The sequence below is a fragment of the Pseudoalteromonas sp. SG43-3 genome (genome assembly GCF_014164385.1).
In the GTDB taxonomy this organism is placed as follows: domain Bacteria; phylum Pseudomonadota; class Gammaproteobacteria; order Enterobacterales; family Alteromonadaceae; genus Pseudoalteromonas; species Pseudoalteromonas distincta.
On the sequence record NZ_JACJFC010000024.1, the window covers coordinates 1 to 56,460 of the forward strand.

The 56,460-nt window shown below is 39.7% G+C and carries 53 protein-coding genes; 24 read left to right on the forward strand and 29 right to left on the reverse strand.

Going from position 1 to position 56,460, the window contains the following annotated elements; all coding sequences use genetic code 11:
- Positions 1-388: 388 nt before the first annotated feature.
- Positions 389-2,182 carry a choice-of-anchor I family protein gene (locus tag H5157_RS17745; RefSeq protein WP_182725186.1) on the reverse strand — a complete coding sequence of 598 codons (1,794 nt, stop codon included), beginning with the start codon at positions 2,180-2,182 and terminating at the stop codon, positions 389-391.
- Between the two features lie 83 nt (positions 2,183-2,265).
- The gene (locus H5157_RS17750) at positions 2,266-3,495 is read right to left on the reverse strand and encodes an acyltransferase family protein (RefSeq protein ID WP_182725187.1); all 1,230 of its coding nucleotides are present in this window, start codon (positions 3,493-3,495) and stop codon (positions 2,266-2,268) included.
- A 144-nt stretch (positions 3,496-3,639) separates the two neighbouring features.
- On the opposite strand from H5157_RS17750, the gene H5157_RS17755 reads away from it, so the two are divergent.
- Positions 3,640-4,482, forward strand: a complete 843-nt coding sequence (locus H5157_RS17755; RefSeq protein ID WP_002962911.1) for a LytTR family DNA-binding domain-containing protein — start codon at positions 3,640-3,642, stop codon at positions 4,480-4,482.
- Between the two features lie 28 nt (positions 4,483-4,510).
- Here the strand turns inward: H5157_RS17755 and glmU are convergent, their stop codons facing one another.
- The 20 genes from glmU to rpmH form a co-directional block, all read right to left on the reverse strand.
- Positions 4,511-5,869: a bifunctional UDP-N-acetylglucosamine diphosphorylase/glucosamine-1-phosphate N-acetyltransferase GlmU gene (gene glmU / locus H5157_RS17760; protein ID WP_182725188.1), complete on the reverse strand. Its 1,359-nt coding sequence runs from the start codon at positions 5,867-5,869 to the stop codon at positions 4,511-4,513.
- Positions 5,870-6,173: 304 nt separating this feature from the next.
- On the reverse strand, positions 6,174-6,596 hold the full coding sequence (locus H5157_RS17765; RefSeq protein ID WP_004335277.1) for a F0F1 ATP synthase subunit epsilon: 423 nt from the start codon (positions 6,594-6,596) through the stop codon (positions 6,174-6,176).
- Positions 6,597-6,609: 13 nt separating this feature from the next.
- Positions 6,610-7,995 carry a F0F1 ATP synthase subunit beta gene (atpD, locus tag H5157_RS17770; RefSeq protein ID WP_004335274.1) on the reverse strand — a complete coding sequence of 462 codons (1,386 nt, stop codon included), beginning with the start codon at positions 7,993-7,995 and terminating at the stop codon, positions 6,610-6,612.
- Positions 7,996-8,028: 33 nt separating this feature from the next.
- Positions 8,029-8,889 (reverse strand): F0F1 ATP synthase subunit gamma, encoded by an 861-nt coding sequence (gene atpG, locus H5157_RS17775; RefSeq protein ID WP_024597176.1) that lies wholly within the window; start codon positions 8,887-8,889, stop codon positions 8,029-8,031.
- Positions 8,890-8,949: 60 nt separating this feature from the next.
- Positions 8,950-10,491 carry a F0F1 ATP synthase subunit alpha gene (gene atpA / locus H5157_RS17780; protein ID WP_004335270.1) on the reverse strand — a complete coding sequence of 514 codons (1,542 nt, stop codon included), beginning with the start codon at positions 10,489-10,491 and terminating at the stop codon, positions 8,950-8,952.
- 14 nt (positions 10,492-10,505) lie between these two features.
- Positions 10,506-11,039, reverse strand: coding sequence for a F0F1 ATP synthase subunit delta (atpH, locus tag H5157_RS17785; RefSeq protein WP_004335267.1), 534 nt, complete (start codon positions 11,037-11,039; stop codon positions 10,506-10,508).
- A 16-nt stretch (positions 11,040-11,055) separates the two neighbouring features.
- Positions 11,056-11,526, reverse strand: coding sequence for a F0F1 ATP synthase subunit B (atpF, locus tag H5157_RS17790; protein WP_004335264.1), 471 nt, complete (start codon positions 11,524-11,526; stop codon positions 11,056-11,058).
- A gap of 41 nt (positions 11,527-11,567) precedes the next feature.
- Positions 11,568-11,810 (reverse strand): F0F1 ATP synthase subunit C, encoded by a 243-nt coding sequence (gene atpE, locus H5157_RS17795; RefSeq protein ID WP_008112128.1) that lies wholly within the window; start codon positions 11,808-11,810, stop codon positions 11,568-11,570.
- A gap of 60 nt (positions 11,811-11,870) precedes the next feature.
- Positions 11,871-12,728, reverse strand: coding sequence for a F0F1 ATP synthase subunit A (gene atpB, locus H5157_RS17800; RefSeq protein WP_024597178.1), 858 nt, complete (start codon positions 12,726-12,728; stop codon positions 11,871-11,873).
- 14 nt (positions 12,729-12,742) lie between these two features.
- A complete protein-coding gene (locus H5157_RS17805; RefSeq protein WP_004335240.1) occupies positions 12,743-13,123 on the reverse strand; it encodes an ATP synthase subunit I in 381 nt (126 codons plus the stop codon).
- 142 nt (positions 13,124-13,265) lie between these two features.
- Positions 13,266-14,192, reverse strand: coding sequence for a ParB/RepB/Spo0J family partition protein (locus H5157_RS17810; protein ID WP_154904168.1), 927 nt, complete (start codon positions 14,190-14,192; stop codon positions 13,266-13,268).
- Between the two features lie 20 nt (positions 14,193-14,212).
- A complete protein-coding gene (locus H5157_RS17815) occupies positions 14,213-14,998 on the reverse strand; it encodes a ParA family protein (protein WP_004335235.1) in 786 nt (261 codons plus the stop codon).
- A 14-nt stretch (positions 14,999-15,012) separates the two neighbouring features.
- Positions 15,013-15,633, reverse strand: a complete 621-nt coding sequence (rsmG, locus tag H5157_RS17820; protein WP_004335232.1) for a 16S rRNA (guanine(527)-N(7))-methyltransferase RsmG — start codon at positions 15,631-15,633, stop codon at positions 15,013-15,015.
- Positions 15,634-15,648: 15 nt separating this feature from the next.
- Complete coding sequence (gene mnmG / locus H5157_RS17825; protein WP_182725189.1) at positions 15,649-17,538, reverse strand: tRNA uridine-5-carboxymethylaminomethyl(34) synthesis enzyme MnmG; 1,890 nt, start codon at positions 17,536-17,538, stop codon at positions 15,649-15,651.
- A 428-nt stretch (positions 17,539-17,966) separates the two neighbouring features.
- Positions 17,967-18,416: an FMN-binding protein MioC gene (gene mioC, locus H5157_RS17830; RefSeq protein WP_024604761.1), complete on the reverse strand. Its 450-nt coding sequence runs from the start codon at positions 18,414-18,416 to the stop codon at positions 17,967-17,969.
- Positions 18,417-19,477: 1,061 nt separating this feature from the next.
- A complete protein-coding gene (gene mnmE / locus H5157_RS17835; protein WP_007584209.1) occupies positions 19,478-20,842 on the reverse strand; it encodes a tRNA uridine-5-carboxymethylaminomethyl(34) synthesis GTPase MnmE in 1,365 nt (454 codons plus the stop codon).
- A 134-nt stretch (positions 20,843-20,976) separates the two neighbouring features.
- Positions 20,977-22,614, reverse strand: coding sequence for a membrane protein insertase YidC (yidC, locus tag H5157_RS17840; protein WP_024597181.1), 1,638 nt, complete (start codon positions 22,612-22,614; stop codon positions 20,977-20,979).
- 8 nt (positions 22,615-22,622) lie between these two features.
- On the reverse strand, positions 22,623-22,898 hold the full coding sequence (gene yidD / locus H5157_RS17845) for a membrane protein insertion efficiency factor YidD (RefSeq protein ID WP_004335219.1): 276 nt from the start codon (positions 22,896-22,898) through the stop codon (positions 22,623-22,625).
- A 129-nt stretch (positions 22,899-23,027) separates the two neighbouring features.
- On the reverse strand, positions 23,028-23,450 hold the full coding sequence (gene rnpA / locus H5157_RS17850) for a ribonuclease P protein component (protein ID WP_004335217.1): 423 nt from the start codon (positions 23,448-23,450) through the stop codon (positions 23,028-23,030).
- 7 nt (positions 23,451-23,457) lie between these two features.
- Complete coding sequence (gene rpmH, locus H5157_RS17855; protein ID WP_004335215.1) at positions 23,458-23,592, reverse strand: 50S ribosomal protein L34; 135 nt, start codon at positions 23,590-23,592, stop codon at positions 23,458-23,460.
- 518 nt (positions 23,593-24,110) lie between these two features.
- Between rpmH and dnaA the strand changes: the two genes are divergently transcribed.
- The 9 genes from dnaA to H5157_RS17900 all read left to right on the forward strand — a co-directional run bounded on the left by dnaA (position 24,111) and on the right by H5157_RS17900 (position 35,087).
- Positions 24,111-25,493, forward strand: coding sequence for a chromosomal replication initiator protein DnaA (gene dnaA / locus H5157_RS17860; RefSeq protein ID WP_004335207.1), 1,383 nt, complete (start codon positions 24,111-24,113; stop codon positions 25,491-25,493).
- Positions 25,494-25,506: 13 nt separating this feature from the next.
- Positions 25,507-26,610 carry a DNA polymerase III subunit beta gene (dnaN, locus tag H5157_RS17865; RefSeq protein ID WP_004335206.1) on the forward strand — a complete coding sequence of 368 codons (1,104 nt, stop codon included), beginning with the start codon at positions 25,507-25,509 and terminating at the stop codon, positions 26,608-26,610.
- A gap of 15 nt (positions 26,611-26,625) precedes the next feature.
- A complete protein-coding gene (gene recF, locus H5157_RS17870; protein WP_182725190.1) occupies positions 26,626-27,720 on the forward strand; it encodes a DNA replication/repair protein RecF in 1,095 nt (364 codons plus the stop codon).
- A gap of 12 nt (positions 27,721-27,732) precedes the next feature.
- Entirely contained in the window at positions 27,733-30,159 is a 2,427-nt protein-coding gene (gene gyrB / locus H5157_RS17875) for a DNA topoisomerase (ATP-hydrolyzing) subunit B (protein ID WP_024597183.1), read from the forward strand.
- Between the two features lie 140 nt (positions 30,160-30,299).
- A complete protein-coding gene (gene glyQ, locus H5157_RS17880; RefSeq protein WP_004335201.1) occupies positions 30,300-31,202 on the forward strand; it encodes a glycine--tRNA ligase subunit alpha in 903 nt (300 codons plus the stop codon).
- A 1-nt stretch (position 31,203) separates the two neighbouring features.
- Positions 31,204-33,273, forward strand: coding sequence for a glycine--tRNA ligase subunit beta (gene glyS, locus H5157_RS17885; protein ID WP_024597184.1), 2,070 nt, complete (start codon positions 31,204-31,206; stop codon positions 33,271-33,273).
- A 74-nt stretch (positions 33,274-33,347) separates the two neighbouring features.
- A complete protein-coding gene (locus H5157_RS17890; RefSeq protein ID WP_182725191.1) occupies positions 33,348-33,797 on the forward strand; it encodes a hypothetical protein in 450 nt (149 codons plus the stop codon).
- An 83-nt stretch (positions 33,798-33,880) separates the two neighbouring features.
- The gene (locus H5157_RS17895) at positions 33,881-34,246 is read left to right on the forward strand and encodes a hypothetical protein (RefSeq protein ID WP_182725192.1); all 366 of its coding nucleotides are present in this window, start codon (positions 33,881-33,883) and stop codon (positions 34,244-34,246) included.
- Positions 34,247-34,406: 160 nt separating this feature from the next.
- Complete coding sequence (locus H5157_RS17900; RefSeq protein ID WP_182725193.1) at positions 34,407-35,087, forward strand: hypothetical protein; 681 nt, start codon at positions 34,407-34,409, stop codon at positions 35,085-35,087.
- On the opposite strand, the gene tusA is transcribed toward H5157_RS17900, so the two are convergent.
- From tusA to fadB, 3 genes are all read right to left on the reverse strand, one after another.
- Positions 35,088-35,327 (reverse strand): sulfurtransferase TusA, encoded by a 240-nt coding sequence (gene tusA / locus H5157_RS17905; protein ID WP_004335190.1) that lies wholly within the window; start codon positions 35,325-35,327, stop codon positions 35,088-35,090.
- Positions 35,328-35,619: 292 nt separating this feature from the next.
- A complete protein-coding gene (fadA, locus tag H5157_RS17910) occupies positions 35,620-36,789 on the reverse strand; it encodes an acetyl-CoA C-acyltransferase FadA (protein ID WP_024597185.1) in 1,170 nt (389 codons plus the stop codon).
- Positions 36,790-36,793: 4 nt separating this feature from the next.
- Complete coding sequence (fadB, locus tag H5157_RS17915) at positions 36,794-38,953, reverse strand: fatty acid oxidation complex subunit alpha FadB (RefSeq protein ID WP_138489862.1); 2,160 nt, start codon at positions 38,951-38,953, stop codon at positions 36,794-36,796.
- A 192-nt stretch (positions 38,954-39,145) separates the two neighbouring features.
- Between fadB and H5157_RS17920 the strand changes: the two genes are divergently transcribed.
- From H5157_RS17920 to H5157_RS17955, 8 genes are all read left to right on the forward strand, one after another.
- Entirely contained in the window at positions 39,146-41,032 is a 1,887-nt protein-coding gene (locus tag H5157_RS17920; protein WP_182725194.1) for a transglycosylase SLT domain-containing protein, read from the forward strand.
- 277 nt (positions 41,033-41,309) lie between these two features.
- The gene (gene pepQ, locus H5157_RS17925) at positions 41,310-42,632 is read left to right on the forward strand and encodes a Xaa-Pro dipeptidase (RefSeq protein WP_024597188.1); all 1,323 of its coding nucleotides are present in this window, start codon (positions 41,310-41,312) and stop codon (positions 42,630-42,632) included.
- A gap of 86 nt (positions 42,633-42,718) precedes the next feature.
- Positions 42,719-43,333: a YigZ family protein gene (locus H5157_RS17930; RefSeq protein WP_004335181.1), complete on the forward strand. Its 615-nt coding sequence runs from the start codon at positions 42,719-42,721 to the stop codon at positions 43,331-43,333.
- A 96-nt stretch (positions 43,334-43,429) separates the two neighbouring features.
- Positions 43,430-44,881 (forward strand): TrkH family potassium uptake protein, encoded by a 1,452-nt coding sequence (locus tag H5157_RS17935; RefSeq protein WP_004335179.1) that lies wholly within the window; start codon positions 43,430-43,432, stop codon positions 44,879-44,881.
- 45 nt (positions 44,882-44,926) lie between these two features.
- The gene (locus H5157_RS17940) at positions 44,927-45,586 is read left to right on the forward strand and encodes a flagellar brake protein (protein WP_024597190.1); all 660 of its coding nucleotides are present in this window, start codon (positions 44,927-44,929) and stop codon (positions 45,584-45,586) included.
- A 465-nt stretch (positions 45,587-46,051) separates the two neighbouring features.
- Positions 46,052-46,264, forward strand: a complete 213-nt coding sequence (locus H5157_RS17945; RefSeq protein WP_004335175.1) for an EF-hand domain-containing protein — start codon at positions 46,052-46,054, stop codon at positions 46,262-46,264.
- Between the two features lie 140 nt (positions 46,265-46,404).
- Positions 46,405-46,617, forward strand: coding sequence for a calmodulin (locus H5157_RS17950; protein WP_004335174.1), 213 nt, complete (start codon positions 46,405-46,407; stop codon positions 46,615-46,617).
- A gap of 63 nt (positions 46,618-46,680) precedes the next feature.
- Positions 46,681-46,896: an EF-hand domain-containing protein gene (locus tag H5157_RS17955; RefSeq protein ID WP_182694279.1), complete on the forward strand. Its 216-nt coding sequence runs from the start codon at positions 46,681-46,683 to the stop codon at positions 46,894-46,896.
- Positions 46,897-46,977: 81 nt separating this feature from the next.
- Here H5157_RS17955 and trkA read toward each other — a convergent pair whose 3' ends face one another.
- The 4 genes from trkA to def form a co-directional block, all read right to left on the reverse strand.
- Positions 46,978-48,354 (reverse strand): Trk system potassium transporter TrkA, encoded by a 1,377-nt coding sequence (gene trkA, locus H5157_RS17960; protein WP_154904167.1) that lies wholly within the window; start codon positions 48,352-48,354, stop codon positions 46,978-46,980.
- An 86-nt stretch (positions 48,355-48,440) separates the two neighbouring features.
- Positions 48,441-49,736 (reverse strand): 16S rRNA (cytosine(967)-C(5))-methyltransferase RsmB, encoded by a 1,296-nt coding sequence (rsmB, locus tag H5157_RS17965; RefSeq protein ID WP_004335167.1) that lies wholly within the window; start codon positions 49,734-49,736, stop codon positions 48,441-48,443.
- Positions 49,729-50,682: a methionyl-tRNA formyltransferase gene (gene fmt, locus H5157_RS17970; RefSeq protein ID WP_182696206.1), complete on the reverse strand. Its 954-nt coding sequence runs from the start codon at positions 50,680-50,682 to the stop codon at positions 49,729-49,731. The genes rsmB and fmt overlap by 8 nt, the downstream gene beginning before the upstream one ends.
- Before the next feature lie 21 nt (positions 50,683-50,703).
- Positions 50,704-51,210, reverse strand: coding sequence for a peptide deformylase (def, locus tag H5157_RS17975; RefSeq protein WP_004335162.1), 507 nt, complete (start codon positions 51,208-51,210; stop codon positions 50,704-50,706).
- 118 nt (positions 51,211-51,328) lie between these two features.
- On the opposite strand from def, the gene H5157_RS17980 reads away from it, so the two are divergent.
- From H5157_RS17980 to hemF, 6 genes are all read left to right on the forward strand, one after another.
- On the forward strand, positions 51,329-52,447 hold the full coding sequence (locus H5157_RS17980) for a LysM peptidoglycan-binding domain-containing protein (protein WP_138489867.1): 1,119 nt from the start codon (positions 51,329-51,331) through the stop codon (positions 52,445-52,447).
- 31 nt (positions 52,448-52,478) lie between these two features.
- On the forward strand, positions 52,479-53,570 hold the full coding sequence (gene dprA / locus H5157_RS17985) for a DNA-processing protein DprA (RefSeq protein ID WP_024594983.1): 1,092 nt from the start codon (positions 52,479-52,481) through the stop codon (positions 53,568-53,570).
- A gap of 1 nt (position 53,571) precedes the next feature.
- Positions 53,572-54,045, forward strand: coding sequence for a DUF494 family protein (locus H5157_RS17990; protein ID WP_004335158.1), 474 nt, complete (start codon positions 53,572-53,574; stop codon positions 54,043-54,045).
- A 114-nt stretch (positions 54,046-54,159) separates the two neighbouring features.
- Positions 54,160-54,735, forward strand: a complete 576-nt coding sequence (locus H5157_RS17995) for a type I DNA topoisomerase (RefSeq protein WP_182725195.1) — start codon at positions 54,160-54,162, stop codon at positions 54,733-54,735.
- A 25-nt stretch (positions 54,736-54,760) separates the two neighbouring features.
- On the forward strand, positions 54,761-55,324 hold the full coding sequence (locus H5157_RS18000) for an L-threonylcarbamoyladenylate synthase (RefSeq protein WP_182725196.1): 564 nt from the start codon (positions 54,761-54,763) through the stop codon (positions 55,322-55,324).
- A 1-nt stretch (position 55,325) separates the two neighbouring features.
- A complete protein-coding gene (hemF, locus tag H5157_RS18005) occupies positions 55,326-56,276 on the forward strand; it encodes an oxygen-dependent coproporphyrinogen oxidase (protein WP_024594982.1) in 951 nt (316 codons plus the stop codon).
- The last annotated feature ends 184 nt before the right edge of the window (positions 56,277-56,460 follow it).

Consider the following 56,460-nt stretch of genomic DNA (forward strand, 5'->3'; position numbering starts at 1 on the left):
CGTTTTGAGTCGCTTTAGCGTCTCAAGGGATGCGAATAATACACCCTTTATTTTTCGAGTCAACACTTTGTTTTAAACTTTCTTTTTAGAAGATTTAAAACCGAAGTTTTATTTAACTCTCTGAGTAGTTCGTGCCTCGCTATGCGTTGGCGTTTCCCGTCTCAGTGGGGTCGCATTATAGGGAGATTCGAGCGGGGGTCAATGTTTTATTTCAGCTTTTTGACAATTAAATGAATATAGTATGAAAGCTATACAAATAAAGGGCTACAGGATACTTTTAGTTTAAAAAACACGCACAATATAAGTATCTATTGATGAGGTATTAGTAAGGTTTAAACTAAGCTGTATGTTAAACAAACAACACACAGCTTTATTTTAAATTAAAGGTTTATTTAGATGCTATTTCCCATACGGCAATAGAGCCTGATATTTCATTTCCAACGATTAAGAGTGGGTTTCCTGTAGCACTTTGCTCAGCTGGAACGAATACCATTCCTTCAGGCGCTAAATCGCCTGTAATATTAGCGTCTTTAATTAAGCCTCTATTATAGAAGTAGTCTTCAAACTGCACATTATATGGATTGGTAATATCATAAACCATAATCCCACCCATACGCTCAAGCCCTATAAAAGCAAATGTACGATCGTCAATTTTACCAATAGTCAGCGCTTCTGGCTCTGCGCCTTTATCATCTGAGCGTGAGTCACCTTTGTTTTCATCTTCATTGTTGTTAAATGCTTCACCATGAACCGATGCAGTAATTCGACCTATATCATCGCCTGAATCAAACACCACCAGCCCATTGCTGTCCCAAATGGTAAACGAACGTGCACCATAAGCATAAAGCGATTCGTATTGACCATCATTATTAGTATCGCCTTTTATTGTTGTTACTTTTAAGCGACCAATATCGTTATCGTCATTATTTAAGTAATCAAAATTAGCTGCAAGCGTTAAGTCTTCAACGCGGCTTTCATCTATATAAGCTAAGCAGCCGTCGTCTTTATCGTAATCAAGTCCCCCCTTTGCTATACAGTCTGCTTCATCCATTGTATTAAAAAAGTATTCTCTTGCGTCACCTTCGTTGGCAGTGACTATAAAGTTAGCGCCTTTCCAACTAAAGCTTGAGATAGTATCGGGCTGGTACATACCATAGAGCCCTGGGTATGATTTAAAATTAACGCCGCCATCTTTATCTGAGGCATCAAGTTGTAAGCTTGACCAATCTTTAAAGCCTAAGCCCTTTAGCTCAAGACTGTTGTCTTGTAGGTTAACTATTGCAAGTGCATTGTTTTCTTGAATAGATACATAAGCATATTTGTTATCTTTAGAAATGCTAACGTACTCGGGCTCTAAATCCATAGCTACTGTGGTATTTATCAGATTACCGTTAATAGTACGACCATTTGGGTTTGCAAAAACTACCCCTTGCGCTTCTAGTTCGGTTTGTTTGTTGTTATAGGCTTTAAAATCAATATTTATTGCTGTATCGGCTATTACATTATTTGTTATATCGATAATACTAATAGAACCTTCAGGATCTACGCTGTAGTCGCCACTTGGTTCACCTTCGTTAGCAACCACTGCCTTTGCGCCATCATGGGTGAACGTCACCATGTCTGGTAAAAATCCGACTGTAACATTTTTAATAAATACAGGTGAGTCGCCGCTTATATCGTAAAAAGCAATTTGACCTGCATCACCCGTGCTTTTAGCAGCCATTGCGACCGCTAGTAAATTATTATTTTCATCAATAGCAATGCTGTTTGCATCGCCTTGGGTATGCTCGTTTAAAGACAACGTAATAACGGACGTTAAATTTGTGGCGCTGATAACCCCTTCGTTATCTTTAACGAGTGCGGCAGTATCAAAGGTGTCGACGGGTAAAATATTAATAACAGCGTCATCGCCTGAACTGTTAATAGCGTAAATCCATTTTTTAGATGCTTGGTAAGCAACTATTTCAGCGGCACCTTCTGGGCTTTGTGCATTTAATACTCCTCTTCCTACGAGGCTAATATTTAATACTGAATTAGCGTTTACACCATTTATCCCATTAATGCCATTTGCGCCTTGTTCTCCCTGTAATCCTTGAGAGCCGTTTTGGCCATCGTCACCATCAAGTGAGCAACCAGTAAGAACAGATATAAGTGACAGCGTAATAATTGATTTTTTAAACATGTGATTTTCCTTAGTATTGTATTTGCTAAATATCAACACACAGGCATGACAAGATTATGGCAATTTTAATACAGCCCCTTAGCCTAAGTAATTAGCTTATACGCTAGCGGAGTTATTAAAATTAAAGCAGCCGTATAGCCAAGTATTTTTACAGTCGGGGAATAATCTCGTTTAATTGCAACCCCTAGCAAAGGTCTAAGTACATCAATACGTGTAATACCCCATGTAATAACACCGCAAAAAGACCAAGTCCCTGTAATAATGATGAATGGTTCAGCACCAGGCCCTAAACTTAAAGGCTGTAGTAAAAAACACAAAATAATCAAAATGCTTTGATGCAATAAATAAAAGGGAAACACCCATACATTGAGCTGTTTTAAATAGTAAGTATTAAAATTTAAGAATCGGTGAGCGAGCGCAAGTACAAAAAATACACCTACAACACGTTGAATATTGTAGCTAGCGCTTAAAATAAAATGAGGAAGAGTAAACACCTTCTGATAACTTAATATTATAAGTACAAACAAAACCGCAAAACTCAAAGCTAGTAATACTAATTTTTTATTTAAGCAGTTCCAAAAGTAAGTGTTTTTGGCAAGTATGTATCCTGTGAGTAGCAGTATTAAGCCGTTAGTCTCTCTAATTGAATCGCCAGTTAAGTAATGGCTTGTAAATAGTACGGCAATAGTGAGCAAGGTAATTAAAAGCCCAAATGACATATCCCCTTTAACAAAGGTTTTTAAAGGCGTAATAAAAGGCAAGCGTGCAAAAAGAGTTAAAACAATAATGATCAGCATAAATTGCCACAACGAGCGCAAATACCATAAGTGATTTACATCCACATTCGGCCACACTCCAGACTGATAATTAATAAAAAGCGTATTGTTAGTCTCTATAAAAGCTAAATAAAATTGCCAATAGCTAATATCAATAACACCTTGCTGTGACATTTCTGCAAACAGCTGTAAAGGCACTATTAACCATAACCCCACCAGCAAGGGTAACAGTAAAAAAATAGAGCGGTATAAGGTGAAATGTAACCAAGACTTAAAGCTGCGTACTTTATCAATCATAAAACGCAGTGCTACGCCCGATATAAACCAAATGAGCAACATGCGCCAAGGTGAAAACACCAACATTAAATATTCAACATACTGTGATGTATAATTACTTTTAAAATGAAATCCCCAGTTTTCACTATACAACATGCCAATGTGATAAAAAATTAGCGACGCAAATGCGATTATCCTAAGCCAATCAAGATAATATTTACGCGAATTAACTAATGAAGGTTGTTGTACTTGAGTGCTCATGCTTTTACTACTTTATGTATGTTATGCGTTATTCATACCTAAAGCTCTCGCTAAAACTATCTATAAGTGCTTATATTACAAGCAATAGTGATAAAAGGTGGTATACAGGGATAAGCGTGCCACGTCAGCAATAAGCATATATTTATGAACCTACAGCACTTTCAACGTTTTCAAAGCATTTACGCATCAGTATTACTGTGTGCTTACGTATTAATTAATAATACAGTAAACGCTACAACCCAAATAATGGAAGCCCAAAGAGAAGGAGCTTTAACTTTTTTAATGTGGGAGCCATTTGTTTGGGAGTATTCAAGTGCCTTGAGTACTTTGCTTATATTCCCTATTTTAATTTGGTTTTTAAGACACTTATCTTTTAATTGGCAAAATATTACGGCCTCATTAGGTATGTACTTTGCTGCCTCTATTATATTTAGTGTGTTACACGTTGGTATTATGGTAGGGGTTCGTAAATTCATATATTTGTTGAATGATGGGTCTTACAACTTTGGACTTAGCTGGTTTGAGCTTATTTATGAATACCAGAAAGACGCTATAAGCTTTGTGTTTTTCATCGTACTTATCAAAGTATATCAATATGTGGTGCAGCAGTTACTAGGTGAAGCCTCTTCAATTGAAGAAAGTGAGCAGCAAACAACATCGACCATAAACCGCCTATTAGTTAAAAAGCTCGGAAAAGAATTCATTATAAAAATAGAGGATGTTGATTGGCTTGAATCGTCGGGTAATTATGTAAACCTACATATAGGCTCACGTATATATCCGTTAAGGGCAACGCTTACAGCATTAAGTAAACAACTTGAAGTGCAGGGGTTTTGTAGAATTCACCGCAGCCATGGCGTAAAACTCGATAAAGTGGAGTCTATTACACCACTATCCAGTGGCGACAGTGAAATAAAATTAACTACAGGTAAAGTACTAAACCTATCTAGACGCTATAAAGAGCAATTTAAACTTCAACTAAAATAAAAAAGGCTACCTAAGTAGCCTCTAATTGTTATTTTTTAACTGGGCGTTTCCAACCCGTTAAATTACGCTGTTTAGAGCGTGCTATTGCTAATTGGTCATCTTCAACGGTACTGGTGATCACAGAGCCTGCACCAATTGTTGCAGTTGCGCCTATATTTACTGGGGCAACGAGTGATGAATTAGAGCCAATAAAAGCATTATCGCCAATAATAGTTTTTGATTTATTAACACCATCGTAGTTGCAGGTAATAGTACCAGCGCCAATATTCACTTTTTCGCCAATTTCAGCATCACCTAAATAACTTAAGTGGTTGGCTTTTGAGCCTTTGCCTAAACGGGTTTTTTTCATCTCAACAAAGTTACCAATGTGTGAGTCTTCTTCCATAACAGCGCCAGGGCGAAGGCGAGCATAAGGGCCCAGCGTACATTTAGCAGCTACGCTTGCATCTTCAATTAAGGTATTCGCCTTTATTACCACGTTATCGCCTATGGTACAGTTTTTAAGTACACAGTTAGGGCCAATTTGTACATTGTTACCAAGGGTCACACTACCTTCAAAGATAACGTTTATATCAACTAATACGTCTTCGCCTGTTTTAACATTGCCGCGAACATCAATACGAGCAGGGTCGGCCAGGGTAGCGCCATTTAACATTAACTCTTCTGCTTGCCATGCTTGGTAAGCGCGCTCTAAGCCTGCAAGTTGTACGCGGTTATTTGCGCCTTCAACTTCCATTGCATGATCTGGTTGCGCTGAAGTGATCTCTACGCCTTCACTGTGAGCCATTGCAACGATATCTGTTAAGTAGTACTCGCCTTGTGCATTATTGTTAGATAAGTTACCTAACCATGTTTTTAATAGCTTACCGTTAACAGCCATAATGCCTGTATTTACTTCGTTAATAAGTAACTGCTCTGAGCTTGCATCTTTTTGCTCAACAATACCGACTAACTTACCACCAACACGAAGCATGCGACCATAGCCATTTGGGTTTACCAAATTTACCGTTAATACCGCTAAACCATTTTTAGGTGTTGCAGCTAATAAACGCTCTAGAGTTGATTGTTTTGTTAGCGGTACATCGCCGTATAAAATCAATACTGTGTCTTCATCGTTAATATGAGAGTTGGCTTGCGCTACTGCGTGGCCAGTACCGAGTTGTTCTGCTTGAAGTACCCAATTTACATCGTTATCGGCAAGTTGTTGTTGTAATAGATCGCCGCCGTGTCCGTAAACTAAGTTTGTAGTCGTTGCACCTAATGCCATCGCATTATCAATAACGTGCTGTACCATTGGTTTACCTGCAACATTGTGCAAAACTTTAGGTAGAGCAGAGCGCATACGAGTACCTTTACCCGCAGCAAGAATAACAGTTGTTAGAGCCATTAAAACAATTTCCTTTTTCCGTTGTTTTAGCTAAATAAGTATTATGTTTGTGCAGAAGATTACGTAAATCACTTCTTGTGCAGATACTCAGTAGGTTAGTTTATTCGTACTGAATCTTGACTGAAAAACACACTTAATTGGATGACGTTATTGTAGCGAGGATTGGTGAAGGATATAAGTGATAAAGCACAGATAATAGTCTGATAGACCTGTTATTTAACAATTATAAATAAGCGATACACCATGTTTAAATTACAGACACAAAAAAGCCCACATAAAGTGGGCTTTTCAAAACCGGATAGGCTTACTTGTGACGTAATTGCTGAATTACGCGTAACTGAGCAACTGCTTCTGCCAGTCGCGTAGCCGCTTGTTGATAATCAAACTCAACAGCTGACGAATTCGCCATATGTTCTTCAGCTTCACGTTTAGCTTTTTGTACAGAATCTTCATCTAAATCTTCACCACGAACCGCAGTATCTGCAAGAATCGTGATGTGATTTGGTTGAACTTCTAATGTACCGCCAGCAACATATAACACATCTTCGTGACCATATTGCTTAACTAAACGTACCATACCAGGTTTAAGGGCAGTTAGTAGTGGAGCATGACCTAGGTTTACACCCAGCTCGCCTTCACTACCAGATACTTGAATCGATTCAACAAGACCAGAGAACAAGCTCTGCTCTGCGCTTACTACGTCAAGATGTACAGTCATAGCTGTCATACTACCCTCCTAGTTACATGCCTTTGGCTTTTTCTTGAGCTTCTTCGATAGAGCCAACCATGTAAAACGCTTGCTCTGGAAGCTCATCAAACTCGCCGTTTAAAATGCCTTTGAAGCCAGCAATTGTATCTTTCAGTGATACGTATTTACCTGACGCGCCTGTAAACACCTCTGCCACGAAGAATGGCTGAGATAGGAAACGTTGGATTTTACGTGCACGAGATACAAGTTGCTTATCTTCGTCAGAAAGCTCGTCCATACCTAGGATTGCAATGATGTCTTTAAGTTCTTTGTAACGCTGAAGAACTGTTTGAACGCCACGTGCTGTATCGTAGTGCTCTTGACCAATTACTTGTGGGTCAAGTTGACGCGAAGATGAATCAAGTGGATCTACCGCTGGGTAGATACCAAGTGATGCGATATCACGTGAAAGTACTACTGTTGCGTCTAAGTGAGCAAAGGTAGTTGCTGGAGATGGATCCGTTAAATCATCCGCAGGTACGTATACCGCTTGGATTGATGTAATTGAACCAGTCTTAGTTGAAGCGATACGCTCTTGAAGCACACCCATTTCTTCAGCAAGTGTAGGCTGGTAACCTACCGCTGACGGCATACGACCAAGAAGTGCAGATACTTCAGTACCAGCAAGTGTATAACGGTAGATATTATCTACGAAGAAAAGTACATCGCGACCTTCATCACGGAACTTTTCAGCCATAGTAAGGCCTGTTAACGCTACGCGTAAACGGTTACCTGGAGGCTCGTTCATCTGACCGTATACAAGCGATACTTTATCAAGTACGTTTGAATCGTTCATCTCATGGTAGAAATCGTTACCCTCACGTGTACGCTCACCAACACCTGCGAATACTGAGTAGCCGCTGTGCTCGATTGCGATGTTACGGATAAGTTCCATCATGTTTACAGTTTTACCAACACCGGCACCACCGAATAAACCAACTTTACCACCTTTAGCAAACGGACATACAAGGTCGATAACCTTGATACCAGTTTCTAAAAGCTCAACTGAACTTGATTGCTCTTCGTATGAAGGCGCTGCACGGTGAATAGACATACGGTCTTCTTCGCCGATTGGACCCGCTTCATCGATTGGCTCACCAAGTACGTTCATGATACGACCAAGTGTTGCTTTACCAACTGGAACTTGAATCGATTCACCTGTATTCATAACTAAAGCACTACGACGTAAACCATCAGTAGTACCCATAGCGATAGTACGCACTACACCGCCACCTAGCTGTTGTTGAACTTCTAAAGTCAAACCAGCTAAATCGCCATCTGTTACTCTTAGTGCGTGGTATACCGCTGGCACGCTATCTTGTGGAAATTCAATATCCACAACGGCGCCGATAATTTGGACGACCTTACCTAAACTCATGTCTATTCCTCTCGTTAATCTTTACCCGAAGCATTAAACTGCTGCTGAGCCAGAACAAATCTCACTAATTTCTTGTGTGATTGCTGCTTGGCGAGCCTTGTTATAAACAAGCTGTAGCTCATCCATAAGGTCACCTGCGTTATCAGTTGCAGCTTTCATTGCAACCATACGAGCAGCCTGTTCTGAGGCAGCATTTTCTACCACACCTTGGTATGCTTGAGACTCAATAAAGCGTACTAACAAAGACTCTAAAATAGCCTCTGGGTTTGGCTCGTATAAGTAATCCCATGTGTGAGCAGATACTTCTTCTTCAGCTTTTGGCAAAGGGAGTAACTGATCTATAATTGGCTCTTGCTTCATGGTATTAACGAATTTGTTATATACCAAGAATAAACGGTCTATTTTGCCTTCAGAAAATGCATCAAGCATAATTTTTACAGGACCAATAACGTCTTGTACTGAAGGTTTATCTCCTAGGCCCGCTTTTTTAGCGAGTAGTTGACCACCAAAACGTTGAAAGAAGCCTGCTGCCTTACTACCTAAAGTAGCAAATTCAGCATCAACACCTTTCTCTTTCCACGCTTTAACATCAAGTGCAACTTTCTTAAACTCGTTTGAGTTTAGACCGCCACACAGACCACGGTCTGTAGAGATAACAATATAACCAACTCGTTTCACTTCACGTTCTTTTAAGAACGGGTGAGTAAAATCAAGATTTGCTTGAGCAACACGACCAATTACTTCACGTAATTTATTAGCGTATGGACGGCTTGAAGCAACGCGTTCTTGCGCCCTTTTCATTTTAGACGCAGCAACCATTTCCATTGCGCTAGTGATCTTTTGAGTATTTTTAATACTCCCGATCTTGCTTTTAATCTCTTTTCCGCTGGCCATGACTCTCTCTCCGAATCAAGGTGTGCTTTAGTTTCCTAAAGCGCACCATTAATAACTAAATTACCAAGTTTGCGTAGACTTGAACTTCGTAAGAAGTTCTTTAAGCTGCGCTTCGATCTCGGCATTCAAGTTACCAGTTTCATTGATTTGAGCCACAAGCTCTGCGTATGTGCTAGTTGCATAAGAAAGTAAAGCTGCTTCAAAGTCACCGATTTTCGCGATTTCGATGTCTTGAAGGAAGCCTTTTTCAGCAGCAAATAACGACAAAGACATTTCAGCAACAGACATTGGCGCGTACTGTTTCTGCTTCATTAGCTCTGTTACACGCTCACCATGCTCAAGTTGAGCACGAGTTGCATCATCAAGGTCAGACGCGAACTGCGAGAACGCAGCTAATTCACGGTACTGAGCTAGGGCTAGACGAATACCGCCACCTAGTTTCTTAACGATTTTAGTTTGTGCAGCACCACCAACACGCGATACCGAGATACCAGCATTTACTGCCGGACGGATACCTGAGTTGAATAAGTCAGTTTCTAAGAAGATCTGACCATCGGTGATAGAGATAACGTTAGTCGGTACGAACGCAGAAACGTCGCCGCCTTGAGTTTCAATGATTGGCAATGCCGTCAATGAACCAGTTTTACCTTTCACTTCACCATTAGTGAACTTTTCAACGTAATCTGCGTTTACACGCGATGCACGCTCTAAAAGACGAGAGTGAAGGTAGAATACGTCACCTGGGTATGCTTCACGGCCTGGTGGACGCTTAAGTAGTAATGAAATTTGACGGTAAGCAACTGCTTGCTTAGACAAATCATCATATACGATTAATGCGTTTTCACCACGGTCACGGAAGTATTCACCCATAGTACAGCCCGCGAACGGTGCTAAGTACTGAAGTGCCGCAGATTCAGAAGCAGATGCAACAACTACGATAGTATTTGCTAGTGCACCATGCTCTTCTAATTTACGAACTACGTTTGCAATAGTAGATGCTTTTTGACCAATCGCAACGTACACACACTTAACGCCTGTGTCTTTTTGATTGATGATTGCATCGATTGCTAGTGCAGTTTTACCTGTTTGACGGTCACCGATGATAAGTTCACGTTGACCACGACCAACTGGAATCATCGCATCGATAGATTTATAACCAGTTTGAACTGGCTCATCTACTGATTTACGCTCGATTACACCAGGTGCAATTTTTTCTACAGGTTCAAACCCGTCGTTATCTAAAGCGCCTTTACCATCGATTGGAGCACCTAGTGTGTTTACAACACGACCAAGTAGACCAGGACCAACAGGAACTTCTAAAATACGACCAGTTGTATATACTTTTACGCCTTCAGTAAGGTCAGCGTACGGACCCATTACTACTGCACCAATTGAGTCGCGCTCAAGGTTTAGTGCGATAGCATAACGGCTGCCAGGAAGCTCAATCATTTCACCTTGCATACAGTCAGCAAGACCGTGGATGCGGATGATACCGTCAGTAACAGATACAATAGTACCTTCGTTACGAGCTTCACTTACAACTTCGAACTTCTCAATACGTTGTTTGATCAGATCTGAAATTTCAGTGGAATTAAGTTGCATGCTCTTTTTCCCAATTACGATTGTAGTGTTGTAGCTAAGCGGCTTAATTTACCGCGAATAGTACCGTCGATTACAGTGTCGCCAGACCTAATAATAAGTCCACCAACCACTGACGCGTCTTCACTACAATTCAGCTTAACTTTGCGTGCGAAACGTTTTTCAAGTGCCGCTACCAATGACTCTTGTTGCGCAGCAACAAGAGGAGTTGCAGAAATCACATCTACTTCGATTTCTTTATCGTATTCTGCTTTAAATTCAGCAAATAACTCAGCAACGTCAGGTAGAGCTGTCAAACGTCCATTTTCAGCCATCACCTTAACTAGGTTCTGACCTTGTTCGTTGAGCTGCTCAGCACAAAGTTGAATAAATAATTCAGCTTGTGCAGTAGCTGTAGGCATACCTGCTAAAGCAGATGATGCTTGTTCATTGCTGGCTACGTGGCCTGCAAAGAACAACATATCATTCCAGCTTTCTAGAGTGCCTTTCTCAACGGCAAGTTCAAAAGCCGCTTTAGCGTATGGGCGAGCGATAGTAGTCAAATTAGACATGCTCATACCCTCCTAATTACAGCTCAGCGACAAGTTTTTCAACGATGTCACTATGTGCGGCTTGATTAATTTCACGCTCTAAAATACGTTCTGCACCAATCACTGCCAGAGTTGCTACTTGCTTACGTAGCTCTTCTGTTATGCGATTACGTTCAGACTCAACTTCAGAGTGCCCTTGAGCAATGATACTTTCACGCTCTTGCTGACCACGAAGTGTTTCTTCGTCAACAATTAGCACTGCACGCTTTTTAGCTTGATCAATGATATCAGCCGCTTGAGCTTTTGCATCTTTAAGCTGTTCAGCAGCTTTCTTTTGCGCAAGTTCTAAGTCTTTTTCGGCTCTATCAGAGGCAGCTAAACCATCTTCGATTTTTTTCTGGCGAGCTTCAATTGCACCGTTTAGTGGTGGCCATACGTATTTCATACAAAATAATACGAACACCGTAAACGCAATCAATTCACCGATAAGAGTGGCGTTTAAATTCACAACCGCTCCTCCTTAAATAGTAAGCTGTTCAAAAAATAAAATTAAAGTACGAACAACAATACCATAGCGATACCAACACCAATCATTGCTACAGCATCGATTAGACCAGCAAGAATAAACATCTTAACTTGTAGCGAAGGTGCAAGCTCAGGTTGACGCGCACATGCTTCAAGGAATTTACCGCCCATGTTACCAAAACCGATTGCAGTGCCGATTGCACCAAAACCGATTAGTAAAGCTACTGCGATGTATTTTAAGCCGTTTAATAATTCTAAAGCTTCCATTTATTTCTCCAAAGTTTCAATTGTAAAGTTAAAAGTAAAAGTAAAATTGTAAATATAAAATTAGTGATTATCTGAGCTAGCCATGCTTAGGTATACGATTGTTAGCATCATAAATACGAATGCTTGCAATACAATTACTAAGATGTGGAATACAGCCCAAACAAAATGCAATGGTAATTGCATAAATCCGATAGCGCCGATCAAGATGAAAATCAATTCACCTGCATATAAGTTACCAAACAGACGTAGCGCTAATGAAAACGGTTTAGAAACCAGCGCAATCAGTTCAAGTAATAAGTTAAACGGGATTAAAAGGATTTGTAGTGCAGTATTATTTGAACTAAACGGGTGAAGTGTTAGTTCTTTAATAAAACCACCGATTCCTTTTATTTTAATTGAGTAGCCTATCATTAAAATAAATACACCCAGCGCTAGCGCTGCAGTCATATTAATGTCAGTCGTTGGTACAATTTTCATGTACACATCGTGTGAATCCATACCAAACGCAGTTTCACCAACAAAACCAGCTAATGCAGGTAAAAAGTCAACCGGTATTAAATCCATTAAGTTCATTAAAAATATCCAAACGAATATTGTTAATGCTAATGGTGCAATAAGCTTGCTTTTACCATGGAAAGTATCACGTACGTTGTCACCAACAAACTCTACTACCATTTCAATGAAACATTGAAATTTTCCAGGTACACCTAGTGTTGATTTTTTAGCGGCACTACGAAAGATCCATAAAAATATAAGACCTAAACCGATAGACCATGCGAGGGTATCTATATGCCATGTCCAGAAACCACTATCCGTACATGCTTTATTGAAGGCGAGACCTGTATCGGTCGAACACATCTTAGCATTGGTCAAATGGTGCTGGATATGGCCAGATAGAGTAACTTCTTCTGCTGCCATGTTATATCCCAAAGTTAATGTTTAAAAAAAACGGGTGCGAACAATCCAGTAAAGAGCGCCAGTATATAAGTACTAAAAAAGGGTAATAAAATTACCGGAAAATGCTTCAGTACTAGCGCAAACAATACAATTGTTAGCATAAATTTTAATCCGTTGCCGCGTTTCAACGAGGCATACGCTTGATTTGCTCGACTTGCACCCATATGTCTGAATGCATAAAGACCAAATACAAAGTGCGGAAGTACTGCGACAACTCCACCAGCGAGTGATGAAAGCGCGGCATTGACTCCCGAACTAAAACAAATAATTACAGCAGCAACTAATGCTACAACACCCTGAAGGCAAATTAACTTTAATACGGCAAGTCGATATGGACTCGCTAACTTATCAGTCACGTTTAGTTAACCTTTATTGCGTTCTAATTGTTAGGGTGTGAAAACTGGCGAAATTATACTTAATCCTGCCAGTTTTGCAACTTGAGTAGACGCTTTGTAACACGAAATAGCTACAAATGTCCCTTTTTAGACATGTAGAAAACTAATGGTGGGTATTGTCTTGATTAATGCGATTTAAAATGCCGTCAAGTTCGTCCAAATTAGTATAAGAAATAACAAGCTTACCTTTGCCTTTTTTGTTGTAATTTATTTCTACTTTGGCACCTAGGTTTTCAGCGAGTTGTTGCTCTAACTGTTTAACATCTGGATCTTTTTCAGCTATTTCTTTAGCTGGCACGGGTTCTAAAATTGAACGAACTAACTTCTCGGTTTCACGAACGGTTAGTGCTTTAGCAACAGCTAAACGAGCAGCATCTGATTGTGCTTCTCCCTCAAGGGCTAATAAACAACGAGCGTGCCCCATTTCAATGTCGCCATGTTCTAACAGAATTTTTACATCACTGTTTAAATTATTTAAACGAAGTAAGTTAGTCACTGTAGTGCGTGATTTGCCAACCGCATCTGCTACTTGTTGATGTGTTAGTTCAAACTCATTGAGTAAGCGATTTAACGCAACCGCTTCTTCCATGGCATTTAAGTCTTCACGTTGAATATTTTCTATTAGCGCAATAGCTACAGCAGCTTCATCTGGTACGTCTTTAATAATACAAGGTACTGTTTCAAGCTTAGCTATTTGCGCTGCACGCCAACGACGCTCACCGGCGATAATTTCAAAACTATTATGTGCAATAGGGCGCACGACTATAGGTTGAATAATACCTTGTGAGCGAATAGAACTAGCAAGCTCTTCTAGTGCCTCTTCGGACATGTCTTTACGAGGTTGATATTTACCAGAGTGTAAAAACTCGATTGGGAGTTTTTGTAATTCACTGTTATTTGGCCCAGCCGCATTTTTTACAGCTTCAGTCACGTTTGATGTGTCTTGTTCCTTGCTTGCGCTCGGTGTAGGCTTTGACGAACTTAAAAGTGCATCGAGTCCTCGGCCTAAACCTCGTTTTTTAGCAGACATGTTATTTTTTTACCTCAAAGTTAGGCGACAACGGACGCTGTTTTTTCTTTTCTACGTAACATTTCACCAGCGAGTGCTAAATATGCTTTAGCGCCACTTGATGCCCGGTCATAATACATAGCAGGTGTACCAAAACTAGGTGCCTCTGCTAAACGAACATTACGCGGGATCACCGTACGGTATACTTTGTCGCCAAAATGTTGTTTTAATTGTTCTGATACGTCATTCGCTAAACGGTTACGCGGATCGTACATAGTACGAAGTATGCCTTCAATTTGTAAGCTAGGGTTTACTAACTTAGCAAGCTGAGTAATCGTATCCATTAATGCGGTTAACCCTTCAAGTGCATAATACTCACACTGCATTGGCACTAAAATAGAATCAGCTGCGGCCATTGCGTTAACAGTTAACATATTTAAAGAGGGTGGACAGTCGATAAAAATAAATTCGTACTGATCCTGAATTTTTTCAAGTGCGTTACGTAAACGCACTTCACGGGCAAATAATTCCATAAGTTTAACTTCTGCAGCGGTTACATCACCGTTTGCAGCAATCATATGGTATTCGCCAGACGTTTCTTTGATAATAACGTCTTCTATAGGTTTATCTTCAATGAGTAAGTCGTAAATAGTTGGTACGTCGCCGTACTTATCTACGCCACTTCCCATAGTCGCATTGCCTTGCGGATCGAGATCAATTAACAGCACTTTACGTTTCGTTGCAGCCATAGACGCAGCGAGGTTAACAGCGGTTGTAGTTTTACCCACTCCACCTTTTTGATTTGCTAATGCGATGACTTTTGCCACAGTGTCTCTGATCCCTAGTCTTTAGAAAGAATAATTAAATGTCGTTGTGCATCTAACTTAGGTACTTCTAATGCAATTTTTTGCTCAAACTTAACGCCAGTAGGTAATGACTCTAGCTCTTCACTAGGGAACACACCTTTAAGCGCTATAAATTTACCCGAATGATCAATTAAGTGCGAACACCAGTCAACCATATCTTGTAATGAAGCAAATGCACGACTGAGTACGCCATCTAATTTAACACTTGGCTGATATTCTTCAACTCTTGACTGAACAGGTGTTACGTTATCAAGGCCAAGCTCATGTTTAACATGCATTAAAAAGCGAACGCGTTTACCTAGACTATCTAGTAACACAAATTGTGTGTTAGGTAATGCAATCGCTAATACAATGCCCGGAAGGCCAGGCCCTGTGCCAACATCAATATAATGATGACCGGGTAAGTGAGGTGCAACAACTAAACTATCCATAATATGCTTAATCATCATTTCTTCAGGTAAGCGTACCGAAGTTAAATTATAAGCTTTATTCCACTTATCTAATAACTCGACGTAACGAACTAGCTGTTGCTGTTGTTTTTCCGTTAGCGCAATATCAGTTTGCGCTAACAATGTAGTTAATTGTTGCTGTAACACTATGTACCCTTATCGTTACGCAGATTTGCGTAATAAGCCTTGCTTCTTCAGATACACTAATAATAGCGAAATCGCCGCTGGGGTGATACCAGAAATACGCGATGCTTGGCCAATAGTGTCTGGACGTGACTCAATAAGCTTAGCAACAACCTCATTTGATAAACCTGATACAGTTTTGTAATCAAACTCTTTTGGTAAAATTGTTTGCTCATGACGAAGCTGCTTATTGATCTCATCTTGTTGACGCGCAATATAGCCTGCGTACTTAGTATGGATCTCAACTTGTTCAAGTGCTGCTACGTTTGTAAATTCAGATCCTAAACCGTCAATAGCCATAAGATCGTTATAACGAATCTCTGGACGACGAAGTAATTCTTCTAAACTTGCTTCACGAGTTAATGGTGTTTTTAGTAATGCATTTACTTGATCAACAACGACGTGATCTTTATGAATCCACGTATCTTTAATGCGTTGTTTTTCTTTCTCAATTACTTCCATTTTTTCGTTAAATGCCTGCCAACGTTCGTCATTAACTAAACCCAGCTCACGGCCTTTTTCAGTTAAGCGAATATCTGCATTATCTTCACGAAGAAGTAAACGGTATTCGGCACGGCTAGTAAACATGCGGTACGGTTCTTTCGTACCTAGTGTTGCTAAGTCGTCAATTAATACACCCACGTAAGCTTCATCGCGACGTGGCGTCCAAGAATCTTTACCTTGTACTTTTAACGCAGCATTCATACCTGCAATTAAGCCTTGTGCACCCGCTTCTTCATAACCGGTAGTGCCGTTAATTTGACCCGCGAAAAATAAGCCTTCGATAAATTTTGTTTCTAAAGACTGTTTTAAGTCGCGTGGATCAAAGTAGTCATATTCTATTGCATAGCCTGGTCGACAAATATGTGCATTTTCAAAACCAGAAATAGATTGCACAATCTCAAGTTGTACATCAAACGGTAAACTAGTAGAAATACCATTTGGATATAATTCGTATGATGTTAAGCCTTCAGGTTCAACAAATATTTGGTGCTTATCTTTATCCGCAAAACGTACAATTTTATCTTCAATTGATGGGCAGTAGCGTGGACCAATACCTTCAATAACACCTGAGTACATAGGTGAGCGATGTAGGTTTTTACGAATAACATCATGTGTTTTTTCGTTGGTGTAAGTGATGTAACACGGTATTTGTTGTGGGTGATCTGATTGTTTACCCATAAATGAAAATACAGGTGTTGGCATATCACCAGGCTGTGCTTCCATTTTTGTAAAATCAACAGTACGTGCATCAATACGTGGCGGAGTACCTGTTTTTAAGCGATCCACTCTAAAAGGGTGTTCGCGTAAACGTTCAGCCAATGCAATTGATGGTGGATCACCAGCACGACCGCCTTTGTAATTTTCTAAACCAATGTGTATTTGGCCACCTAAAAAAGTACCCACGGTTAAAACAACACTTGGAGCACTAAAACGTAAACCCATTTGAGTTACTACGCCAGTAACACGATCGTTTTCAACAATAAGATCATCACATGATTGTTGAAAAATCTTAAGGTTATCTTGATTTTGTAATGTTGCTTGAATAGCTGCTTTGTACAAAGCGCGATCTGCTTGTGCTCGAGTTGCACGAACAGCAGGTCCTTTTGAAGAGTTTAGTGTGCGAAATTGGATCCCGCCTTTGTCAATGGCCTGTGCCATTGCACCGCCAAGCGCATCAATTTCTTTTACCAAATGACCTTTGCCAATCCCACCAATCGCTGGGTTACAAGACATTTGACCAAGGGTATCCATATTGTGAGTCAGTAGCAGGGTATTCATCCCCATACGGGCAGCTGCTAATGCGGCTTCAGTGCCAGCATGTCCACCACCTACTACGATAACGTCAAAATTTTCGTGAAAAATCATTAATGGGATCCTACTTAAATCAAACCGGTAAACTTCAAAAGGGAGCGTATTCTACCTAGAAATTGGCAGAAGATAAATGATTAAACAAAGAGCAAGATCTAAGTATGTGATCTCTAATAATATAAAGGATCTTTTAAAGAGATCTTTTATTACTATTACTACTACTGATCAGCTTTTCTGTTGATAAGGTTTAGATCTTCATTTAAAACATGAAATTAGATCAGATCTAAAGGTGTTAATATGATCGGATCATCCAGCAGATAAGCTCTGATCAAAAAGGCACCTTATGCACAGGGCTGAATCAGTTGGATCTTATCCCATGGATAAGCATGCTTTAAAAAGCAGTTTATTCAATCTTTATCCACAAAATCTATTAAATTATTAGTAAATTGTGGGTAACTTTTTATATAACTTTTTACTTGATCTATCTATTTTAAGCCTGTTTTGGTTATCCAAGAGTCTAACCATGCTAATGCTGTGTCTTCTGGTAGTGCTTCATCGAGAATATTAAGCTCTAAGCGTTCTGCTACTTTTATAGCGCCTTTTTGAGATAATAAGGCATCTATATTACGTCCAGCTTGGTTGTAAGTGTCATAACTGGTATCACCTAAAGCGATTACTGAGTATTTTAATTCTGATAAATCATTAGCTTGAGTCACATCTTCAACAAAGCTAATAAAGTTTTCAGGATAATCACCTGCACCATAAGTAGATGTGCAAATTAACCAAATGGTATTTTGCTGATCAATATCGCTAAATTCAGGTTGATCATGTAGTTGTGTAGTAATACCAAGGTTATTAAGCGCGTCGCTTAGTTGCTCTGCAACATACTCGGCTGATCCCATTTGGCTGCCAACAATAAGATTTACTGAACTCATGAATATTAGTGATCACATTGGTTTTAATTGCTGCCTATGATAACTGAGTGTGAGTAACAGTAAAGTTAAGAGTGCTTTTTTGTATAACTATTTTTGTGCTAATTTTACTCTTATTTGAAAGTGCCTTCTTAAGTTGTTGATATTATAGGAATTAACAAAATATCTTTAAATGTAATCTTCTGATCAAGTTGTTGATAACAGTGGGGAAAGCTCTGTTTAAACACACCTTTTAGGTTGTTTAATAATCGCTAAGTTATTGATATTACTATTTAGTGAAAGATTTAATTATAAATCTAGGCATAAAAAGCACAAGGTGATCATAATGTGGATATAAAGGTTGTTGATAACCTTAAATTTAGATCGAAAATAATTTTATTAAATGATCTAATTGAGCTGATCTAACGAAATTAATTAAAAATAAGCTTATAAACAGATAATTTTTAATAGAACATTAGGTTTTTCTCTGCGAGGTGGCTCAATTTACTATTTATTTGAGCTAAAAATTAGGTTTTGTGGATAAGTGATCTCAATATATTTAATTTAATGCGTATTTATAGCTGCTTTTTTTATGTATTTTGCTGGTGGATTAGTAGATCAAAAGTTTGATGCACTCAAATCTCGAGTCATTTTTATTAAAAAGCCGCAGTGATCGTCTGTCCATATGTTGTATAAAGTTGATTATTTAGAGTGTTTATCGTCACGTTTTAGCTCTTAAATTGAGCAAATAACATTAGTTTTTATGAGCTAGGTAATTATAACAAAGCTATTTATAACTAACTTTTGTGTGGAGGATAACGATTTTAAAACGTATTTTTGTTTGAAATATGTATCGGTTTTGACCTTAAAATGGGTGTTACTTGCGCTATTAATACCTTACTTAAAGGCTCTTTTCACTGTCTAATCTACATGATCTGGCTGGTAATAATTATCGCTTTGGGTATGATTTTATTGGCAGAACTGGCTGGGATTGACGGTATAAATACATATTTTATAGTTAATATTTTACATAAAAAAGAGCACCTAAGTGCTCTTATAATAAACATATATCTGTAATGAGGTGCTTATTTACCGATACAAAATGAGCTAAATATCTTGCCAAGTAAGTCGTCTGAGGTAAATTCACCGGTTATTTCGTTTAAATACTGCTGTGTTAAACGTAGTTCTTCAGCCAATATTTCACCAGCAATGTGCATTTCTAATTGTGTTTTACCTGTTTCTAAATGATACGCAGCACTCTCTAGTGCATCCAAATGACGACGGCGCGCCATAAAGCCACCCTCTGTTGCGCCTTGAAAGCCTATACAGGCTTTTAAATGCTCGCGAACAAGTTCAATACCGTCAGCATTTTTAGCACTTAAGCTGATGACCGGGTATTGTTGCTCTTGCTCCATTCCGACTATATCACCCGATAAATCAGCTTTATTTCTGATGACCGTAACCCCCATACCTTCTGGTAATTTGGCCATAAATTCAGGCCAAATTTTATGCGGGTCAGTATCTATAGTGTCAGTGCCATCAAGCATAAATAAAACGCGATCGGCTTGGTTTATTTCATCCCACGCCCGTTCAATACCTATTTGTTCTACGCGGTCAGGGCTCTCTCGTAGGCCTGCGGTATCTATAATATGCAGTGGCATACCATCTATATGTATATGCTCTCGTAGTACGTCGCGAGTGGTACCGGCTATTTCTGTTACGATTGCAGCTTCACGACCGGCTAGGGCGTTTAGTAGGCTTGATTTACCGGCATTTGGGCGACCAGCAATAACAACACGCATACCTTCGCGCATGATGCTGCCTTGTTTTGCTTGGTTGGTTACGGTATTAAGCTGGGTAATAATGGCGTCTAAGTCGCCTGATACCTTACCGTCTGATAAAAAATCAATTTCTTCATCAGGAAAATCTATTGCCGCTTCTACATACATACGTAAGTGAATTACTTTTTCTACAAGCGTTTCTATGTGTTTAGAAAATTCACCTTGGAGAGACTGTAGGGCGCTTTTGGCAGCTTGTTCGCTCGTAGCATTAATTAAGTCGGCGATGGCCTCTGCTTGTGTTAAATCAAGCTTGTCATTCATAAATGCGCGCTCAGAAAACTCACCAGGCTTTGCTAAACGAACGCCCTCTATTTTACTAATTTCTTTAAGTAGCATATCAAGTACTACAGGACCGCCGTGGCCTTGTAGTTCAAGTACGTCTTCGCCTGTAAATGAGTTAGGACCTGCAAAGTAAATGGCAATACCTTGATCAAGTTGCTCGCCAGCTAGGCTTTTAAATGGCACGTAATCGGCGTAGCGAACTTTAGGAATTTTACCTACTACTTTTTCGGCGACACTTTTAGCAAGGCTGCCTGAAACGCGAATAATACCAACACCACCACGTCCGGGGGCAGTTGCTTGTGCTGCAATTGTATCTTGATTGATCATGCTATTAATTTGCCAACGATGAGTAACTTTATGGCGGTATTGTAACCTATGAAATAAACACTCGCGAATACTCTGGTGAAAAACAGGCAATAAAAAAGGCGACCGAAGTCGCCTTTATATAAGTAGGAGCTTAGTTAGCCTCTTACTTTAATTCCTTTCTTTTCCATGCCACGGTAGATGATTAACATCTGGACAATAGAAATAAGGTTAGACACTAACCAGTAAAGAACTAAACCCGATGGGAACCATAAGAAGAATACAGAGAAGATAACCGGCATAAAGGTCATCATTTTTTGCTGCATTGGATCAGTTACCGTCATAGGCTGTAGTTTTTGCGTCACAAACATACTCGCACCAAATAAGATTGGTAATACGTAGTACGGGTCTTGTGCAGAAAGGTCTGTTAACCAAAAAATAAATTCAGCATGGCGAAGTTCAGTTGACTCTAAGAATACGTAGAACAAGGCTAAGAAAATTGGCATTTGTAGCAAAATAGGGAAACAGCCACCCATTGGGTTAACTTTTTCTTTTTTGTACATTTCCATAGTTGCTTGGCCGAACTTTTGACGGTCGTCACCAAACTTTTCTTTAAGAGCTGCCATTTTAGGCTGTAGGGCACGCATTTTTGCCATTGAAGTGTATTGCGCTTTAGTAAGTGGGTACATTAACGATTTAACGATAATAGTGATGGCAATAATTGCTACACCCCAGTTACCTAAAATGCTATGTAGCCATTTTAGCAATACAAATAAAGGTTGCGAAATAAACCATAACCAACCGTAATCTACAGTTAAGTCTAAGTCTGGGTGAATTGCTTCAAGAATATCTGACTCTTTCGGACCCATATAATAAGTAGCAGTTAGTGTTTGCTCACTACCAGCTTGAATATTTACAGCGGGATCTTTAGCACCAATAATAGCGGCATTACTTTTTGTAATTAAGCTATAAATTGTATTTGTTTGATCCTGCATTGGAACCCAAGCACTTACAAAGTAATGTTGTATAAATGCAACATAACCACCTTGCGTGTTTTTGTTTAGGTTTTTATCAGCCATATCTGAAAAACTATACTTTTCGTATGGTTCTTCGTCAGTACCGTATGCAGCACCTAAATAGTTTTGATCAACCATGCTACCTTTTTCTTGTACGGTACGCTTAATTTGCGTGTATAGCTGTACTTGAAGAGGTGCGCTGGTAGTGTTGTTAATTTTGTATTCTAAGCCTACGTCATACTGACCTTTTTTGAATACATATGTTTTAGTAAAACTAACACCATTACTATCAGTAAACTGAAGTGGAACGCGAAGCTCATCACCCGTTAAGGTATATGATTTTTGTTCGGTGCTATAAGTAGGGCGACCGTTAGCTGATGCGTCAGGGCCATTTAAGCCAATTAAGCCACTTTGTGAAAAGTATTGTTTGCCACTATCAAGCTGACCAAGAAGCATATAAGGTGTTTCACTTCCTTTAGTTTCTTCGTATTGAAGAAGGTCTGTTTCAACAATGTCACCGCCTTTGGTGTCAATTTTAACTTTAAAAACGTCAGTTGTGATTTCAATAACTGAACGTTTAGCTAAAGTTGCTGAAGCGGGTAAACCTGAATCTGACGATGAAGGAATATAATCATCCGACTCTGGTGAATTTGCTTGTAGTGTTTGTGTTGTGGCACTTGGATCGGCTTTAGGCTTGTTGTAATCATTATCCCATTCTTGGAACAATAAAAACGACACTAGCATTAGGCCAATTAATAAAAACGTGCGTTGCGATTCCATAACAGCTCTTATTTCTCGTGTTGGTGGTTAATATGGGTTAATTTTTCAGGTACGGGGTCGTCTCCACCTGAATGTAAAGGATGGCATTTTAATATGCGTTTTAAAGCTAACCAACTACCTTTTATAAATCCATGCAAATTAATTGCTTGAATTGCATAATGTGAGCAGCTTGGATTAAAACGACAATGCGGACCTAACAGCGGGCTAATCCACTTTTGATAACCGCGGATAAATAACACTAAACAAATCTTAGGAAAAGCAACAAGTGGTTTAATTAACCTCATGATGTTTATGCCCCTACTTAAGTTTAGTGAGATAGATATCATGTATTTAAAGACTCAATTAGAAATTTTAAATGCATGATTAAAAGGTGAGCTAAAGATACATTAATTAACCCTGCAATTCTATTGCAATTAGGTTTGTTTATTAGATTTAGCTGATTTGTTTGGGCGTTTCTTAAAAGGTGGCGGTTTAGGTGCACCTGGTTTACAGCGTTCGTTAATTTTTCGCCATAATTTAGTAAGTTGTTTGGTTAATTCTTCATTAGACTGTTCATCAATACCACTTTTCACCATAAGCACAATATCAATATTATCGATGCTGTGTTGATTTAAACGAAAACTTTCGCGAGCGAGACGTTTAATACGGTTTCGTTGGCATGCCTTTTTTACGCGTTTTTTAGCAACAGTAAGACCTAACCGAGGTTTTTCTTGGTCATTTGGTTTAGCTAATAGAGTAAAGAAAGGAGTTGCAGCCCGAGCGGGTTCATTAAATATGCGAGAGTAATGCGAGGGAGTTAACAGACGTAACTCCCTGCCAAAGCTAAAGTCTTCCACTTATAAATTAAGCAGAAAGAACTTTGCGGCCTTTAGCGCGGCGACGTGCTAATACTTTACGGCCATTTACAGTTGCCATGCGAGCACGGAAGCCGTGTGCACGTTTGCGTTTTAAAACGCTAGGTTGAAAAGTTCTTTTCATAACAATCTCATCCGATCGGTTAAAGTTAAAACATCCTATACAGGTCGCGATCCTGGCATAGGTGCCATTGCGAGCGCGAGATATTATAGAGTAAGTAACGTAAAGTCAATCATAATTACGTTCGCAGTATATAGCCTACTTATGGCCCATAAAGAGATCATGTAGAGCGATCTGATAGGATCATCATAAATAAGAAGTTTTCCACAGCCCCTGTATAAAAAGTGAATAAAAGCGGGGGAAAAGAAAATTGGATCGTAAATTTGGTTCGCGATCTTGGTGTTATTTTGTTATGATCTCCTCTTCGGATCTAAAATAAAAACTGTTTTAAATCAGGTTGTTAATGATTTTATACATCGATATCAACAATTTTATAAAAATCAATCTTTTACTTGTGGATAAAGTGCCTTCATAATACGCGGTCTTGGGTCGCTTATTGGACCATTTGAACGCAATAAATGTATGATTTATAATCATTAATGATGTGCGGGAATAAAAATTATATCTCTGGGAGTTTAACTGTGTATCTGTCGGTTTGGCAAAGTTGTTTATATGTATTGCAAGATGAGCTGCCTTCGCAGCAATTCAGTATGTGGGTAAGACCACTACAAGCAGAAAGTACCGAAGATACCTTGACGATTTATGCACCTAATCGCTTTGTGCTTGATTGGGTAAGAGAAAAGTACCTAAATAGAATTAACGAATTATTAGTAGAAATTTGTGGTGTTGAAGCACCAAAGCTACGTTTTGATGTAGGTAGTAAGCCTTTATTAAATGCACAAGCTGCACCGGTTATAGAAACACAATCAGCACCACAAGCTTCTACAAAACAACAGCCTCGTGAGCAAAAGCCTGTTGTTGAACCTGCACCTAAGTCAGGTTACAAATCTAACATTAAAGAAAACTATACCTTTGACAGCTTTGTTGAGGGTAAGTCAAACCAATTAGCAAAAGCAGCGGCCACTCAAGTTGCCGATAATCCTGGCTCTGCTTTTAACCCTGTATTTATTTACGGTGGTACTGGTTTAGGTAAAACTCACTTATTACATGCAGTAGGTAACGGCATTATGGCAAACAAGCCCGATGCTAAAATTGTTTACATGCATTCAGAACGCTTTGTTCAAGATATGGTAAAGGCACTGCAAAATAATGCGATAGAAGAATTTAAGCGTTATTACCGCAGTGTTGACGCATTAATGATTGATGATATTCAATTTTTTGCTAATAAAGAGCGTTCACAAGAAGAGTTTTTTCATACCTTTAATGCATTGCTTGAAGGCAACCAACAAATTATTTTAACCTCTGACCGTTATCCAAAAGAGATTGAAGGGGTCGAAGACCGTCTTAAATCACGTTTTGGTTGGGGATTAACAATCGCGATTGAGCCACCAGAGCTTGAAACTCGCGTTGCTATTTTGATGAAAAAAGCACAGCAAAGTAAGATTAACTTACCACATGAAGTTGCCTTTTTTATCGCCAAAAAATTACGTTCAAATGTACGTGAACTAGAAGGCGCACTTAACCGTGTAATCGCTAATGCTAATTTTACAGGTCGTCCAATTTCGATTGATTTTGTAAAAGAAGCACTACGCGATTTACTTGCCTTGCAAGATAAGCTAGTTACGATAGATAATATTCAGCGCACCGTTGCTGAGTACTACCGAATTCGAGTATCAGATCTATTGTCTAAGCGCCGCAGCCGCTCTATAGCAAGGCCACGCCAAGTTGCCATGGCATTATCTAAAGAATTAACTAATCACAGCTTACCTGAGATTGGTGACGCATTTGGTGGACGCGATCATACGACCGTATTACACGCATGTCGTAAGATAAAATCACTACGTGACGAAAGCCACGAAATTAAAGAAGATTACCAAAACTTAATAAGAACATTGTCATCTTAGGGCTGACTTTATTATGCAAATAACAATATCAAGACAACAATTTTTAAAGCCATTGGTGCAAGTGTCGGGTGCAATAGAGCGCAAACACACGCTACCAATCTTATCTAACGTTTTGTTAGTGGTAGAAAACGGACAACTTTCAATGACGGGTACTGACCTTGAAATTGAATTAGTTTCTGGCGTATTTGTAGGTGATGATATTGCCGATACAAAACTAACGTTACCCGCTAAAAAGTTACTCGATATTTGTAAAAGTCTACCAGACGGTTCAGACATTACTTTAAGCTTGCAAGAGCACCAATTACTTTTAACCAGTGGTAAAAGCCGTTTTTCATTAACGACTTTATCAGCTGATGATTTTCCTAATTTAGAGCAGTGGGATGGTGAGGTTGAATTTCAACTAACTCGTTTAGAGCTTCGTAAGTTACTTGAAAGCACACATTTTTCGATGGCGAATCAAGACGTACGTTATTACTTAAACGGTATGTCTTTTGAAGTAGATAATACAGACATAAAAACAGTAGCAACAGATGGTCACCGTTTAGCTATTGCACAAAAGCAATTAACGCAATCGCTTAACACTCAACGTCAATTAATTATACCTCGCAAAGGTGTGCAAGAAATTATGCGCCTTATGGTAGCTGACGACGAATTGGTAACAATTCAGTTTGGTGCTAACCATATCCGTATTATTGATATTGAGTTTACATTTACAAGTAAGCTAGTTGATGGACGCTTTCCTGATTACCGTCGTGTATTACCACGTGGTGGCGACAAAGTAATTACAGCTAACCGAGAATGGTTACGAAATGCGTTTCAACGAGTGTCTATTTTATCGAATGAAAAATTTCGTGGTGTACGCTTAAACCTATCAAACGGTTTATTAAAAATTACTGCCAATAACCCAGAGCAAGAACAAGCTGAAGAAGTTGTTGAAGTAAGTTACGAAGGCGCGGACCTAGAAATAGGATTCAACGTGTCTTACGTATTAGATGTACTAAACACATTAAAAACAGAAGACGTACTATTTACATTAGCCGACTCAAACAGCAGTGCATTAATTGAAGGTGCAGGCGATGAAGAAGCAATGTACGTTGTTATGCCTATGCGTTTATAAGACTATAAATACATAATGAGCTTAAGTCATTTGAGCCTCAAATATTTTCGTAATATTGAGGCGCTGACGCTAGAACCAGTCAACGGCGTTAATATAATTTATGGTGAAAATGGCAGCGGAAAAACCAGCCTTTTAGAGGCTATATATTACCTTTCTCATGGCAAATCTTTTCGTACTCCAAAACACAAAAGTATTATTACGCACCAGCAAGAGCAATTTGTAATTCACGGTCGTAAAACAATACACGATTTATCAATTCCAATTGGTATTAGTAAAACGCAAACGGGTGAGACCAATTTAAAAATTCAAGGTAAGGCGAGCCGTAAGATATCAGAACTCGCTCAACTTATGCCTGTACAAGTTATCACACCAGAGAGTTATTCTTTGTTTTTTGGTGGACCTAAAGAGCGCAGAAAGTTTTTAGATTTAGGTTTGTTCCACGTGGAACATGAGTTCTTTTTTTTGTGGCAATCATTTAATAAAGTACTTAAACAACGTAATGCATTATTAAAAACTAAGCCCAAGAATTATTTTGACCAAATTAAGTTTTGGGACAAAGAATTTGTTAGACTGGCTGAAGAAATAAATAAATTAAGATTGGCGTATATAAGTAGGTTTAAGCAGCAATTTTTTGATAAAATGTGTGCAGAATTGACGCTTGTACGTGATTTAGAAATGACCTTTAGCGCAGGCTGGAAAGAGACTGAATCTCTTGCAGATGCGTTAGAGCAAAACTTTGAGCGAGATGCTCGCCAAGGGTTTACAAGTAAAGGCCCTCATAAGGCCGATTTTAGTTTTAGTGTCGCTGGCAACAGTGTGGAGAATACATTCTCACGCGGTCAATTGAAGCTATTATTGTATGCGTTGAAAGTTACGCAAAATAGCTTAATTGAGTCAGAGACAGATAAGCAATCTATATTGCTAATAGATGATCTACCTTCAGAATTAGGCGAAGATACAAAAGAGAAAGTGGGACAATTACTTGCTCACTGTAGTTCTCAAATTTTTATCTCTTCAATTTTATCTGAAAGTATTTCTGCTGTGGTGGAACCCATGCAACGAGAACTACAAATGTTCCACGTGAAACATGGCAACCTAATAACAAGATAAGTGGGATTAACCATGTCTGAGAATTATGACTCGTCGAGTATTAAAGTACTTAAAGGATTAGACGCAGTAAGAAAGCGTCCTGGAATGTATATTGGGGACACCGATGATGGCACAGGCTTACACCACATGGTGTTTGAGGTCGTTGATAACTCGATCGATGAAGCCTTAGCAGGTCATTGTGATGATATTTATGTAACGATTCACTTAGACGGTTCTGTCTCAGTTCGAGATAACGGTCGTGGTATCCCAACTTCTATCCATGAAGAAGAAGGCGTATCTGCAGCCGAAGTTATTATGACGGTACTTCATGCCGGTGGTAAGTTTGATGATAACTCTTATAAAGTATCAGGTGGCTTACACGGTGTTGGTGTTTCTGTTGTAAATGCACTTTCAGAAAAACTAAAACTGACTGTTCGTCGTGAAGGAAAGCTTCATGAGCAGTTTTATACTATGGGTGTTCCAGATGCACCTTTAGCTGTAATTGGTGACTCGGAAACAACTGGTACAGAATTACGTTTTTGGCCAAGCGCTGAAACATTCACAAATTTAGATTTTCATTACGACATTTTAGCTAAGCGTTTACGCGAGCTTTCATTCCTAAACTCAGGTGTGAGCATCATCTTAAATGATGAGCGTGAAGAAAATAAATCTGACCACTTTAAATATGAAGGTGGTATTCAAGCTTTCGTAGAATACTTAAACCGTAATAAAACACCTATACATAAAGGTGTGTTCCATTTTACTCACGAACGTGAAGAAGATGGTATTAGTGTTGAAGTATCAATGCAGTGGAATGATGCATACCAAGAAAACATTTACTGTTTCACAAATAATATTCCACAACGTGATGGTGGTACTCACTTAGCCGGTTTTAGATCAGCGCTAACACGTACACTTAATAACTACATGGAAAAAGAAGGCTTTAACAAAAAAGCTAAAACAACCAGCAATGCTACCGGTGATGATGCCCGTGAAGGCTTAACGGCTGTTGTTAGTGTTAAAGTTCCTGATCCTAAGTTCTCATCACAAACTAAAGACAAGCTAGTATCAAGTGAAGTTAAATCTGCGGTTGAACAAGCAATGGCTGAAAAATTCACTGAGTTTTTACTAGAAAACCCAACTGATGCCAAAATTGTTGTAGGTAAGATTATTGATGCCTCACGTGCACGTGAAGCGGCGCGTAAAGCCCGTGAAATGACACGACGTAAAGGTGCAATGGACTTAGCAGGCTTACCAGGTAAGCTAGCTGATTGCCAAGAAAAAGACCCAGCACAATCTGAACTATATATAGTGGAAGGGGACTCTGCTGGCGGATCAGCCAAGCAGGGACGTAACCGTAAAAACCAAGCTATTCTTCCGCTTAAAGGTAAAATATTAAACGTAGAAAAAGCACGTTTTGATAAAATGCTATCTTCGCAAGAAGTAGCAACACTAATTACTGCATTAGGGTGTGGTATTGGTCGTGACGAATATAACCCTGAGAAATTACGTTATCACCGTATCATCATCATGACCGATGCGGACGTGGATGGTTCTCACATTCGTACGTTACTACTAACATTCTTCTATCGTCAAATGCCTGAAATTGTAGAACGCGGTTATATTTATATTGCTCAACCACCACTTTATAAAGTGAAAAAAGGTAAGCAAGAGCGTTATATTAAAGATGATCCAGCATTAGTAGAGTACTTAACGTCGCTTGCACTTAATAATGCTGCTTTATATCCAAGTGCAGATGCTTCTGCGCTAGAAGGTGAAGCGCTAGAGAAAGTCGTTCACGATTACCAAAATACAGTTAAAGTTATTGAGCGTTTAAAGCGTAAATATCCTAACACGGTAATGGAACGCTTAATCTACCAAACAGAGTTGAAAACTGATGACCTTTCTGACGAAGCTAAAGTAATTGCTTGGACAAAAGAGTTAGTTGATGACTTGATTGCACGTGATGAAGATGCAACTATTTTCCATGCAGGCACAGAGTTTGACGCTGAGCGTAATATGTATTACCCGGTTGTGAATATTCGTCAGCACGGTGTTGATAAAGCACATGTACTTCATTATGACTTTATTGCATCACGTGACTACCAACGCATTGCTGTGACTGGTACTAACATTGCAAACATCCTAAAAGAAGGTGCTTATATTCAACGTGGTGAGAAAACAAAACCTGTTGATAACTTTGTGGATGCTTTGGAATGGTTGATCACAGAATCTAAGCGCGGGATCTACATTCAACGCTATAAAGGACTGGGTGAAATGAACCCAAGCCAGCTTTGGGAAACGACAATGGATCCTAGTGCCCGTCGTATGTTACAAGTAACGATTGAAGATGCTGTTGGCGCGGATCAATTATTTGCCACCTTAATGGGTGATCAAGTAGAGCCTCGTAGAGAGTTTATCGAAACTAACGCTCTACGCGTAGTTAATCTAGACGTGTAAAAATATTACTTACACCGAAAAAGGAGCCTAATGGCTCCTTTTTTATTTTTTCAATTACACAAACTGCTTAAAACCTGAGTGTACACACGGTATACTAAGGGTAATTTTCACGCTACTTCTTAGATAGTAAAAAGCCAAATATGCAAAAATATGACGTAAAAACCTTTCAAGGTTTGATCCTGGCTTTACAGGATTATTGGGCGCAGCAAGGCTGTGTCATTATTCAACCACTTGATATGGAAGTGGGCGCCGGGACATTTCACCCGCAAACATTTTTAAAGTCTATTGGTCCAGAGCCAATGTCGAGCGCGTACGTTCAGCCTTGTCGTCGTCCTACGGATGGCCGCTATGGTGAAAACCCAAATCGCCTACAACATTACTACCAATTCCAAGTAGTTTTAAAGCCATCACCAGATAACATCCAAGAGCTTTACTTAGGCTCATTAGCGGCAATGGGTATCGATACCCTTACTCACGAAGTTCGCTTTGTAGAAGATAACTGGGAATCACCTACGCTAGGCGCATGGGGCTTGGGATGGGAAATTTGGTTAAACGGCATGGAAGTAACGCAGTTTACCTACTTTCAACAAGTGGGCGGCTTAGAGTGCTCACCAGTAACAGGCGAAATTACTTACGGCCTAGAGCGTTTAGCAATGTACATTCAAGGCGTAGATAGCATTTACGACCTAGTATGGGCTGACGGTCCACTAGGGCGCGTAACATACGGCGACGTGTTCCATCAAAATGAAGTAGAGCAATCTACTTATAATTTTGAACATGCAAACGTAGAAGACTTATTTGCACAGTTTGATAAGTGTGAAGCAGAAAGCCAAAAGTTAATTGAAGCTAACTTACCACTACCTGCATACGAGCAAGTAATGAAAGCATCGCACGCATTTAACTTACTAGACGCACGCCACGCAATTTCGGTAACCGAACGTCAGCGTTATATTTTACGCGTTCGTGCGTTATCAAAAGCGTGTGCACAAAGTTACTATGACAAACGTGAAGCGCTTGGTTTCCCGCTGTGTAAGGATAAGTAAAATGTCAGCACAAAATTTATTAGTAGAAATTGGCACTGAAGAGTTACCACCAAAAGCACTGCGTAAATTAGCAGAAGCCTTTGCTGCAAACTTAACTCAAGAGCTAGAAACATTAGAATTAGCACACCAAGGCGTAAGCTGGTATGCATCGCCTCGTCGTTTAGGTTTACAAGTAAAAGCGCTTGAAGCTAAACAACAAGACAAAGAAGTTGAAAAGCGTGGCCCAGCAACAAAGGCAGCGTTTGACAGCGAAGGTAACCCAACAAAAGCAGCAATGGGTTGGGCACGTGGTTGTGGTATTGAAGTAAAAGACGCACAAACACTTGAAACTGATAAAGGCGCTTGGTTATTGCACATTGCTAAAGTAGCAGGGCAAGAAACTAAAACCCTAATGACAGATGCAATCACAAAAGCATTAAGTAAATTACCAATCCCTAAACCAATGCGTTGGGGCGCGAATAAAACACAATTTATTCGCCCTGTGCATACAGTAACTATTTTATTTGGTGATGAGCTACTTGAAGGCGAAATTCTTGGTAAGCAAATAACTAACCAGCTTCAGGGTCATCGTTTTCATCACCCAGAAAAAATTAGCATTAACCATGCAGATGACGTTTTTGACGTACTTAAATCTGCTTACGTTATTGCTGATTACGAGCAACGTAAAGCGCAAATTCGAGCACAAATAGAAGAGGCTGCAAGCGCAGTTAACGCTGTTGTTGCAATGGATGAAGATTTACTAGAAGAAGTAACATCACTTGTAGAGTGGCCAGTTACTTTAACGGCAACATTTGAAGAAGCATTTTTAGATGTACCAGCCGAAGCGTTAATTTACACCATGAAAGACGATCAAAAATATTTCCCGTTATTAGATCAAAACGGCAAACTTTTAAATAAGTTTTTGTTTGTATCTAACATCGAAAGTAAAGATCCAAGTGTGGTTATTTCTGGTAACGAAAAAGTAGTGCGCCCGCGTTTAGCCGATGCACAGTTCTTCTTTGAAACAGATAAAAAGAAAACCCTAGAAAGCCGATTAGAGTCGCTTGATAGCGTATTGTTCCAAAAGCAACTTGGTACGCTTAAAGATAAGTCTGAGCGCATTAGTGAACTTGCAGGTTATATTGCTGAGCAATTAGGTGCTGATAAAGACCTAGCACAGCGTGCAGGCTTATTAAGTAAAACTGACCTAATGACTGAAATGGTTATGGAATTTACCGACGTGCAAGGTGTAATGGGAATGCATTACGCTCGCCACGATGGTGAAGCCGAAGATGTAGCCGTAGCGCAAAACGAGCAGTACATGCCACGCTTTGCAGGAGATAACTTACCAACAAACTTAATTAGCTGCGCAGTAGCGATTGCTGATAAGTTTGACACGCTGGTGGGTATTTTTGGTATAGGCCAAGCACCTAAAGGTGACAAAGACCCATTTGCTCTTCGTCGTGCTGCTATTGGTGCACTGCGCATCATGGTAGAAAAAGAACTACCACTTGATATTTTAGACCTAGTAGCTAAATCGCAAACATTGTTTGGCGATAAGTTAACTAACTTAAATGTATCAACTGACGTATTTGAGTTTATGCTAGGGCGCTTCCGTGCTTGGTATCAAGACGAAGGTATTGAAGTAGACGTAATTCAAGCAGTGCTTGCACGTCGTCCGACTAAACCTGTTGATTTTGACCGCCGTGTTAAAGCCGTAAGCCACTTCCGTACATTAGACGCAGCAGAAGCGCTTGCAGCAGCTAATAAGCGTGTAGGTAACATTCTGGCTAAAAACGATATTACCAGCCAAGGTAGTGTTGATGAGAGCTTATTAAGCGACGACGCCGAAAAAGTATTGGCATCACAAGTAGCAAAATTTGCCACTGACCTTGCACCACTTTACGCAGATGGAAACTACCAAGAAGCATTAAGCCAATTGGCGGGTATTCGTGAAAGTGTTGATAACTTTTTTGACAACGTAATGGTTATGGCCGACGATGAAGCTGTTAAGCAAAATCGTCTTGCGCTATTAAGCCAGTTAAGCGGATTGTTTTTAGGTATTGCAGATATTTCTGTTTTACAAAAATAACACCGATTAGCAATTTTAAAAGCCAGCGTTTTGCTGGCTTTTTAGTTTTCACTGTATGCAAAGGATACCCATTGATGATTTCTATGAAACGAATTTTAACCTTAGCAATTGCTGGTTTACTTACTGCCTGTACAAGCCAAATTTCGATTAACGATGTATTGCCACAGCAAGAGCTTGACCGCACAATTTACTTACGTGGCGACTTTACATTGTGGGATGCAGAACCCCAGTATCAGTTTGCGCCAGTTGGCCCTGCGCTTTATCAAGCACAAGTTAAATTTTCGACCCCAGGTAAAGTGTACGAATTTAAAATAGCCGATGCCGATTTTAGTGAAGGTTATAACTGTGGTTATAGCGACGCACAACCAGAGGGGCAAAGCCTAACACTCGGCCGGCCAGCTATCGCAGACTGTAATACTATTTATAACTACTTTAGTTTCACACCAGCAATAAAAGGCACGTACATAGTAAGTATTGAGTACAGTGACTACGATAAGCCACAAGTGACGATAACGAAGAAGTAAGTTCGCTACCTTTTTTTGTGTTTAAAGCTTTTTCGGAGACTATTATATTTTAGTATCGTAGTCTTATCTAAAAGGAATTTTTAATGATTAAATTGAAAGCGATAGAGCGAGAGAGCAAATCAGATATAGAGGCTTTGGTTTTAGATTGGGCTAAAAAAGCTACACCAATCTATGATGGAAAGTATAGTGGAAAAAATTTAAAAGTAGCTGCTAGTGTAATAGCTGCTTTTTATGACACGGATAAAGAAGTTCCATCGTATTGTTTATCGAATTTAATTGAGGATGTATTAATAGATTACATACATAAAAGGGTTCAATGTAGTTGCTTTGAACAATTAGATCAGGATATTAAAGATAAATTCGAAAATTTAGAAATTGGGATTATTAGTTATTGTTATTTAACAGCTATAAACATTCCGGAGGACTTTCCAATAGAGCGATACTGTTGAAGGGTATAAATTCAGTTTTGTTAATCTATATCCAGAAAAATTTAGAAGAATAGAAGGAGATGGCTATAAAAAAGTACTTATATATTTAGATGCAGGTTCACCTGATATAGCCTTCCATAAAGCACATCAATTCTTATTAACTAAAATAGCTATATGGAGTTTGTTATATACAAAAAATATTTTTAGCTTAGAAGATGAAAAATCTCTCAATCCTTTTGGGCTTGGTAAGTTACATACTTTGCATATTAAAAGTAGTGGTGAAGAAGTAAGAGAGTATATTGAACCAGACTTCGTTTCCAAGCCACCATGGTTAATTTCTTACTCAAATATTTCTAATAAAATTTTATCAGAAAGCATTATTTTAGAACGCAAATTGTATAAACTAAAATATGCGAAAAAAATAATTGACACTACTTGCAACTATCTAACAGCTGCTAATGGTTTTAATAACATGTACTTACTGAATGAACTTTGGACTGTTATTGAATTATTGAATAAAAAAGAGAAACCAAAAGGTGTGCCGAAAGAGGGTGTTGGTAAAAAAGGGGTTAAGGAAAAAAATACGGCAAAAAGTGCAATTTTAAGGTGCTGCAAAAGCATAAATCGAGATGAGGGATTGCTATTACACTCCGCGCGTATTATTAGAAATATTTCTACACACGATACTTATAAAAGCGATTATGCTAAATACATGTGCCAAGAGCTTTGCAAGGTGTTTTTAGATGTATTAATTTATCATAGTGATATAAGTAACGAGACTAGCTTTGATGAAGCGTTGCCGAAAGTAGAACAAGAGTATCGGAGTGACAAAAATAAGCAATTCATTAAAATAAGTCTGTAATTACAGCCCTTTCTTAACCACATATCTATACGGTGCTTCTTCTGCATCTTTAGCCACCAGCGTGTGATCCATAAACGTACAAAAGCTCGGAATATCGCGAGTGGTTGACGGGTCATCAGCAGTTATTAATAACGTTTCACCGTCATTCATTTTACGAATAGCAGCACGTACCATCATTACTGGCTCTGGGCAGCGAAGGCCTATGGCATCTAATTGGTGATCGGGATTATCAAAGCTCATAATAAATTGGCCTGTTTAATTAAAGTGATTGCTGTGTACGCGAGTGCTTAGGTATAGCAATTAATAAGTTTGGCAGTTTAACGCAATTTTATGTGTAATTTAACTATTTTACTTAATGCTTTTAGCAGTTTCAAAATGCTTTATTTAATAATACGCCCGATCACATAATTACGCTGTTACATGCTTGTTTGATAAAGGGACGTTTTATAAATTGAAGCTAATAAAAAAGGCGAACTGAATAAAATCAGTTCGCCTTTTTAATCACCAAGATGGTTTTACATGTTTAAACTAATTAGTCTTGAACACGTTCAAATACAGTTGCAATGCCTTGGCCTAAACCAATACACATAGTTGCTAAACCGTATCGTACATTTTTGTCTTCCATTAAGTGAATAAGCGATGTGCTAATACGCGAACCCGAACAACCCAGTGGGTGACCAAGTGCGATTGCGCCGCCATTTAAATTCACTTTTTCGTCAACAACATCCATTAACCCTAAATCTTTCATTACAGGTAATGATTGTGCTGCAAAGGCTTCATTAAGTTCTACTACGCCTAGGTCATCAATTGTAATACCGGCTTGAGCAAGTGCTTTTTTACTTGCTGGTACTGGGCCGTAACCCATAATTGATGGATCGCAACCAGCGACTGCCATTGCTTTAATGCGCGCACGAATTGGTAAACCAAGTTCTTTTGCTTTTTCTTCGCTCATTACTAACATTGCAGATGCGCCGTCAGAAAGTGCTGAAGAAGTACCGGCTGTTACCGTACCTGATGCAGGATTAAATACTGGGCGAAGCTTTGATAGACCTTCTACTGTTGTTTCTGGGCGAATTACTTCGTCGTCTTCAACTAAGATAAGCGAACCATCTGCATCGTGACCTTCCATTGCTAAAATTTCGCGACGGAAGCGGCCTTCAACAGTTGCAGCTTGTGCACGTTGATGTGAACGGTAAGCAAATTCATCTTGTTGCTCACGGCTAATGCCATGAAGCGTTGCAAGGTATTCTGCTGTTAAGCCCATAGAGCCAGACGCTTGTGCAATTGATGTTGCTAAGCCTGGGTGAAAGTCGTTGCCGTGAGTCATAGGTACGTGACCCATGTGCTCAACACCACCAATTAGGTAAGTGTCGCCAGCGCCTGTCATTATTGCGCGTGCTGCGTCATGCAATGCTTGCATAGAAGAGCCACATAAACGGTTAACCGTAACAGCAGGAACGCTGTGCGGAATACCGGCAAGCAATGATGCGTTACGTGCTACGTTAAAGCCTTGCTCTAATGTTTGCTGTACACAACCCCAATAAATATCGTCAATTGATGCTGGATCAACTGCAGGGTTGCGATCTAGTAAGCCTTTCATTAAATGTGCGCTTAAGTCTTCTGCACGTTTATGTTTGAATACACCACTTTTAGAGCGACCCATTGGTGTGCGGATACAATCTACAATTACTGGATTATTCATGATATTAACCTTCCACCTTATAGAAAACACGACCTTCTTCGGCCCACTTGCGAGTTTGTTCAGATACTTGGTAAATCGCACCTAGGTGAGCGTATTTGTCTGCTGCTGCAACAAAGTTAGCTAAACCAGTTTGATCTAAGTAACGGAACGCGCCGCCTCTAAATGGAGGGAAACCAACACCGTAAACTAATGCCATATCTGCTTCTTGCGGCGAGGCAACAATGCCTTCTTGCAAACACAGTAGCACTTCGTTAATCATTGGAATCATACAACGGTCGATGATTTCTTGTTTATCAAATTCTTTTGGTGCGTCTGTGATTGGGCTTAGTAGCTCAATTGCTGTCTCGTCATGAGACTTTTTAAGACGACCGCGACGATCTGTTTCGTATTTGTAAAAACCGGCTTTGTTCTTTTGTCCAAAACGTTTTTCGTTGGCAAAAATAGTCACAGGGTCTTTATCAGCACGCGCCATACGCTCAGGGAAACCGTCAGCCATTACGCCAGTACAATGGAACGCTGTATCAATACCTACAACATCAAGTAGGTAAGCCGGACCCATAGGCCAGCCAAATACGTTTTCCATTACTTTATCTACTTTTGCAAAGTTAGCGCCTTCAACCACTAATTTGCTAAAACCTGCAAAGTAAGGGAATAAAACACGGTTTACAAAAAAGCCTGGGCAATCGTTAACAACAATTGGCGATTTACCTAATTTAAGCGCGTAATCAACTACTGCATTAATTGTTTTATCTGAGGTTTTTGCACCACGGATAATTTCTACTAATGGCATTTTTGGCACAGGGTTGAAAAAGTGCATACCACAGAAGTTTTCTGGCTTATCTAGCGCTTGTGCTAGTAAATCAATACAAATAGTCGATGTATTTGAAGTAAGTACAGTGCCTTCTGGCATGTTCTTTTCAAGATCAGCGAGTACTGCTTGCTTAACTTTAGGGTTTTCTACAACGGCTTCAACAATGATGTTGGCACTTTGTAGGTCTGACTCGTTAAGTGTTGGTTTAATTTTGCTAAGTGTTGCCAACATTTTTTCCATTGGCATGTGGCCACGCTTAACTTTTGCACCTAACAATTTAGATGCTTCACCCATACCTAAATCAAGCGCATCTTGTTGGATGTCTTTCATTATAATAGGTGTGCCTTTGTAAGCAGACTGGTATGCAATACCGCCACCCATAATACCAGCACCTAATACAGCGGCTTGTTTAATTTCTACATCGCTGTGCTTAGCAAATTTACGTGCTTTACCTTTAATGTATTGATCAGCTAGGAATATACCAGTTTGTGCTGCTGCTTCTGGTGTACGTGCTAATTTAGCAAAGTTAGCGTTTTCGATTGCCATTGCCTCATCGCGAGTACAGTTTGCCGCTGCTTTAATAGTACGTACAGCCATAACCGGTGCAGGATAGTGGCCTTTGGTTTTACCCATTACCATACCTTCTGCCATAGCAAAGCTCATGCCTTGCTCAACACGGTTTAATTTAAGTGGCTGTAGTTTTACGTTGCGTTTTGCTTGCCAATCTAGCTTGCCAGCAATCGCCAGTTCAAGTGTTGATACACTTGACTCTAGAAGTTTGTCAGCACTAACTACCGCGTCAAACGCACCTACTTTAAGGGCATCTGCTGCGCGGTTTTCTGCGCCTGAGGTAATCCACATCATCGCGTTATCGGCGCCAATGATACGTGGTAAGCGCACTGTGCCACCAAACCCTGGCATTATGCCAAGTTTAACTTCTGGTAGGCCCATTTTAGCTGTTTCGCTTGCCACACGATAATCGGTAGCAAGTGCCCACTCACAACCACCGCCAAGTGCCATACCGTTTATAGCGCTTAGAGTTGGGAATGGTAAATCTTCAATTGCATCAAAAACGTCGGTTGCGTTTTTGATCCACACTACTAATTCTTCTTCAGGTTTAGTAAATGTAGGTAAAAATTCGAAGATATCGGCACCAATAATAAAGTGGTCTTTATCACTGGTAAAAATCATGCCTTTGATATCAGTATTGGCGGCTAATTCTTTTAATGCTGCTGCGCAATCTGAAAGAGTTTTTTGAGATAGTGTGTTTACAGAACCTGCAACACAAAACTTAAACTCGGCGATGTTTTCCTTCAGGAAGCTAACTTCAAAGGAATCGCTTTTATATAACATTATTATTCTCCCTAGTTGACGAACTAAGACTGGTACGATGAGTTTGCATTTCAATCAGTGTGCTTGCTTTAAATTAAAAATGCAACGAAAAATTTAACTCGGTTACAATCGACTGGTTAAAATATAGCTGGTTTGGTGCTAAGGTGGTTGAAAAGTTTTTATTCACAACTTTAATTTTTATTAAAGGACATTATGAAAAAATATTTACTAAGTGTTGCGGCAGCTGCATTCATTTTTCCTCTTCATTCTGCCGAGGCAAGTAACGATAACGATGCATTTTTAGATGCCGAAAAAAAAGTAAGGTACGGCAGTTACCAAGACTTTAAACAAGCGGTTAGTAACCTAAATCATCCGTTAAAACCTTATGTTGAAAAAACGTATTGGCAACGCCATCCGAGCATTAAACATCAGGCAGAAATAGAAGAATATTTAAATATATACCAGCATACGCCGCTTGAGTGGCCGGTCCGTAAAGCGTGGTTAGAGTATTTAAAAGATAACAACGAAAAGGCGGCGTATATCCGCAACTATCGTGAAACGTCTAATACGGAGCTTACTTGTACTTATTTAGATTTTCAGCTTGATTTAGGTGCGCCCGAAAAGGCAATTCTAAATCAGGTGACCGACTTATGGGCTGTAGGTAAATCGCAACCTAATGGTTGTGATAGTTTATTTTCTACGTGGCGTAAAAAAGGCTACATGAAAGAAGAAACGGTTTGGAAGCGTGTAACACTTGCTGCACAAGGCGGAACGCAAAGCTTATTACCTTACTTAAAAACTTTATTACCAAGTAAGGAGCGTTACTTAGCTGACTTATATTTAAAAGTGCGAAAAGATCCAAGCGCAGCCGCTGGATTATATAGATATAAAAACAAGTCGGCTAAAGAAGGGCAAATAGCTATTTATGGTGTTAAGCGTTTGGTTTGGCGCGATAAAGAGCTAGCTTTAAAAGCATGGGAAAAGCTAGAAAAAATATTTAAGTACAGCGATGAAGAAAAAGCGGATGTGTATTACACTTTTGCATTGTCACTTGCCTCTAGCGGGCATAAACAAGCGAGCTTTTGGCTAAATAAAGTGCCAAAAGAGCGACTAGACAGCAAGCTTATTCAGTGGCAACTGGGCAATATGCTCAAAACCCAAGATTGGGAAGGGATTGCTGCATTTTTTACAGGTAAAGAAAATTTAAGTCTTGGTCAGCAATATTGGTTAGCTTATAGCTATGCACAACGTGGCGAGCAACAAAAAGCAGACGACATTTGGAAAAAAGTAGCGGCTAATCGTGATTATTACGGCTTTTTAGCCGCAGCACGTTTGGGGTTGCCCGTTGATTTAAATAATCAGCCTTTAGCAGTCGATAAGGTACTTGTAGATAAAGTGAGTAATGCACCAGGCTTTAAGCGTGCAAAAGCACTTTATGATATTGAGCGCTTTACGTCGGCACGCCGTGAATGGAATTACCTAACGGATACCTCCAGCGATGAAGAAAAGCTGGCAGCATCACAGTTATCTACCGATTTAGGTTGGCACGACAGTACTATTTTTACTTTAGCAAAAATTAAAGCATGGGATAACGTAGAGCAACGTTTTCCGTTTGCGTTTCAAGATGTTTTTGAGCGCTACAGTAAACGTAGCAAGATAGATGTTGCTTGGAGTATTGCTATTGCAAGGCGCGAAAGCTCTTTTGCGCTAGATGCACGCTCACATGCTAATGCGCGTGGTTTAATGCAGTTATTACCTAGTACTGCTGAGTATGTAAATAAAGGCAGTGTGACAAGTAGTCGTTTATATCAACCTAAAACAAATATTAGGTTAGGTACGAGTTACTTACAGTACTTAAAAAAGAAAAACCATGGCAATGAAGTACTGGCTACGGCTTCTTATAATGCGGGTTATCACCGTATAAAGCGTTGGTTACCTGATGACGCTATTCCGGCTGAGTTATGGGTAGAGCTTATTCCGTATCGCGAAACCCGCGATTACGTAAAAAATGTATTTGCGTACAGGCAGGTTTACCATACAAGAATGGGCCGAGAAGGTAATGTATTAGCGCCGCTACTCGAAATGAAAATGGGCGGTTAGTAAACATAAGTTTAAAGTAGGGGGGATATCTAATGCGTTTAGATATCCCCTTTTTTGAGCGCTGAGGGTAATACCAATTTTATTAAAAACGTGATCATTCTAGCGTATTAAATAATTCAATAACTGCGTTAAAAATTATTTATATAGAACAACTATGTATCATAATTTTAGCCTTGTTATTAAGCTATTTTCTTATCGCTATAATAGATCATTAATTTAATGCAATTGGTATAAGTGATAGACTCATAGCAAGTTAAATTTAACAGATGGATTAACAATGGATAAATTAGCCGTTTTATACGCCGAACATATTGCAACACTGCAACAGCGTACTCGTACAATTTGTAATAGCGAAGGGTTAGAAGGATTAGTAATTCATTCAGGCCAAGCTAAGCGCCAGTTTTTAGATGATATGTATTATCCATTTAAAGTTAATCCACAGTTTAAAGCGTGGTTACCGGTTATTGACAATCCTCATTGCTGGATTGTGGTAAATGGCAGCGACAAACCAAAACTCATATTTTATCGTCCAGTAGATTTTTGGCATAAAGTACCAGACGAGCCTCGCGACTTTTGGGCTGAGTACTTTGATATAGAGCTACTACTTCAGCCTGATCAAGTAGAAAAGTTATTACCATACGATAAAGCTAAATATGCTTACATGGGTGAATACATTGAAGTAGCGCAAGCTCTTGGTTTTAGTATTATGAACCCTGAGCCTGTACTTAACTATTTTCATTACCACCGCGCTTATAAAACGCAGTACGAACTTGAATGTTTACGCAACGCTAACCGCATTGCAGTAGATGGGCATAAAGCTGCACGCGATACATTCTTTAATGGTGGTAGCGAGTTCGACATTCAGCAAGCGTACTTAATGGCGACACGTCAAAGCGAAAATGAAATGCCGTACGGCAACATTGTTGCGCTTAACGAAAACTGCGCTATTTTGCACTACACGCACTTTGATCCAAAAGTGCCACACACCCACAACTCATTTTTAATTGATGCCGGTGCAAACTTTAATGGTTACGCTGCTGATATTACTCGTACGTATGATTTTAAAAAGCAGGGTGAGTTTGCTGAGCTTGTGCAAGCGATGACTGTTCAACAAATCGAGTTAGGTAAAGGTTTAAAGCCGGGTATGCTTTATGGTGATTTACACGTTGAATGTCATAATCGTATCGCACAAATACTTAGTGACTTTAAAATTGTTAACCTACCCGCGGAGGAAATTGTTGAGCGTAAAATTACATCTACTTTCTTCCCGCATGGACTAGGACATCACCTAGGTTTACAAGTGCATGATATGGGCGGTTTTATGAGTGACGAAAAGGGCACACATCAACCATCGCCTGAAGGGCATCCGTTCTTGCGTTGTACTCGCCTGATCGAAAAAAACCAAGTGTTTACTATTGAGCCAGGTTTATACTTTATTGATTCACTGCTTGGTGATTTAGCGCAAACCGATAATAAGCAGTTTATTAACTGGGAAAAGGTAGAGTCATTTAAACCATTTGGCGGCATTCGTATTGAAGATAACATTATTGTTCACGAAGATAGCCTAGAGAATATGACGCGTAATTTAGAACTCGATTAATTTCTATAAAGACGAGTTAGCGAATAAACGTTAAAATATGCATATGAACGGGGCCTTTAGGCCCCATTTTTAATTGAGCTCTTAATATGTCTGAATATAAATATCCTGCTGCTGACGTTTTTCATCAAGAAGAAATAAAAAAAAGTACGTTTATAGTCCACATTGCACACACCCCCGATTTAAATTCAGCAAAAACATTTATTAAAAGCATTGAAGAAAAGTATAGCGATGCACGTCATAACTGCTGGGCACATGTGGCAGGCAATCCTGGTGGCAGCCATGTTTATGGTTTTTCGGATGATGGTGAACCTAATGGCACTGCGGGGAAACCTATGTTAAATGTGCTGGTGGGTTCGGGCCTTGGCGAAATCACTGCCGTGGTGACACGTTATTTTGGCGGCATAAAATTAGGCACCGGCGGGCTAGTACGTGCTTATGGTGGCTCATTAAATAATGCACTAGTAAAATTGCAAACGGTGCTTAAAGTTCCCAGCGTTGAAATTACTGGGAGTAGTGAGTACAGCATGCAAGGCGCGATTGAGCAGTTATTAAAAACAAAGTATCAAGTGCTTAATATTGATAAGCAATTTACTGCTAATATTGAGTGGGTGATTACAATCGATAGCCGTGAAGCTCAGCAAGCAATCAAAGATATTTTTGATTTAAGTCACGGCGCAGTTGAGTTAACTATTAAAGAGTAATAACCTACACAAATTGCATATAATGCATACTGACCCTATTTAATTTGGTTGATACTACTCAGCCTGAATTTACTAATAATAAAAGCGACAAGCTAAATGCAATTTCGTACCATCATAAAAATTCTTGGCCAACTTGTTGCGCTGTTTAGTATTACCATGGTGCCTCCGGCACTGGTGTCTTTAATATACAAAGACGGTGGTGGTGTTCCTTTTGTTTTAGCATTTATCTTTAGTGTTGTTATTGGCATGATGGCTTATTACCCAAACCGCCATGAAAACGGTGATTTAAAAGCACGTGAAGGCTTTTTAATTGTTGTTTTGTTTTGGCTGGTACTTGGGGCGTTTGCGTCCTTGCCGCTTATCTTTTTACAAGAACCTAACTTATCGCTCGCCGATGCGGTGTTTGAAGCATTCTCTGGCTTAACAACCACCGGCGCTACGGTGCTTACCGGTATTGAGTATTTACCCAAGTCGGTATTGTTTTATCGCCAGCAACTCCAGTGGTTTGGCGGTATGGGTATAATCGTACTCGCTGTTGCTATACTCCCAATGCTAGGTGTTGGTGGTATGCAGTTGTACCGCGCTGAAATACCAGGGCCTGTAAAAGATTCTAAAATGACCCCGCGAATTGCCGATACTGCAAAGCACCTTTGGTATATTTATGTGTCGTTGACTATTACTTGTATGCTGGCTTATTGGGCTGCGGGAATGGAGTGGTTTGATGCTATATGCCATGCATTCTCAACGGTGGCGATAGGTGGTTTTTCTACTTACGACGCCTCCATGGGGCACTTTGACAGCCCTGTAATTAACTTTATTTGTGTGTTCTTTTTAATTATTGCCGCTGTTAACTTCTCCCTGCATTACGCCGCAGTGGCGAGCCGAAATATACAAGTTTATATTAGAGACCCAGAGTTTAAGGTGTTTTTGTGTATTCAATTAGCGCTGGTGGTTATTTGTTTTACCGTACTTTCCTCTAACGAAATATTTGCTAATGGCGATGAAACCCTCGATCAGGCGTTATTTCAAGCTGTTTCAATGAGTACAACAGCAGGCTTTGCTACTGATAACTTTTCAACATGGCCTTTGTTTTTACCTATTTTACTTATATTTTCGAGCTTTATTGGTGGCTGTGCAGGCTCTACCGGTGGTGGTATGAAAGTAGTGCGCGTATTTTTACTTTATTTGCAGGGCGTGCGTGAGCTCAATCGTTTAGTGCACCCACGGGCTATATATTCAATCAAGCTGGGTCGTAAGGCGTTGCCAGACAAAGTAGTAGAAGCCGTGTGGGGATTTTTCTCTGCATATGCGCTTGTATTTATTATTATCATGTTAGCGCTTATGGGCACGGGTATGGATAACATAACTGCGTTCTCAGCCACTGCGGCTTGTTTAAATAACTTAGGGCCTGGCTTAGGAGATGTAGCGTCGCATTATGGTGCTATAACCGATGGTGCTAAATGGTTGCTTACTATTGCAATGGTGTTTGGTCGCCTAGAAATATTTACTTTATTAGTGTTATTTACGCCTACTTTTTGGCGTGGATAAACGAGCGGCTTAAGTTTTAAATTACAAAATATTGGAAAAAGGGATATGCCAACAAATTTAGAAAAGCTAAAGCATATAGGTGTAGGCAGTTTAGTTGACCTAGAAATATTAACACCTACAAGCAGTAAGCGTGTTAAAACTGAATTAGTTGGTTTACTCGATAAACAGTTTATTATTTTAAATTATCCCAATGCTAAGCGTTTACCTGCAGCGAGTGACTATTTACGTGATGGTGTAATGGTTGTTGTAAGAGCACTGATTGAAGGCAGTGGCGGGCAAGTTATTGCGTTTCGCCAGCAAATTATGTCAGTAGCCTCTCATCCCGCTAAACTCGTCTTTATTAATTTTCCTAAGCAAGTGCAGCTATTTGCGCTACGCTCGCAAACACGCATACCTACCTTGTTACCTGCAAAGCTAAAACTAAGTGACGATAGAGTGCTTGAAGGCCTTATTAAGGACATTTCACTCACTGGTGTAATGTTTGATATTAGAGGCGATCAGCAAGCTGAAGGTATTAAAGATATGCAATGCACTGTCGTACTCAATAGTAGTGATAAAGATTTTGAAGGTGAAATTTGCAGTGTTAAAGAGCATGTCGCAGGTGTGCACTGCGGAATTAAGCTACTAGCAAGCGAGGATGAAATGAAAACCTTTATGAAAGAGCATTTTATAGACCCATCTGCGCTTGAGCCCACCGTTGACTAAATCGTTTTTCGCTTATTTGCAACAAAATGTCATTTTACGTGAGTATTTATAAAGTGTTTTTTTGTTTTTATATAATTAAAAATATTATTCAGATAAAACAATGTTTTACGTATTTTTTGTTATGGCTTGTTTTTTGTTGTTATAGCTACTTCGTTAAAATTAACCTTAATTATTTTTTAAAATCCCTCCTTTTATAGCTCTACATTTTAAAATGTATCTTTTTATATAAACATAACTAGTTGTTTTTAATGACTTTAGTTTTTCACCTCTAAAGCGTGTTGCGAAAAGGCAACAGTAATGACTCTGAAAATTCCTACTTATTGTACGTATTCTTTTTAACTTCTTGAAATTTAATGGCTTTTCAATGTTGGCATTTAAGTTGTAATAGTCAGGGTGTACTGAACGAAATCGTGATTCAAAGTGAAACACTTAATCGCACACACATAAATTTGAAGGATACATATTATGAAAAGCATTAATAAAACTTTAGCACTTATCGCTATTGCATCTTCTTCAGCCGCTTTTGCAGCAACAGATTTTGACACACTTGATGTAGACGGCAGTGGCACAATTAGCCAAGCAGAAGCATCAGTAGACGCAAAATTAATGAGCATGTTTTCTGAGCTTGATACTGACCAAAATGGTGAGTTATCAAAAGAAGAATTTTCAGAAGCTTAATTAAAAAGTATTTATCCTGAGTTGCCAAAGACAAACTAAGTAGGCAAGGGAGCTTACGAAAGAGGATAACAAGGAAGTGAAAAATTACGTTTTAAGTTAAACGAAGCAATTTTTTTGATAGAACATTGAAGGATTAAGTTATGAAACATTTAAATAAAGCATTAGCACTTATAGTACTAGCATCTTCTTCAGCTGCATTTGCAGCATCAGATTTTGACAGCCTTGATATCGATGGTAGCGGCACAATTAGCCCAAGCGAAGCGGCAGTCGATACCGATTTAATGGCTGAATTTATTGAGCTAGACACAGATGGTAGCGGCGAGCTTTCTAAAGAAGAGTTCGCTAATTACTAATTAAACATTTTTCACAGTCAGGGATCTTTGAAAAGGACTTCCCATATTACTAGGAATATAATTATGAAAACATTCAATACAACACTTGCAGTTATCGTTTTAGCATCTTCATCAGCAGCATATGCTGCAGTAGATTTTGCCTCTTTTGATGCAGATGGCGACGGTGCGATTTCAATGGAAGAAGCGAAGGTTAACCCTCAACTTGTGAAGATTTTTGATGATTTAGATACTGATGGAAATGGTGAAATCTCTAAAGAAGAGTTTTCAAAGGTACAGTAATCAATATTCGAAGATACTCCACTAAAGCCGCCTTAGTCAGCGGCTTTTTTGTATTTTAAATTAACTAATTAGCGTAACTAGTTAAAGGAATATAGCACTTACTTGGAATAGTTTTTCTACAACGGTAATATGTTTTTTGTCGATTAAAAACATAATGACATGATCGCCCGACATAATAATTGTATCATCGTGAGCTATCAGTACATCGTCATTACGTACTATTGCGCCAATAGTTGTACCCGCTGGAAGTTTTATGTCGGCGATCGCGCGACCAACAACTTTAGATGTGCTTTCATCACCATGAGCAACCGCTTCTATGGCTTCTGCCGCACCTTTACGCAGTGAATACACATTAACAATATCACCACGGCGTACGTGCGTTAATAACGCTGATATTGTTGCTTGTTGTGGCGATATGGCAATGTCTATTTCGCCGCCTTGTACCAAATCAACGTAAGCACCACGCTGGATAAGCACCATGGTTTTCTGTGCGCCCATACGTTTTGCAAGCATGGCTGACATAATGTTTGCTTCATCGTCGTTGGTTACGGCAATAAACACATCTACTTGTTCAATATGCTCTTCTGAGAGCAGTTCTTGATCAGATGCGTCACCACAAAAAACGACCGTGTTATCGAGCATTTCTGAGAGTTGCTCAGCACGTTCTTTACTGCGTTCAATTAGTTTAACGGTGTGGTTTTTTTCAAGTGAGCGGGCAAGGCCTGCCCCAATGTTACCGCCACCAGCTATCATAATTTTTTTGTACGAACGCTCAAGTTTTTGTAGCTCGTTCATTACTGCGCGTATATGTTTTGTAGCGGCAATAAAGAATACTTCGTCATCGGCTTCAATAACGGTGGTACCCAATGGTTTTATTGCTTTACCTTGACGATAAATAGCGGCAACACGAGTTTCTACATTAGGAATATGTTCTTTAAGTGCAGATAACGCATAACCTACAAGTAAACCGCCATAGTAAGCTTTTACGGCTACTAACGAGAGCATGCCATCAGCAAACTGCAATACTTGCAGAGCACCAGGGTAGTCAATTAAACGGCGAATATACTTAGTGACCAGTGCTTCGGGAGCAATGTAATGATCGATTGGTAAATCATCGTTTTGAAATAGTTTTTCGCGGTATTTTAAATATTGCTCTGAGCGAATGCGGGCAATTTTAGTGGGCGTTTTAAAAATACTGTACGCCACTTGGCATGCAACCATGTTCACTTCATCTGAACTGGTTACCGCTATAATCATATCGGCATCTTCAGCACCTGCACGGCGTAATACATCAGGATGCGCACTGTGGCCCATAACCCCTTGTAAGTCGTACTTATCTTGAAGTTCACGTAATCGGTTACCGTCTATATCAACAACGGTAATTTCGTTTTGTTCGCCAACTAAGTTTTCAGCAAGCGTAGCACCAACTTGCCCGGCACCGAGTATAATTATTTTCATTATTTACCCGTGGTATTGATCATAATTTAATTAAAAAAATAGCCATTTAATGTTTCATAAATGGCTAACTATTTAGTGTACGGCTATTAGGCTTTTTTAACTAGCTTAGCGTAATAAAATCCATCACTTTCACCGGGCAGTAACTGCAAACCTGGCGTTGTTACGGTATCGTTTTCGTGTAGAGGTATATGTTCTACATCATCGTTATTAGCTAAAAACTTAGCAACTTGCTGTTGGTTTTCTTGTGGAAGAACCGAACACGTAGCATATACCAATGTGCCACCTGGTTTTAACAGTGGCCAAATGCTATCAAGAATATCGCTTTGTAACTTGGCTAAGTCTTCGATATCTGATGCGCGACGTAACCATTTTATGTCAGGGTGACGGCGAATTACGCCAGTGGCCGAACAAGGCACATCAAGTAAAATACGATCAAATAATTTTTCATCCCACCAGGTATGTGGTTGCGATGCATCGCCACATTGTAGGTCTGCACCTAAGCCAATACGAGTTAAGTTTTGCTTAACACGTTCAAGGCGAGTTGAGTCGCTATCAAGTGCAAGTACATCAGCATCAGCAAGCTCTAAAATATGACATGTTTTACCGCCAGGGGCTGCGCAGGCATCCAAAATATAGTCGTCTGCTTTAGGTTCTAAAAAGCGAGCTGCAAGTTGTGCGGCAGCATCTTGTACTGAACATGCACCTGTATCAAACTCAGGTAACGAAAATACATCACGTGGTTTGGCAAGCTTAATCCCATCAATAAAATCAGGGTTTAAGGTGTGTTCAATATCGTTAGCGCTAAGCATGTCGCTGTATTCTTGCGTGCTAAATTGTGCTTGGTTTACACGAAGCCACATCGGCGCTTGTTGCTGGTTTTCTTCAAGTAGTGCTTCCCAGCTATCTGGGTAGGCTGTTTGCACCTGTTTAATAAACCAATTTGGATGGTTGTATAAACATACCGGAATAAGCTTCGCTTTTTCTTCAAGCTCAGCTTGTTGACGCTGAAAGCTACGTAAAATGGCGTTTATCAGTCCTTTTAATCCTAAAGCGCGTAATTGAGCCAGTGCGTTAACCGTTTCTGAAATGGCAGCATGAGGTGGTACGCGCATATGCTGCAGTTGATAAATACCTACGTATAATAAAAACTGAAATATTCTACGTTTACCTTTTAATGGCTGCTCTACTAAGTGTTGGCAGTAATTTTCAAGGCTCGGTAAGTAGCGTAAAACGCCATAACAAATTTGCTGTAGCAACGCTTTATCTTTAGGCGGCAAGCCTTGGCTTGCAAATGGAAGTTCTTGATTAAGCGATGCGCCTTTATCAACTACGTTATATAAAGTTTCAGCGGCAAGCGCTCGTACGTTTGGAACATTACTCATTGTTTTCGCCTAATATTGTGCCAGGAGTAACCCAGTCACTACGACCATTTAAAAAGTCGTTAATTGCCATTGGTTTTTTACCTTGCGGCTGTAATTGCGTAATACATAAAGCGTGTTCGCCACACGCCACTACTACGCCATTTTTGTCGCTTGATAAAATTTGCCCAGGATCACCTGATTGCAGCATAACCTGCGCTTGATGAATCTTTACTGTTTGCCCACCCATTTGGGTAAAGCACATTGGCCACGGGTTAAAAGAGCGAATGTTTCGCTCGATTTGAAGCGCACTCATGGACCAGTCGATATCAGCTTCCTCTTTAGAAAGCTTTTTAGCGTAGTTAGCAAGTTCATCGTCTTGAGGTTCAGGGGTGATCTCACCATTAGCTAATTTATTAATGGTTTCAATTAACGCATCTGGACCTAGCTCAGCAAGCTTTGTATATAAGCTTGCGCTAGTTTCTGTTGTGCTAATAGGGCAGCGGCTTATATGTAGCATATCGCCGGTATCTAGCCCTTCATCCATTTGCATTATTGTTACGCCGGTTTGTTCATCACCTGCCCAAATTGCGCGTTGAATAGGTGCAGCACCGCGCCAGCGCGGTAATATAGAGCCATGCACATTTAAACAACCTAAACGTGGCGCTTCTAAAATAGCTTTAGGTAAAATTAAACCATATGCTACAACAATCATAATGTCGGCATTTAAGCTTGTTAGCTCAGCTAGTGCTTCATCATTTTTTAATGACTGTGGCTGAAAAACCGGTAAGTTGTGCTCAAGCGCTAGCTCTTTCACTTCACTGGCTTTTAATTTTTTACCACGACCTGCAGGGCGATCTGGCTGGCTATATACACCCACTATTTGGTGTTCGCTTTGTATCAGCGCTTGTAAATGACGTGCGGCAAAGTCCGGCGTACCGGCAAATATAATGCGTAATGGTTGAGTCACTGAGTTTTCCTAAGGTGCTTATTACTGTTCTGCAAACTTGGCTTCTTTTTCAAGCTTTTTACGAATACGTTGGCGCTTTAATGGAGATAAGTAATCAATGAATAGCTTACCTTGAAGGTGATCTAGTTCATGTTGAATACAAATAGCCAATAATTCATCTGCATCTAATACAAATTCTTCACCGTTTTCGTTAAGTGCAGCGACTGTTACTGTTTCTGCGCGATCTACTTTTGCATACGAGTTAGGTACTGATAAACAGCCTTCTTCGCTAACGGTAGAGCCGTCTTTTTTTATGATTTGTGGATTAATTAATACCAGTGGCTCATTGCGCTCTTCTGATACATCAATAACAACGATTCGTTGATGAATATCTACTTGCGTGGCCGCAAGACCAATGCCATTTTCATCGTACATTGTCTCTAGCATGTCTTTTACAATTTGGCGTACTGTGTCATCAACTTGTACAACATCTTTTGCTACAGTACGTAAACGTTCATCTGGAAATCTTAAAACTTCTAACCTAGCCATAGTTACCTTTTTCACTTGTGCTTAATTTAGGGTATTGTATGCTCTTATTTTAGCCATTCGCGTTCACCTTTAACAGGTTTTGGGCAATAATAATGAAAAAACAATACAAGGAAGCTCGATGAAATCTCCACTACTTGCAATCATGCTTACGTTAAGCGCTGCGTTTCCCGCAGTTGCTGATGTACTTAAAATAAAAAAAGACGCACCAAAACAGTATGTTGTAAAAAAAGGCGATACACTTTGGGATATTTCTGGCATCTATTTAGATGAGCCTTGGCTATGGCCTGAACTTTGGCAAATGAATCCACAAATTGACAACCCACACCTAATTTACCCCGGTGATGCATTAGCGTTGATATACGATGCAGATGGAAACCCACGTTTAGTGATCAATAAAGGATATAGAAAGCTATCTCCTCAGGGTCGTATTACACCAAAAGGGCGTGATGCTATTACTACTTTGCCGCTTGAAATGATCAAACCTTATATCAGTTACGAGCAAGCAATGAACAGTGACGATATTAAAGGTAAACCTTATATTTTAGGTGCAAACGAAAATACTAAAACACAAACGCTAGGCCATATTTTATATGTTAAAGGCGACTTACAAGTACATAAAGCATATGCCATTTACCATAAAGGTGACCCCTACACTGACTTAACCGGTGAGGTGTTAGCAACGCGTGCATCTTATGTGGGTATAGCACGTGCTTTTAGAGCGGGCGATGAGAAAAATGGCGTGCCTTCATCATTACGTGTTGAGTCTGTTAAACGAGAAATTCAGCAAGGTGATTTTTTAATGCCGGCAATGGAAGGCCAAATGCTTCCTGCGTACTTTGATATACACCGTCCTTTAGAACCTGTAACAGGTAATATTATTGCTTCACCACGCGAAGTTAGAGAATTCAGCACAATGGATGTTGTGGTGCTAAACTTAGGCAGTGAACAAAATATAGAAGCGGGTCATGTATTAGATCTAGAGCGTCAATCACCAACGGTTATTGATGGTCCTCGTGGCCCTCGTTATCCAGAAGATTCTAGTAAATATGAGAAGCTTTTATCTGATGTGAGCCAATTATTTGGTGATGAGTCTGACGAACAAAACACAACGTGGACCATGCCTAAAGAAAAAGTTGGTGAGCTAATTGTCTTTAAAGTGTATGACAAAGTAAGTTATGCATTAATAACTAAAAACCAGCACCCAATTCGCATTGGAGATATTGCAGTTATTCATTAAGAAGTAGCGAGTCGGTGCTCTAGGAGAGAGCATGGATCAGTCATCTGGCAAGCTAGCCCACTGGCTTGCCTTTTATATGTGTAAAGGGTTGGGTATAAAAACCCTTTTAGCACTATCTACAAACTATTCCCTTGGGTCGTTATTCGACTTATCTCATGACAAGCTTTTACAGCTTGGGTTAACCGCTAATCAAGCGAGTAATTTACTCAACACCAATTGGCAACAAGTCAGTCATTATGAGCAATTAATAGCGCTGAACAACATTACTGTTGTCTGTATTTTTGATGCGCTTTACCCAGAAGATCTCCGGCAGATTGCCAGTGCGCCTTTATTACTATTTTGCAGGGGAGATGTCTCGTTATTATCAACTCCACAAATTGCAATTGTTGGCAGTCGTAATGCTACACCTACCGGGCTTGAAATAGCCTCAGAATTTGCATACGAGTTAACTTTGGCGGGTATTACAGTTACTTCAGGTATGGCGCGGGGAATAGATGGTGCAGCACATAAAGGTTCTCTTGCTGGTACAGGTAAAACCATAGCTGTGCTTGGTACTGGGGTTGATATTTACTACCCCAAACGCCATAAACTATTAACAGACCAAGTTTTAGAAAGCGGTTTGCTGGTGAGTGAGTTTTTACCAGGCACAGCTGCTCATGCGCACAACTTTCCGCGCCGTAATCGTATTATTTCTGGGTTATCGTTAGGAGTGCTTATTGTTGAAGCTGAAATTAAAAGTGGTTCGTTAATTACAGTACGCTATGCGCTTGAACAAAATAAAGAGGTATTTGCAGTACCGGGTTCTATTAAAAACCCGTTAGCGCAGGCAAGTCACTTTTTAATAAAGCAAGGTGCTAAGCTGGTAGAAAACGTGGCTGACATTCTTGATGAGGTGAGTTTCACTTACGACAATAATGTATTTAATAAAGAGCAGCCGATTCAAGCCAATTCTCAATGTGAGGTTCTAAATAGTATTGGCTTTGAAGTAACCAGTGTAGATGACATTGTGCGTCGTGCGCAGTGGCCAATAGATAAAGTACTCAGTAGGTTGCTCGATTTAGAATTAGACGATCAGATTGAGCGAGTCTTAGATGGTTACATCAAGTTAAGCGCAGGAAGGTAATATGTTTGATATTCTTTTGTATCTTTTTGAAAATTACATTCATAGCGAAGCGGATATATTTGCAGAGCAAAATGAGTTAACCGATGAGCTACTGCGTGCGGGCTTTAATAAGCCTGAGATATTTAAAGCTCTTGATTGGTTAGAGCAACTAGCCGATTTACAACACAGCGATGAGTCTCCTTATCTTATTGCTAACCCTAAAGATGCTGTGCGTATATTTACCGATAGTGAATGCCAAAGGCTCAGCGCTGAGTGTCGTGGCTTTTTAATGTTTATTGAACAAATAGGCGTAATTAACAATGTAACACGTGAAATGGTAATGGACTGTTTAGCCTCTCTCGATAAACCAACTATAAGCCTAGAAGACTTAAAGTGGATTGTACTTATGATCTTGTTTAACGTTCCTGGCTCTGAAGAGGCATATGAGCAAATGGAAGATTTGATTTTTGATGAACCCAGCGAACTTCTTCATTAGAGATAATTATCTTGATTGTACTCAAATTACTTAAAAGGATAAGCACGGCATTGCTTGTATCTTTAAGTGGTTTGGGTATATTAGGCGAAAATTCACCAACCTATTAGGATCACCATGAGTAAAATCGACCATTCGCTTTTCTCGGCGAACAAGCACGCCCTCGAAAAAGAATACGAGATATGCCCACAGTGTGGTTCAGAGTTAGTGATCCGCAATAGTAAATCAGGCCCTTTTTTAGGATGCGCAAGTTATCCCAAATGCGACTTTATTAGGCCGCTGGCACATCACGACAGTAACAAAATCAAAATATTAGAAGATTCTGCATGTCCTGAGTGTAGCAAACCGCTGGTGGTTAAAAATGGCCGCTATGGTATGTTTATTGGGTGTACGGGTTATCCAGAGTGTCATTATATTGCTAACGAAAATGAAGAAAAGCAAAGCGAAGATACTTTGCCTAGTTGCCCTAAATGCAAAAAAGGTCATTTAGTCGCGCGCAGTAATAAGTTTGGTAAAGTATTTTATTCTTGTGATTGCTACCCAAGTTGTAAATACACGCTTAATAATAAACCGGTTGAACATCCGTGTCCTGAATGTGACTGGCCTATCGTCATAGAAAGAAATATGGCAAACGGCATATTATTGCAATGCCCACAAAAAAGCTGCATGCATAAGCTCACCCCAACTGAATAACGTTTAATTATATCTGGAGACTACTTTGTCAGACCTTTCAAATACGCCCACTGCAATAACATGCTTAACGCAAGGCGAAGTTATTTTATACCCAACAGAAGCTGTATATGGTTTAGGTTGTGATCCAGATAATCAACAAGCCGTTGAGGCACTATTATCTATTAAGCAGCGCCCGGTTGAAAAAGGGCTTATTTTAATCGCTGATAACTACGGACAATTATTAAAATACGTAGATGATGCAAAAATACCAATGGATAAACGCGCTGATATTTTTTCGAGTTGGCCTGCTGCAATTACATGGGTTATGCCTGCATCTAAAAATACGCCTAAATGGCTCACAGGGCAGTTTGATACCATCGCGGTAAGAGTAACAAACCATCCAACAGTAAAGCGTTTGTGCCAAGAGTTTGGCAAGCCATTAGTATCAACCAGTGCAAACTTAACCGGTCAAGAAACGGTAATTAGTATTGAGCAAGCCAAAGCGCAATTTGCAGAACAAGTTGGCTTTTACGTTGACGAGCCGTTAGGTGGTAATACTCAACCAAGCACAATAAAAGACGCCATGACTGGCAAAATATTTAGAGGTTAATATGCAAAGCGAATTATTAAATCAAGTAAAAGCATACTTTATGGCTTTGCAAGACACTATTTGCCAAGGTTTGGAGGCTGCAGATGGCAGTGCTAAATTTATAGAAGATAACTGGCAGCGAGCAGAAGGCGGTGGTGGTCGTACACGCGTAACCACTAATGGCACTGTAATAGAGCAAGGCGGAGTTAATTACTCTCATGTATTTGGCGCTTCAATGCCTGGTTCGGCAACAGCGCACAGACCAGAGCTTGCAGGGCGCAGCTTTCATGCGTGTGGTGTGTCGTTAGTTATTCACCCTAAAAACCCTCATGTACCAACAAGTCATGCCAATGTGCGCTTTTTTATAGCCGAAAAAGAAGGCGAAGAGCCAATATGGTGGTTTGGTGGCGGGTTTGATCTCACTCCTTTTTATCCAGTATTAGAAGACGTACAACATTGGCATCAAGTTGCTCACGACATTTGTGCGCCTTTTGGCAGCGACGTTTATCCAAAATACAAAACCTGGTGCGACGAGTACTTTTATTTAAAGCACAGAGATGAGACTCGCGGAGTAGGCGGTTTATTCTTTGACGATTTAAACGAACTTGGTTTTGAAAAGAGTTTTGCGTTTATGCAATCGGTGGGTAATGGATTTTTAGATGCCTATTTACCTATTATTGAACGTCGCAAAAATGACGAATACACAGAGCAACAACGTGATTTTCAGCTTTATCGTCGCGGGCGCTACGTTGAGTTTAATTTAGTATGGGATAGGGGCACTTTATTTGGATTGCAAAGTGGCGGGCGCACTGAGTCTATATTAATGTCTATGCCACCACTTGCACGCTGGGAATATAACTATAAACCAGAGCCAAGTAGCCCAGAAGCTAACCTATATCAGTATTACTTACGCCCGCAAGAGTGGTTAACGAGTCAACCAAGTGAGCTGATAGCCAGAGAGTGGCAATTATAAAAATTAAACAATAATCAAAAAGGCGCTAATTAGCTGTCTTTTGATCACAAGTCTGACTTAAGAGATTTTGCTAAATCGTAGCCTTCCAGGATGGCTTGTAACTTAAGCCATCCTTGCCATAACACTTTCACAGATGCACGCCCTGTGCGCTTGGTATCTTTCCAGCCTCCTAACTTTGCCAGTT

Excerpts from the sequence above, each read along its gene's own strand:
- H5157_RS17745 (WP_182725186.1), bottom strand. The coding sequence starts at position 2,182 with ATGTTTAAAAAATCAATTATTACGCTGTCACTTATATCTGTTCTTACT.
- H5157_RS17750 (WP_182725187.1), bottom strand. The coding sequence starts at position 3,495 with ATGAGCACTCAAGTACAACAACCTTCATTAGTTAATTCGCGTAAATAT.
- H5157_RS17755 (WP_002962911.1), top strand. The coding sequence starts at position 3,640 with ATGAACCTACAGCACTTTCAACGTTTTCAAAGCATTTACGCATCAGTA.
- glmU (WP_182725188.1), bottom strand. The coding sequence starts at position 5,869 with ATGGCTCTAACAACTGTTATTCTTGCTGCGGGTAAAGGTACTCGTATG.
- H5157_RS17765 (WP_004335277.1), bottom strand. The coding sequence starts at position 6,596 with ATGACAGCTATGACTGTACATCTTGACGTAGTAAGCGCAGAGCAGAGC.
- atpD (WP_004335274.1), bottom strand. The coding sequence starts at position 7,995 with ATGAGTTTAGGTAAGGTCGTCCAAATTATCGGCGCCGTTGTGGATATT.
- atpG (WP_024597176.1), bottom strand. The coding sequence starts at position 8,889 with ATGGCCAGCGGAAAAGAGATTAAAAGCAAGATCGGGAGTATTAAAAAT.
- atpA (WP_004335270.1), bottom strand. The coding sequence starts at position 10,491 with ATGCAACTTAATTCCACTGAAATTTCAGATCTGATCAAACAACGTATT.
- atpH (WP_004335267.1), bottom strand. The coding sequence starts at position 11,039 with ATGTCTAATTTGACTACTATCGCTCGCCCATACGCTAAAGCGGCTTTT.
- atpE (WP_008112128.1), bottom strand. The coding sequence starts at position 11,810 with ATGGAAGCTTTAGAATTATTAAACGGCTTAAAATACATCGCAGTAGCT.
- atpB (WP_024597178.1), bottom strand. The coding sequence starts at position 12,728 with ATGGCAGCAGAAGAAGTTACTCTATCTGGCCATATCCAGCACCATTTG.
- H5157_RS17810 (WP_154904168.1), bottom strand. The coding sequence starts at position 14,192 with ATGTCTGCTAAAAAACGAGGTTTAGGCCGAGGACTCGATGCACTTTTA.
- mnmG (WP_182725189.1), bottom strand. The coding sequence starts at position 17,538 with ATGATTTTTCACGAAAATTTTGACGTTATCGTAGTAGGTGGTGGACAT.
- mioC (WP_024604761.1), bottom strand. The coding sequence starts at position 18,416 with ATGAGTTCAGTAAATCTTATTGTTGGCAGCCAAATGGGATCAGCCGAG.
- mnmE (WP_007584209.1), bottom strand. The coding sequence starts at position 20,842 with ATGATCAATCAAGATACAATTGCAGCACAAGCAACTGCCCCCGGACGT.
- yidC (WP_024597181.1), bottom strand. The coding sequence starts at position 22,614 with ATGGAATCGCAACGCACGTTTTTATTAATTGGCCTAATGCTAGTGTCG.
- yidD (WP_004335219.1), bottom strand. The coding sequence starts at position 22,898 with ATGAGGTTAATTAAACCACTTGTTGCTTTTCCTAAGATTTGTTTAGTG.
- rpmH (WP_004335215.1), bottom strand. The coding sequence starts at position 23,592 with ATGAAAAGAACTTTTCAACCTAGCGTTTTAAAACGCAAACGTGCACAC.
- dnaN (WP_004335206.1), top strand. The coding sequence starts at position 25,507 with ATGCAAATAACAATATCAAGACAACAATTTTTAAAGCCATTGGTGCAA.
- recF (WP_182725190.1), top strand. The coding sequence starts at position 26,626 with ATGAGCTTAAGTCATTTGAGCCTCAAATATTTTCGTAATATTGAGGCG.
- gyrB (WP_024597183.1), top strand. The coding sequence starts at position 27,733 with ATGTCTGAGAATTATGACTCGTCGAGTATTAAAGTACTTAAAGGATTA.
- glyQ (WP_004335201.1), top strand. The coding sequence starts at position 30,300 with ATGCAAAAATATGACGTAAAAACCTTTCAAGGTTTGATCCTGGCTTTA.
- glyS (WP_024597184.1), top strand. The coding sequence starts at position 31,204 with ATGTCAGCACAAAATTTATTAGTAGAAATTGGCACTGAAGAGTTACCA.
- H5157_RS17890 (WP_182725191.1), top strand. The coding sequence starts at position 33,348 with ATGATTTCTATGAAACGAATTTTAACCTTAGCAATTGCTGGTTTACTT.
- H5157_RS17895 (WP_182725192.1), top strand. The coding sequence starts at position 33,881 with ATGATTAAATTGAAAGCGATAGAGCGAGAGAGCAAATCAGATATAGAG.
- tusA (WP_004335190.1), bottom strand. The coding sequence starts at position 35,327 with ATGAGCTTTGATAATCCCGATCACCAATTAGATGCCATAGGCCTTCGC.
- fadA (WP_024597185.1), bottom strand. The coding sequence starts at position 36,789 with ATGAATAATCCAGTAATTGTAGATTGTATCCGCACACCAATGGGTCGC.
- fadB (WP_138489862.1), bottom strand. The coding sequence starts at position 38,953 with ATGTTATATAAAAGCGATTCCTTTGAAGTTAGCTTCCTGAAGGAAAAC.
- H5157_RS17920 (WP_182725194.1), top strand. The coding sequence starts at position 39,146 with ATGAAAAAATATTTACTAAGTGTTGCGGCAGCTGCATTCATTTTTCCT.
- pepQ (WP_024597188.1), top strand. The coding sequence starts at position 41,310 with ATGGATAAATTAGCCGTTTTATACGCCGAACATATTGCAACACTGCAA.
- H5157_RS17930 (WP_004335181.1), top strand. The coding sequence starts at position 42,719 with ATGTCTGAATATAAATATCCTGCTGCTGACGTTTTTCATCAAGAAGAA.
- H5157_RS17935 (WP_004335179.1), top strand. The coding sequence starts at position 43,430 with ATGCAATTTCGTACCATCATAAAAATTCTTGGCCAACTTGTTGCGCTG.
- H5157_RS17940 (WP_024597190.1), top strand. The coding sequence starts at position 44,927 with ATGCCAACAAATTTAGAAAAGCTAAAGCATATAGGTGTAGGCAGTTTA.
- H5157_RS17945 (WP_004335175.1), top strand. The coding sequence starts at position 46,052 with ATGAAAAGCATTAATAAAACTTTAGCACTTATCGCTATTGCATCTTCT.
- H5157_RS17950 (WP_004335174.1), top strand. The coding sequence starts at position 46,405 with ATGAAACATTTAAATAAAGCATTAGCACTTATAGTACTAGCATCTTCT.
- H5157_RS17955 (WP_182694279.1), top strand. The coding sequence starts at position 46,681 with ATGAAAACATTCAATACAACACTTGCAGTTATCGTTTTAGCATCTTCA.
- trkA (WP_154904167.1), bottom strand. The coding sequence starts at position 48,354 with ATGAAAATAATTATACTCGGTGCCGGGCAAGTTGGTGCTACGCTTGCT.
- rsmB (WP_004335167.1), bottom strand. The coding sequence starts at position 49,736 with ATGAGTAATGTTCCAAACGTACGAGCGCTTGCCGCTGAAACTTTATAT.
- def (WP_004335162.1), bottom strand. The coding sequence starts at position 51,210 with ATGGCTAGGTTAGAAGTTTTAAGATTTCCAGATGAACGTTTACGTACT.
- H5157_RS17980 (WP_138489867.1), top strand. The coding sequence starts at position 51,329 with ATGAAATCTCCACTACTTGCAATCATGCTTACGTTAAGCGCTGCGTTT.
- dprA (WP_024594983.1), top strand. The coding sequence starts at position 52,479 with ATGGATCAGTCATCTGGCAAGCTAGCCCACTGGCTTGCCTTTTATATG.
- H5157_RS17990 (WP_004335158.1), top strand. The coding sequence starts at position 53,572 with ATGTTTGATATTCTTTTGTATCTTTTTGAAAATTACATTCATAGCGAA.
- H5157_RS17995 (WP_182725195.1), top strand. The coding sequence starts at position 54,160 with ATGAGTAAAATCGACCATTCGCTTTTCTCGGCGAACAAGCACGCCCTC.
- hemF (WP_024594982.1), top strand. The coding sequence starts at position 55,326 with ATGCAAAGCGAATTATTAAATCAAGTAAAAGCATACTTTATGGCTTTG.